General features: G+C 67.3%; 56 protein-coding genes, 3 tRNA genes and 1 other RNA gene (1 of these 60 cut by a window edge). 32 read left to right on the top strand and 28 right to left on the bottom strand.

Translation table 11 applies throughout. The annotated features are described in order from the left end of the window. Positions 1-313 carry the 5' portion of a DUF192 domain-containing protein gene (locus IEY26_RS14455; RefSeq protein WP_188980187.1) on the bottom strand. 164 nt of this gene lie to the left of the window's left edge, so the window shows 313 of its 477 coding nt (coding positions 1-313); its start codon is at positions 311-313; the stop codon falls past the left edge of the window. A gap of 63 nt (positions 314-376) precedes the next feature. Here IEY26_RS14455 and IEY26_RS14460 point away from each other — a divergent pair. Further along, a tRNA-Val gene (locus IEY26_RS14460) sits at positions 377-449 on the top strand. Positions 450-726: 277 nt separating this feature from the next. Here IEY26_RS14460 and IEY26_RS14465 read toward each other — a convergent pair. Next, entirely contained in the window at positions 727-930 is a 204-nt protein-coding gene (locus IEY26_RS14465; protein WP_188980189.1) for a hypothetical protein, read from the bottom strand. A 114-nt stretch (positions 931-1,044) separates the two neighbouring features. On the opposite strand from IEY26_RS14465, the gene IEY26_RS14470 reads away from it, so the two are divergent. After that, a tRNA-Phe gene (locus IEY26_RS14470) sits at positions 1,045-1,118 on the top strand. 454 nt (positions 1,119-1,572) lie between these two features. Then, on the top strand, positions 1,573-2,901 hold the full coding sequence (locus IEY26_RS14475) for a TatC family protein (protein WP_188980191.1): 1,329 nt from the start codon (positions 1,573-1,575) through the stop codon (positions 2,899-2,901). Positions 2,902-3,056: 155 nt separating this feature from the next. Here the strand turns inward: IEY26_RS14475 and IEY26_RS14480 are convergent, their stop codons facing one another. The 5 genes from IEY26_RS14480 to IEY26_RS14500 all read right to left on the bottom strand — a co-directional run bounded on the left by IEY26_RS14480 (position 3,057) and on the right by IEY26_RS14500 (position 6,990). After that, positions 3,057-4,004 carry a phage NrS-1 polymerase family protein gene (locus tag IEY26_RS14480; RefSeq protein ID WP_188980193.1) on the bottom strand — a complete coding sequence of 316 codons (948 nt, stop codon included), beginning with the start codon at positions 4,002-4,004 and terminating at the stop codon, positions 3,057-3,059. After that, positions 4,001-4,561 carry a hypothetical protein gene (locus IEY26_RS14485; RefSeq protein ID WP_188980196.1) on the bottom strand — a complete coding sequence of 187 codons (561 nt, stop codon included), beginning with the start codon at positions 4,559-4,561 and terminating at the stop codon, positions 4,001-4,003. The genes IEY26_RS14480 and IEY26_RS14485 overlap by 4 nt, the downstream gene beginning before the upstream one ends. After that, on the bottom strand, positions 4,554-4,736 hold the full coding sequence (locus IEY26_RS14490) for a hypothetical protein (RefSeq protein WP_188980198.1): 183 nt from the start codon (positions 4,734-4,736) through the stop codon (positions 4,554-4,556). The genes IEY26_RS14485 and IEY26_RS14490 overlap by 8 nt, the downstream gene beginning before the upstream one ends. 363 nt (positions 4,737-5,099) lie before the next feature. Then, a complete protein-coding gene (locus IEY26_RS14495; RefSeq protein ID WP_188980200.1) occupies positions 5,100-6,113 on the bottom strand; it encodes a tyrosine-type recombinase/integrase in 1,014 nt (337 codons plus the stop codon). A gap of 295 nt (positions 6,114-6,408) precedes the next feature. Continuing rightward, entirely contained in the window at positions 6,409-6,990 is a 582-nt protein-coding gene (locus IEY26_RS14500) for a carboxymuconolactone decarboxylase family protein (protein ID WP_188980202.1), read from the bottom strand. A gap of 132 nt (positions 6,991-7,122) precedes the next feature. Between IEY26_RS14500 and IEY26_RS14505 the strand changes: the two genes are divergently transcribed. From IEY26_RS14505 to IEY26_RS14520, 5 genes are all read left to right on the top strand, one after another. Continuing rightward, complete coding sequence (locus IEY26_RS14505; RefSeq protein ID WP_188980205.1) at positions 7,123-7,575, top strand: DoxX family protein; 453 nt, start codon at positions 7,123-7,125, stop codon at positions 7,573-7,575. Between the two features lie 44 nt (positions 7,576-7,619). Continuing rightward, complete coding sequence (locus tag IEY26_RS17690; protein WP_268239815.1) at positions 7,620-7,745, top strand: hypothetical protein; 126 nt, start codon at positions 7,620-7,622, stop codon at positions 7,743-7,745. Between the two features lie 39 nt (positions 7,746-7,784). Beyond that, the gene (locus IEY26_RS14510) at positions 7,785-8,165 is read left to right on the top strand and encodes a hypothetical protein (RefSeq protein ID WP_188980207.1); all 381 of its coding nucleotides are present in this window, start codon (positions 7,785-7,787) and stop codon (positions 8,163-8,165) included. Positions 8,166-8,240: 75 nt separating this feature from the next. Beyond that, on the top strand, positions 8,241-8,774 hold the full coding sequence (locus IEY26_RS14515; protein WP_188980209.1) for a hypothetical protein: 534 nt from the start codon (positions 8,241-8,243) through the stop codon (positions 8,772-8,774). 24 nt (positions 8,775-8,798) lie between these two features. Beyond that, a complete protein-coding gene (locus IEY26_RS14520; RefSeq protein ID WP_188980211.1) occupies positions 8,799-9,095 on the top strand; it encodes a hypothetical protein in 297 nt (98 codons plus the stop codon). A gap of 1 nt (position 9,096) precedes the next feature. On the opposite strand, the gene IEY26_RS14525 is transcribed toward IEY26_RS14520, so the two are convergent. From IEY26_RS14525 to IEY26_RS14535, 3 genes are all read right to left on the bottom strand, one after another. Further along, the gene (locus IEY26_RS14525) at positions 9,097-10,773 is read right to left on the bottom strand and encodes a helicase HerA domain-containing protein (RefSeq protein ID WP_188980213.1); all 1,677 of its coding nucleotides are present in this window, start codon (positions 10,771-10,773) and stop codon (positions 9,097-9,099) included. Between the two features lie 62 nt (positions 10,774-10,835). Then, complete coding sequence (locus tag IEY26_RS14530) at positions 10,836-12,182, bottom strand: LLM class flavin-dependent oxidoreductase (RefSeq protein ID WP_188980215.1); 1,347 nt, start codon at positions 12,180-12,182, stop codon at positions 10,836-10,838. A 435-nt stretch (positions 12,183-12,617) separates the two neighbouring features. Beyond that, the gene (locus IEY26_RS14535; RefSeq protein ID WP_188980217.1) at positions 12,618-13,859 is read right to left on the bottom strand and encodes a carboxylate--amine ligase; all 1,242 of its coding nucleotides are present in this window, start codon (positions 13,857-13,859) and stop codon (positions 12,618-12,620) included. Between the two features lie 133 nt (positions 13,860-13,992). Here IEY26_RS14535 and IEY26_RS14540 point away from each other — a divergent pair, with 133 nt between their 5' ends. Further along, positions 13,993-14,604: a translation initiation factor IF-2 subunit beta gene (locus tag IEY26_RS14540; RefSeq protein ID WP_188980219.1), complete on the top strand. Its 612-nt coding sequence runs from the start codon at positions 13,993-13,995 to the stop codon at positions 14,602-14,604. A gap of 95 nt (positions 14,605-14,699) precedes the next feature. Here IEY26_RS14540 and IEY26_RS14545 read toward each other — a convergent pair whose 3' ends face one another. Next, complete coding sequence (locus IEY26_RS14545; protein WP_229774154.1) at positions 14,700-15,779, bottom strand: mechanosensitive ion channel family protein; 1,080 nt, start codon at positions 15,777-15,779, stop codon at positions 14,700-14,702. A 120-nt stretch (positions 15,780-15,899) separates the two neighbouring features. Here IEY26_RS14545 and IEY26_RS14550 point away from each other — a divergent pair, with 120 nt between their 5' ends. The 3 genes from IEY26_RS14550 to IEY26_RS14560 all read left to right on the top strand — a co-directional run bounded on the left by IEY26_RS14550 (position 15,900) and on the right by IEY26_RS14560 (position 18,941). Next, positions 15,900-16,436, top strand: a complete 537-nt coding sequence (locus IEY26_RS14550; RefSeq protein ID WP_188980223.1) for a 50S ribosomal protein L16 — start codon at positions 15,900-15,902, stop codon at positions 16,434-16,436. A 21-nt stretch (positions 16,437-16,457) separates the two neighbouring features. After that, positions 16,458-17,303: an ATP-grasp domain-containing protein gene (locus tag IEY26_RS14555; protein WP_188980225.1), complete on the top strand. Its 846-nt coding sequence runs from the start codon at positions 16,458-16,460 to the stop codon at positions 17,301-17,303. Between the two features lie 204 nt (positions 17,304-17,507). After that, positions 17,508-18,941, top strand: a complete 1,434-nt coding sequence (locus tag IEY26_RS14560; protein WP_188980227.1) for a multicopper oxidase family protein — start codon at positions 17,508-17,510, stop codon at positions 18,939-18,941. A gap of 188 nt (positions 18,942-19,129) precedes the next feature. Here IEY26_RS14560 and IEY26_RS14565 read toward each other — a convergent pair whose 3' ends face one another. From IEY26_RS14565 to IEY26_RS14575, 3 genes are all read right to left on the bottom strand, one after another. Further along, positions 19,130-19,513 carry an Hsp20/alpha crystallin family protein gene (locus IEY26_RS14565; protein ID WP_188980230.1) on the bottom strand — a complete coding sequence of 128 codons (384 nt, stop codon included), beginning with the start codon at positions 19,511-19,513 and terminating at the stop codon, positions 19,130-19,132. Positions 19,514-19,582: 69 nt separating this feature from the next. Further along, positions 19,583-20,782, bottom strand: coding sequence for an MFS transporter (locus IEY26_RS14570; RefSeq protein ID WP_229774155.1), 1,200 nt, complete (start codon positions 20,780-20,782; stop codon positions 19,583-19,585). Between the two features lie 105 nt (positions 20,783-20,887). Then, positions 20,888-21,913, bottom strand: a complete 1,026-nt coding sequence (locus IEY26_RS14575) for a type II glyceraldehyde-3-phosphate dehydrogenase (RefSeq protein WP_188980232.1) — start codon at positions 21,911-21,913, stop codon at positions 20,888-20,890. A 367-nt stretch (positions 21,914-22,280) separates the two neighbouring features. Between IEY26_RS14575 and IEY26_RS14580 the strand changes: the two genes are divergently transcribed. Then, on the top strand, positions 22,281-23,225 hold the full coding sequence (locus IEY26_RS14580; RefSeq protein WP_188980234.1) for an aminopeptidase: 945 nt from the start codon (positions 22,281-22,283) through the stop codon (positions 23,223-23,225). 309 nt (positions 23,226-23,534) lie between these two features. Here IEY26_RS14580 and IEY26_RS14585 read toward each other — a convergent pair whose 3' ends face one another. Further along, positions 23,535-24,188, bottom strand: coding sequence for a helix-turn-helix domain-containing protein (locus IEY26_RS14585; protein WP_188980236.1), 654 nt, complete (start codon positions 24,186-24,188; stop codon positions 23,535-23,537). Between the two features lie 123 nt (positions 24,189-24,311). Here IEY26_RS14585 and IEY26_RS14590 point away from each other — a divergent pair, with 123 nt between their 5' ends. The 3 genes from IEY26_RS14590 to IEY26_RS14600 all read left to right on the top strand — a co-directional run bounded on the left by IEY26_RS14590 (position 24,312) and on the right by IEY26_RS14600 (position 25,961). Beyond that, positions 24,312-24,494 carry a hypothetical protein gene (locus tag IEY26_RS14590; protein WP_188980238.1) on the top strand — a complete coding sequence of 61 codons (183 nt, stop codon included), beginning with the start codon at positions 24,312-24,314 and terminating at the stop codon, positions 24,492-24,494. A gap of 52 nt (positions 24,495-24,546) precedes the next feature. Next, on the top strand, positions 24,547-25,203 hold the full coding sequence (locus tag IEY26_RS14595; protein WP_188980239.1) for an HVO_0476 family zinc finger protein: 657 nt from the start codon (positions 24,547-24,549) through the stop codon (positions 25,201-25,203). Between the two features lie 116 nt (positions 25,204-25,319). Next, positions 25,320-25,961 (top strand): protein-L-isoaspartate(D-aspartate) O-methyltransferase, encoded by a 642-nt coding sequence (locus IEY26_RS14600; RefSeq protein ID WP_188980241.1) that lies wholly within the window; start codon positions 25,320-25,322, stop codon positions 25,959-25,961. Here IEY26_RS14600 and IEY26_RS14605 read toward each other — a convergent pair whose 3' ends face one another. After that, positions 25,962-27,167 carry an MFS transporter gene (locus IEY26_RS14605; protein WP_188980243.1) on the bottom strand — a complete coding sequence of 402 codons (1,206 nt, stop codon included), beginning with the start codon at positions 27,165-27,167 and terminating at the stop codon, positions 25,962-25,964. It abuts the gene before it with no gap. 154 nt (positions 27,168-27,321) lie between these two features. Beyond that, positions 27,322-27,594, bottom strand: a complete 273-nt coding sequence (locus IEY26_RS14610; protein ID WP_188980245.1) for a hypothetical protein — start codon at positions 27,592-27,594, stop codon at positions 27,322-27,324. 125 nt (positions 27,595-27,719) lie between these two features. Here IEY26_RS14610 and IEY26_RS14615 point away from each other — a divergent pair, with 125 nt between their 5' ends. Both IEY26_RS14615 and IEY26_RS14620 read left to right on the top strand, forming a co-directional pair. After that, positions 27,720-28,643, top strand: a complete 924-nt coding sequence (locus tag IEY26_RS14615; RefSeq protein WP_188980247.1) for a class I SAM-dependent methyltransferase — start codon at positions 27,720-27,722, stop codon at positions 28,641-28,643. A gap of 427 nt (positions 28,644-29,070) precedes the next feature. Beyond that, the gene (locus tag IEY26_RS14620) at positions 29,071-30,162 is read left to right on the top strand and encodes an aminopeptidase (RefSeq protein WP_188980249.1); all 1,092 of its coding nucleotides are present in this window, start codon (positions 29,071-29,073) and stop codon (positions 30,160-30,162) included. Positions 30,163-30,811: 649 nt separating this feature from the next. On the opposite strand, the gene IEY26_RS14625 is transcribed toward IEY26_RS14620, so the two are convergent. Together IEY26_RS14625 and rnpB are read right to left on the bottom strand one after the other, a co-directional pair. Beyond that, positions 30,812-31,777, bottom strand: a complete 966-nt coding sequence (locus IEY26_RS14625) for a cation diffusion facilitator family transporter (RefSeq protein ID WP_188980251.1) — start codon at positions 31,775-31,777, stop codon at positions 30,812-30,814. Positions 31,778-31,881: 104 nt separating this feature from the next. After that, positions 31,882-32,215: RNase P RNA component (gene rnpB / locus IEY26_RS14630), an RNA gene on the bottom strand. Positions 32,216-32,325: 110 nt separating this feature from the next. Here rnpB and IEY26_RS14635 point away from each other — a divergent pair. Beyond that, positions 32,326-32,952, top strand: coding sequence for a TIGR00296 family protein (locus tag IEY26_RS14635; protein ID WP_188980338.1), 627 nt, complete (start codon positions 32,326-32,328; stop codon positions 32,950-32,952). Here the strand turns inward: IEY26_RS14635 and IEY26_RS14640 are convergent, their stop codons facing one another. Together IEY26_RS14640 and IEY26_RS14645 are read right to left on the bottom strand one after the other, a co-directional pair. Beyond that, positions 32,953-34,131: a nicotinate phosphoribosyltransferase gene (locus IEY26_RS14640; protein ID WP_188980253.1), complete on the bottom strand. Its 1,179-nt coding sequence runs from the start codon at positions 34,129-34,131 to the stop codon at positions 32,953-32,955. A gap of 49 nt (positions 34,132-34,180) precedes the next feature. Further along, positions 34,181-35,608: an Hvo_1808 family surface protein gene (locus IEY26_RS14645; protein ID WP_188980256.1), complete on the bottom strand. Its 1,428-nt coding sequence runs from the start codon at positions 35,606-35,608 to the stop codon at positions 34,181-34,183. A gap of 68 nt (positions 35,609-35,676) precedes the next feature. Between IEY26_RS14645 and IEY26_RS14650 the strand changes: the two genes are divergently transcribed. Next, the gene (locus IEY26_RS14650; protein ID WP_188980258.1) at positions 35,677-36,255 is read left to right on the top strand and encodes a cysteine hydrolase family protein; all 579 of its coding nucleotides are present in this window, start codon (positions 35,677-35,679) and stop codon (positions 36,253-36,255) included. A 27-nt stretch (positions 36,256-36,282) separates the two neighbouring features. Here IEY26_RS14650 and IEY26_RS14655 read toward each other — a convergent pair whose 3' ends face one another. After that, the gene (locus IEY26_RS14655; protein WP_188980260.1) at positions 36,283-37,122 is read right to left on the bottom strand and encodes a hypothetical protein; all 840 of its coding nucleotides are present in this window, start codon (positions 37,120-37,122) and stop codon (positions 36,283-36,285) included. 90 nt (positions 37,123-37,212) lie between these two features. On the opposite strand from IEY26_RS14655, the gene IEY26_RS14660 reads away from it, so the two are divergent. The 6 genes from IEY26_RS14660 to IEY26_RS14685 all read left to right on the top strand — a co-directional run bounded on the left by IEY26_RS14660 (position 37,213) and on the right by IEY26_RS14685 (position 43,812). After that, the gene (locus IEY26_RS14660) at positions 37,213-37,878 is read left to right on the top strand and encodes a lipoate--protein ligase family protein (protein ID WP_229774156.1); all 666 of its coding nucleotides are present in this window, start codon (positions 37,213-37,215) and stop codon (positions 37,876-37,878) included. A 35-nt stretch (positions 37,879-37,913) separates the two neighbouring features. After that, positions 37,914-39,191 carry a dihydroorotase gene (locus IEY26_RS14665; protein ID WP_188980262.1) on the top strand — a complete coding sequence of 426 codons (1,278 nt, stop codon included), beginning with the start codon at positions 37,914-37,916 and terminating at the stop codon, positions 39,189-39,191. Positions 39,192-39,724: 533 nt separating this feature from the next. Further along, entirely contained in the window at positions 39,725-40,507 is a 783-nt protein-coding gene (locus tag IEY26_RS14670) for a YihY/virulence factor BrkB family protein (protein ID WP_188980264.1), read from the top strand. A 41-nt stretch (positions 40,508-40,548) separates the two neighbouring features. Continuing rightward, a complete protein-coding gene (locus IEY26_RS14675) occupies positions 40,549-42,786 on the top strand; it encodes an ATP-dependent DNA helicase (RefSeq protein ID WP_188980266.1) in 2,238 nt (745 codons plus the stop codon). Positions 42,787-42,790: 4 nt separating this feature from the next. Next, entirely contained in the window at positions 42,791-43,339 is a 549-nt protein-coding gene (gene cgi121, locus IEY26_RS14680) for a KEOPS complex subunit Cgi121 (RefSeq protein ID WP_188980268.1), read from the top strand. A gap of 104 nt (positions 43,340-43,443) precedes the next feature. Further along, a complete protein-coding gene (locus IEY26_RS14685; RefSeq protein ID WP_188980270.1) occupies positions 43,444-43,812 on the top strand; it encodes a DUF5789 family protein in 369 nt (122 codons plus the stop codon). Positions 43,813-43,914: 102 nt separating this feature from the next. Here the strand turns inward: IEY26_RS14685 and IEY26_RS14690 are convergent, their stop codons facing one another. Further along, on the bottom strand, positions 43,915-44,685 hold the full coding sequence (locus tag IEY26_RS14690) for a TMEM165/GDT1 family protein (protein ID WP_188980272.1): 771 nt from the start codon (positions 44,683-44,685) through the stop codon (positions 43,915-43,917). Positions 44,686-44,925: 240 nt separating this feature from the next. Here IEY26_RS14690 and IEY26_RS14695 point away from each other — a divergent pair, with 240 nt between their 5' ends. Continuing rightward, on the top strand, positions 44,926-45,492 hold the full coding sequence (locus IEY26_RS14695) for a plastocyanin/azurin family copper-binding protein (RefSeq protein ID WP_229774157.1): 567 nt from the start codon (positions 44,926-44,928) through the stop codon (positions 45,490-45,492). 147 nt (positions 45,493-45,639) lie between these two features. Here the strand turns inward: IEY26_RS14695 and IEY26_RS14700 are convergent. After that, positions 45,640-45,712 (bottom strand) — tRNA-Gln (locus IEY26_RS14700). Positions 45,713-46,098: 386 nt separating this feature from the next. Between IEY26_RS14700 and IEY26_RS14705 the strand changes: the two genes are divergently transcribed. Next, a complete protein-coding gene (locus IEY26_RS14705) occupies positions 46,099-46,671 on the top strand; it encodes an IMP cyclohydrolase (protein WP_188980275.1) in 573 nt (190 codons plus the stop codon). A gap of 36 nt (positions 46,672-46,707) precedes the next feature. Continuing rightward, positions 46,708-47,367 carry a metallophosphoesterase family protein gene (locus IEY26_RS14710; protein ID WP_188980277.1) on the top strand — a complete coding sequence of 220 codons (660 nt, stop codon included), beginning with the start codon at positions 46,708-46,710 and terminating at the stop codon, positions 47,365-47,367. A gap of 337 nt (positions 47,368-47,704) precedes the next feature. Here IEY26_RS14710 and IEY26_RS14715 read toward each other — a convergent pair whose 3' ends face one another. Both IEY26_RS14715 and IEY26_RS14720 read right to left on the bottom strand, forming a co-directional pair. Beyond that, complete coding sequence (locus tag IEY26_RS14715; protein WP_188980279.1) at positions 47,705-49,060, bottom strand: tryptophanase; 1,356 nt, start codon at positions 49,058-49,060, stop codon at positions 47,705-47,707. 102 nt (positions 49,061-49,162) lie between these two features. Next, positions 49,163-50,347, bottom strand: coding sequence for an aspartate kinase (locus tag IEY26_RS14720; protein ID WP_188980281.1), 1,185 nt, complete (start codon positions 50,345-50,347; stop codon positions 49,163-49,165). A 138-nt stretch (positions 50,348-50,485) separates the two neighbouring features. Between IEY26_RS14720 and IEY26_RS14725 the strand changes: the two genes are divergently transcribed. Further along, on the top strand, positions 50,486-50,905 hold the full coding sequence (locus IEY26_RS14725) for a GNAT family N-acetyltransferase (protein ID WP_188980283.1): 420 nt from the start codon (positions 50,486-50,488) through the stop codon (positions 50,903-50,905). Between the two features lie 39 nt (positions 50,906-50,944). Here IEY26_RS14725 and IEY26_RS14730 read toward each other — a convergent pair whose 3' ends face one another. Continuing rightward, positions 50,945-51,571, bottom strand: a complete 627-nt coding sequence (locus tag IEY26_RS14730) for a rubrerythrin family protein (RefSeq protein ID WP_188980285.1) — start codon at positions 51,569-51,571, stop codon at positions 50,945-50,947. A 99-nt stretch (positions 51,572-51,670) separates the two neighbouring features. Between IEY26_RS14730 and IEY26_RS14735 the strand changes: the two genes are divergently transcribed. After that, positions 51,671-52,039 (top strand): universal stress protein, encoded by a 369-nt coding sequence (locus IEY26_RS14735; RefSeq protein ID WP_188980287.1) that lies wholly within the window; start codon positions 51,671-51,673, stop codon positions 52,037-52,039. Next, positions 52,036-52,596 carry a GNAT family N-acetyltransferase gene (locus IEY26_RS14740; RefSeq protein WP_188980289.1) on the top strand — a complete coding sequence of 187 codons (561 nt, stop codon included), beginning with the start codon at positions 52,036-52,038 and terminating at the stop codon, positions 52,594-52,596. Before IEY26_RS14735 ends, IEY26_RS14740 begins: the two co-directional genes overlap by 4 nt. Before the next feature lie 64 nt (positions 52,597-52,660). Here IEY26_RS14740 and IEY26_RS14745 read toward each other — a convergent pair whose 3' ends face one another. After that, the gene (locus tag IEY26_RS14745; protein WP_188980291.1) at positions 52,661-53,104 is read right to left on the bottom strand and encodes a universal stress protein; all 444 of its coding nucleotides are present in this window, start codon (positions 53,102-53,104) and stop codon (positions 52,661-52,663) included. Positions 53,105-53,172: the final 68 nt, after the last annotated feature.

A 53,172-nucleotide genomic window follows, 5' to 3' on the forward strand; every position in this document is an offset into this window, starting at 1 on the left:
CGCCCACGAAGACGATGTCCAGCGGGTAGTTCACGTCCCGCATCACGAACGCCCGCGACGCCTCCTCCTCGAACACGAACCACATCCCCGACCCGTTTTCGAGCGACGCCGTGTTCGACAGCCCGCGATACCGCTCCTGCGGCGTATCCGCCACGCGCGCCGACACCACGCCGAGCGTCGTCCCGTTCGCGTCGCTCACCGTCACCGTCGCGTTCTCGGCGTCGCCGCCGAACCCTCCGCCAACCCACCAGACACCGACCGCCACGAGCGCACACCCCACGACGACCGCGACGACTCCGGAACGGGAACGCATCACTCCTACCCACTCACGCGAACGGTAAACGTTTTCCCGAGCGCGCGGCGAGGTAGAGGTACTGGGTCCGTGGTCTAGTGGTTATGACGCTTCCCTTACAAGGAAGAGGTCGGTGGTTCAAATCCGCCCGGACCCATCCTGCGACGAACGAACGTGAGGAGCGGATGGTCCGCGGATTTGAAGCAGGGAGTGGAGCGAAGCGGAACGACCGTGGTTCAAATCCGCCCGGACCCATGAGCATTTTCGACGAGCGAAGCGAGGAGAAAACGCGCAATGGAGGACGGATTTGAACTCGGGAGCGACTTCGCCGCGACCAAAGTTCACATCCGCCCAATCCACTTCTGACGAACTGCGTCGACGGCCAGAGAGAGTATCGAGAAGGTCGGAGGTAGTGCGTCGGTGAGCGGGCGGCGTCAGGCGTCGTCGCCGGCGGACCGCTGGAGGAAGAGCCAGAGGAGGATGCAGAGGCCTTCGAGGCGGGCGGCGGCGTAGACCCAAGAGCGGAGTTCGACGTCTTGGCCGCCTTTCGCGGCGAGGCGCATCCAGAAGTCGACGAGTTTCTTCGGGCGGAGCAGTTCGAGGACGCCGATGGCGAGCAGGGCGGATCGGAGTACCATACGCGTGATTAGGTCCGCGGCGCGCAAAGTTGTACCGACGGATGCGACGACCTCCCTGCCGCCCGCGGGGATTCGAAATCCTTTTTCCCTTCCTCCGCGTCGGTTCGGATGCACGCCGCCTTAGCTCAGACTGGGAGAGCACTCGACTGAAGATCGAGCTGTCCCCGGTTCAAATCCGGGAGGCGGCATCCTGCTACCGGTCGATTGATGACCGAGAGATGTGACGCCGTCCTGCGATTCGGATTCGCCTCGTGCGAAGGCAACCGGTCACTGGACGCACCCCGTCACTTCCGGCGTTCTGCAATTACCGAAACGTATCGGGGAACCTAGAGTCTTTCGGCCCGAAGTCGCGTACTGCTGTAAATCGAGGGCACAAGCCTTGAGCGGCGTGTTTTCTTTTTAAGAGCGCGACGAACTCGCTCCACAGAGGGAGGCCACCCCGACTCCGAAAATATGCCTGCTCTGAAACCAGACATATGCGCTCGCTGGTCAGTGAGAGACTTCACCGAGTGCGCCTCGCATCTCGGAAACAACCTAGTGGAACTCGCCCGATTGTCATAGGATTGTATGGAGGGGTAGGAGACAGCGGAATAGCACAGGTGGGGGAAAGTAACTTGATGGTCACTCTACTTGGACTGAACAATGGCAGGGTGGTTGTCAAATCAAAGGGGAATATGGCTTGTAAGAATTGCAATGGCCAACTCGATTGTTTCATTTACATCCTTACAACTATTCAATGAATTTTCTAATAACGCCCAATCATCAATCACATTTAGTTTATTGACTGGTGTTATATCTGGATCTATATTAATTATCTTTGTTTGGTCTATACTCCCTCAAGACGGACCACCATTCAAAAAGCCCGAAAACGAAGTAGATTTTCACACACCTCAAGAGACGTGGATGGGTAGCGAACTAATGGTTGATTTAGGATTCTATTATATTTCTTGGTATTTTACAGTTCCATTTTTTGCGGCCTTTGGTGCAGTTACATTCTCAATTTTTACCATTGGGTGGCTTGGACCGGTTCTCGGTGCTGTAATTGGAGGAGTGATTGCGGATTACCGTATTTGGAATTTCAAAATACCAAAATTATTTCCTGACGAATTTCTTGATGAATATGAAGGAGAAATATCATCACCACTAAAACGAATGAGAAATGCAGTAATATCTATCATTATCGGTATAGCGGTCTCTATCGTAGCCGGCGAATTAACAAAAAGCGGATTTAGTGCGACAATTAATAAGATTCTTGAATCATCAAATGAAATATCGTTTGATCCGTCACTGTTTGGCGTGATTTTCTTGACTACATCTGTATTTATTGGGGGAATTGCGCTCGGTACAATCGCTGGTTATCTGCTTGCAGTATTGTTGACAGATTTGTATAAAGAAGGGTTCGCGCCTCATCCAATTCAGGGAACCTCCTTGGCTAATGTTGCTAAATATTATGACATAAAATTAGTAAAGGCTTGGTTCTTATATTACATAGTATGTTTATGTAACCATATGTTTGATAATGAGGATATGATTAAATCAAAGCAGAATCATATAAGAGGATTAACAGTAAAATTAATTTCGATAATAGTCGTTCCTTTGGTTTCTTTTGGGATTATAACATTTTATTTCAGTGAATATTATATCTTCAACCCATTTCTTATTGAAGCGATTCTAAAACCTCTAAATCCATTACCATCTTTCTTGATAGGTTTGTTTATGTGGGCTGCATTACTAATACCTGTGTTGATTTATCAAGCCAATTCGTTTATGTGGCCGGGACTTAAGATAGGAGAGAAGTTCTTGTCTATAAAAATCACTTTGTTCGTATCATTAGTTTATACCTTCATTTTTCCGTTCCCAGCATTTGCATCACTTATAATAATGTATATATTATTTAAAATACATACGTTAGATGAGGAGGTTGAGTTTAGGTTGGTTCTCAATATGAATTGGAAAGAAATGCCCTTGTGAAACTTTCCAACCGGACAATTGAGCGCCCGATTGTCATAGGATTATATGGAGGGATTGGACAAGTGATGCCGTATATAGAAAACACCTCGTGTACCTCGGCCGATGACCGACGGGATAACACAGGTGGGGTGTGAAGTGAATACACCCTCGAACACCTACACTTTCTCGACGTACCCTCCTCCGAAGGTGTCGCTGTTGGTTCGGCAGACCTTCCGTATGGTCATCTCCCCATACGTGGCTCCGTCAGAAGAGTGTACCTCATCCCACTTCTGTCGCATCCGCCCAGAGGCTCGGAAACACTCGTCCATCAACTGCTGGTCACCCTTGCACCAGTAGTAGAGTTGCTTCACGAAGGCCATATCTGCCTCCGATGCAGACGGTCGCCCTTCATCGCTCCCTTGCCACAGTCGAAGTACCTCTTGGTCGACGTCCCACTCGCTGTGCTTGACGCAGGCTCGGATGGTTCGCCGTACCTGCTCGGGAGTCGCATCCGTCTCCTCTCCGTCGAACTCCTGTTCACTCACAGGCTTCTGCTGGCTCGTGAAGGAGAACTTCTGGCATTCGGGGAGATAGTCGCCCTGCACCTCTCCGACGACTGTGGGCCTGCTCTCGACCGAGGTGGAGCCGTCGTACACGTCTCCCGTGAGGACGAAGTACTGCCCATCGTCGTACACTTCGAGGTGTCCTGCCTCGGATAAGTTGCCTCGATGCTTGTGGTCATCCGAGTGGTCACCTTCTGCGATGACGTGTAGCCCTGCCCCTGAACTCGATACCTCGGTGTAGGAGTCGAGCAGTCGCACGATTCCGAGTGCCTCGCTAGTAAACTCGCCGTCTACCTTCACATCATCGAGGTCGAAGCCGATGAAGGGACCACTCTCGGTGAAGACGAAGGCTACCTCTCCACCGAGTTGCTCGGCCTTGTCTCGCGCCTCGGTGAAGGTGAGCAGATTCACCAACTTCTGCCACCCCTTCGACGGAGCGACCGGCTTCTTGTCCTGTGTCACGAGCCACTGGTCGTGGTCTTTCAGCCGACTGGGGAAACGGTCACCACAACCTGTGTTATCCTCGCTGTCCTGCTGGAAGGTGAAGTCGAAGCGACTCATCGGCCCTCACCTCCGTACTTGTCCCACACGTACTTGACCAACTGCTCGCCATCTACATCGAGCATCTCCTCGGCTACGTCTACCAGATAGGAGTCTTTCACTTCCTCCACATCGTCGTACTTGTAGAGGGTGGCGAAGCCGAGTGCGGCTCCGTCGATGCCCTCGTAGAAGCGGCTAAAGCCTTGGAGTGGCTCTCGAATCACGCGACTGCGGGCCTGTTCTTTCACGAGCGTCTCGCTCTCGGCTTGGGAGAGGATGACACTGGCTCGTCGGTGGGTGAAGACGTGTTCCTGTCGCACACGCTGGCCGTCCCATCCCTCGTAGGTATGGCCGCGACCGTGATGGAGGACGAAGAACCGTTCGTACCGTTCGGTGTTCCACGCCTCCCGTGCGTAGAACGTCGTACGAGCCTTCGAGCAGGCTGGAAAGGTCGGCTGGAAGTCGTACTGATGCTTGTCCTTCTGCACCTCGTCCCACGACTTCGAGCCTGTGTCGAGTCGCTCCTCTAACGCGATGGGTTGCCCTCCATCGGTTTCTGGTCCGTCCTTGCTACTCATCCTTGGAACCTCCCATACTGGTGATGGGCTTCCATCCGACGAGTCGCTGGATAGCCCTCTCCCGATAACAGGCCATCCTGTTTTTGAGAGTGGGTGTTTCTTTGTCCACATCCACGCCCTCCTCGGACGCTTCCCTGTCTTCCTGATTGCCAGAGTCGTTGCTGTTCGTTGGCATATCTGGTCACCACGCAAGTCAGACCCATCGCTCAAGAGCCGTCCTGCACAGTTCTACGACTGGCAGACCCACTGCTCAGACCACCGTCTACACAGACACCCTCAGCAGGAGAAGTGGCTACTCAGCGAGCGATACGTTTCTGACTTCCTTACACTATTGTTCGGGAGATTAGTACTTAAAGGTGGCGACCAATTCTATCCCTGTTTTCTGGACACTGATTCGTTATTGGACGCTTTCTCTAGACGAACGTGGACAGCACATCACTCTTAAACCCCACTGTGTTATCCCTGCTGTCTGTCATACAAGCGAAGGGTGTTTACCACTCCCTTCACCCTCTCATACAATCCTATGACAATCGGGCGGTCACATCGAGTCGAGGTACTCCCTCCGTTGCTCCATCTTCTCCTCCTCGGTCAGTTGGGAGTAGTGCTTTTCGAGCGTTTCAGGCGAGGAGTTCACACGGTCGGACACCACCTGCTTGGGCACGTCGTTTCGTAGCAGGTGGGTGATGGCTCCCCTCCGAACGTCGTGCGGTGACACGCTGGACGGACACTTGCTCGCGTGGGTGTAGGTAGCCGCCTCACAGGAGTTCGGGTCACGACCGTGCGGGCACTCCTGACCGTAGGCACACGGACGAGTCACGGCATACACCATCTCCCGAATCTTCGACCGGTGCATCCGACCGTACCGAGTCGTGAACAGTGGTTCTCGCCCGTAGTCGTCGGTCACGTCGTCACGAGTCACGGTGACGTAGTCCTGCAACACCTCGCAGACGTCTTCCGAGAGGGCACAGATACGCTCGCCCGACTGTTTGTTCTTCAGGTTGGTTTCGGTATCGGGCCGATGGCGTATTTCGAGTGCCTGCTCCTCTGCATCGAAGTCAGAGACATCGAGGGAGTGTGCGGCTCCCATCCGACAACCAGTATGCCACAGCACGGTGAGGAGTGCGTGTCGTTTCGAGGCGTACTCGTACTTCCCGAGGTAGTTGAGGACTTGCTCTGCCCTCTCCGCTTCGAGGATGCTGTCACTGACCGCTTCCTCGTCTTCGACCGAAGGAATGAGCATCTTGTCGTGCAAGCCCTGCTCGACGCCGTCGATGGATTCGAGGAACTTCACGAACACTCGCAGGGTCGAGAGTTGTCCCTTGAGAGTGATGGTTTTCAGGTCGCCGTCCTCCTTGCGCCAGAGCCGGTACTCGTGGAGTGAGCGGGCCGTGAGTTCGTTGAGTTTCGTGATGCTCTCCTGCTCGCACCACTTCACGAACGGCTTGAGACGGTAGTGATAGCCCTGTAGCGTTGCTTCTGCAACCTCGTCACGCCGTTGTGCGAGGAACATCTCTTTCGCTTCTGCGGGAGCGATGGGTTCGAGTTCTGCCATTGTTTGCTCTCCGCAGAACACCGGATTGTGGGTCGGGGAAGCGTCGTCCAATCGCCCGACAGCACGTTATTTTCGCGTCGTCTTCCCGAGGTTCAAATCCGGGAGGCGGCATTTTCCTGCGAACGAAGCGAGCAGTGGAAACGCTCCCGAGCGGGTTTGAACCGGGGAGCGAGTCTCGGATTCGCGGTGGTTCAGCTCTCCGAGCGGAGCGAGGAAATCTGCCACTGCGGTATGTCTGTACTGCTAATCGGCAATGAGCACGTCCGACAGAGAGCGTCAGCGAATCGTCTACGTCTCAGAGGTCTTCGAGGTCCCAGCCGACGAACGGTTGTTCGGGTTCGACGTCGAGGGCTTGGAGGAGGCGGGCGAGGCCGAGGTAGCAGCCGGCGAGGGCGGTGACGCCGACGATAGTCGGGTCGTTGTAGTGGGTGGCGAGGCGGTCGTAGCGGGCGTCGGTGACAGCGCCGTCGACGAACTGTTCGACGTAGGCGGCGAGGGCGGCGTGTTCGTCGGCGAGGTGAGTGTGTTCTTCGCGGGAGATGGCGAGGACGGTGTCGACGTCGAGGCCGGCGTCGAGGGCGACGCGGACGTGTTGGTGCCATTCGTAGGCGCAGTCGGCGTGGAAGGAGGCGGCGAGGATGACGACTTCGCGTTCGTGGGGGGTGAGGCCGCTCTCCGCCCAGACGCGGCCGGCGTAGGTTCGGAAGGCGTCGAGGAGGGGAGGGTTTTGGCCGATGGCGCGGTAGACGTTGAGCGTGCCGCCTTCGAGGGAGTGGCGGCGGTCCTCGTCGGGGACGTCCTCGCCGGAGAGAGTGTCGAGGAGGTCGCGTTTCTCGGCCGGGAAGTCGTCGGGGTCGACGTACGGGATGCGTGCCATACCCGTCTCATTCGACCGCAGGTATGTAGGTGTAGGCGGCGAGGGGAGCGAGACCGAGAGGCGGGACGGAGGAGCGGCGGGAGGAGGGCGACGCGGAAAGCGCTTTGTGGCGGCCGGTCGAGGTGTGGAGTGATGGTCGGCGTATCCGGGGACGCGGCGGGTCGAGTCGAGCGGGGGTTGCTCTACGTGATGAGTGCGCTCTACGTGGGTGCGGGCGTGATGCATTTCGTCGCGCCGCGGTCGTTCGAGCGCATCGTGCCGCCGGGGTTCCCGAACCCGCGGGGGCTCGTCTACCTGTCGGGGGTGGCGGAGGTCGCGCTCGGGCTCGGCGTGCTGGTGCGGCGGACGCGGCGGGCGTCGGCGTGGGGGCTGGTGGCGTTGCTGGCGGCGGTCTTCCCGGCGAACGTCTACATGGCCGTCGACGACGTGGCGGCGGCGCTCGTGCCGGACGAACACCGGCGCGCGGCGCAGATTGCGGCGTGGGTGCGTCTGCCGCTCCAGGGCGTCTTGATGCTCTGGGCGTGGTGGTACACGCGAACGCGCTCGGGTTCGGGTGCGGATTCCGAGCGCTCGACCGCGGAGTGAGGAGCCACCACGCCTACCGGTGTGGGCGAGCGAGTACGGGCGAGATGAAGCAGTCGAATCCGGTTCTCACGGTCGGCGCGGCGTTGTTCGTGCTCCCGGTTCCGGGGACGTTCGTGACCGGTGCACTCGTGCTCGTCGCCGGGCTGGTCGCGCGCTGGTTCGGTCGGTAGGTCCAGTACGTTCTTAGTCGGCGTCGCCGAACCCCGTGTATGAGCGGGTCGCGCGACGCCGTGTACGAGGGTGAAGTGTCGGGGCGGGTCGCCCGGCACGGCGTCGAGGAGTTCGGGTTCGACGTCGACACCGGCGTGACCGTCGAGTACGCGTTCCGCGTGCGGTCAGGGCCGAACGCGGACGTCGTCGTGGTCGACGCGGCGAACATGGCGACGTGGCGCGCGGGGACGGCGACGTCGTACTACTCGCATCTCTCCGCGCTCGACGTCCGGGACGCCTCGCGGTCGGGATCGCTCCCGGCGGGCGAGTACGTCGTCGCCGTCGACAACACCGCGATGGGGCAGGCGCGCCCGCCGCTCACGGGGTCCGACGACGCCGCCGCAGTCGTGTTCGATCTTCGATACGTCGTCTCCAGATAGATATCGCCGCGGAGAGGCGTGGCCGACACGGTTATTCCACCGGAGCGAGAGTGAACGACAAGCCAGAGGCACAGTATGGAACGGAAACGAATCGGCGTCGTCGCCGTCGCGGTAATCGTGGTCGTCGCCGCGGGCGCGTACGCGGTGTTCATGGGTGTCGGTCCCGTTCCCGGCGGGGGCGGTGACGGGAACGTGTCCGGCTATCCGACCGCGTCCGACGGGAACACGTACAACGGGACGGACGACGGCGGGATGGCCGGCGGGCCGCCGTTCACGTTCAGCGTCGACGAGATAACGCAGTGCGGGCAGACCTGCCGGAACGTCACCGTCACCCTCAACAACGAGCAGTCGACGGCGGCGAAGAACGTCACCGTCTACAGCCGCATCTACGCGGGGAACAACACGAACCCCGACAACCGCGTGTGGAGCGGGAGACAGCAGGTCGGACAGATCGCCGCCAACAGCTCCTACACGGACACGCAGACGGTGAAGCTCTCCTACTCCGAGGGGTACGCCGTCCAGCAGCACGACGGCTGGATCACCATCCTCACCACGGTCAAATCCGAGGGAGAAACGGTGACGTTCAAGATGCAGCGGGACGCCACCTGATTCGGTCCGGTCGGCGTGACTGCAGTGGCGAGCGACGTCGCGCATCTCGGCTACCCCCTCTTTCCACCGCTCGCCGCCGCGTCAGACTCGCTCTTCACACGCCGGCACGCTTGGGAGTTCCCGTGGGGCGTCCCGGGCGCGCTCACCATCGGTCCGGGAGCCGGCTGGCTCGCTACCGTCATCGTCTCCACCAGCTACCGGCCCTCAGAGGGCGCGTTCACCGTCCCACCCGCCGTCTACGCGATGAACGTCGCCGTGTCGAGCACGCTCGCCGCCCCGCTCTACGCCGGCTGGCAGCGATACCGGTGGCGGCGACCCTGAGCTACGCGCGCCACTGCTCGTGGAGTTCGCCGAGGTGCGCGCGCGTGTCCGACTCGACGAGCGAGGCGAGCGCGTTCACGTCGAAGGAGTACTGCAGGTCGCCGTTCCGCCGGACGAGTTCGCGCGCCCGGAGGCCCGCGAGGAGGCTGTGCACCGCCTCGACGGACCGCCCCGTCCGGTCGGCGATGTCGTGCGCCGACACCGGCGCGTCCGAGACGAGGACCTCGTAGATGCGTTCCGCCGTCCGCTCGTTGCACTGTGACTCCCGGCGCGCCGCCTGCAGGCGCACCGCCACCGCGGGCTCCGTGAGGAAGTCGTCGTCCGACCACTCCTCGCCCGCCAGCCCCTCCGCTTCCGCCGTCTCGACGACTTCCGCGCCGTCCTCGGGGACGAGCGACCGCGTCTCCTCGCGGGCTTCCACGCCCGAGGAGTCGGGGACTTCGACCGCGCTCGGCGCGTTCCGCGCGGCCGCCGCCGTCTCCAACTCCCGCTCGCGCTCTAGCTCTGTCTCCAACTCCTCGATGCGCTCCTCTAACTCCGCGACGGCCGCGGGCGCGCCCTCGTCGGCGGCGTCAGCGTCACCGTCGGCGGCGTTCGCGCCGGCGGTCGGGAGCTGTGACTGGATGGCGTCCGGCGCGCCGTGCGCCATCGCGTTCGCGAGCTTCCGCGCGGCATCGGAGACGTCCTTCGCCTGCGACAGTTCGTTCTCCAGTTCGGCGATGCGCTGCTCGCGGTTCTCCAGCTTCCGCTCTAAGTCCGCGATGCGGTCCTCGCGTTGCTCTTTCACCTCCGAAATCTCGCCGAGGTCCTCGACGAGCGCGTCGCTCACCGACTTCAACTCCGGGCGCTCGAAATCGTCCAGCCCCGGGGTCGCGCCCGCGTCGAACGTCCGCTTGCGCTTGAAGCGGAAGCGACTCACCTCCGCGTCCGCCCAGTCGAACTGCACGAACGCCTCGCCGGGTTCGAGGTCGGACACCGCCGACCCGTACTCGTCGCCGACGATTCGCCCCACGACCTTCGTGTCGTTCTCCCACGTGAGGCGGTGCCAGACGAGCCAGTTCGCCTGCGTGATGAAGTCCTTCTTCACGTCCGCCGGCCGCTGGCTGATGCCGACGATGCCGAGGCCGTGTTTCCGCCCGCGCTTCCCGACCTTGATGAGCATTCGTCCTGTCTCGCCCATCCCGCCGCCCTCCGGGATGTACTCGTGGCACTCCTCGATGACGAGCAGGAAGGGCTTCTTCAGCTTCTTCTCCTTCGCGAAGAGGTGGCGAGCCGTCTCCCGGACCAGCTCGTCGGATGCCTCCTCGTCGAGGAAGCCGGAGACGTCGAGAATGACGGGAACGTTCTCCTCGAGGGCGAGCGTCGCGAGTTTCTCCGCGTGCTCGGGGAGCACCTGAATGTCGCACTCCTCGTCCGCGCCCGCGTGCAGGAGTTCGTACTCCTCCTTGAGGCCGTAGTACTCGCCGTCCGTGTCGACGACGAGCACCGGATACCCCTTCTCGAGGAGTTCCTCCATCACGACGCTCGTCGTGTTACTCTTTCCCGACCCGCTCTTCCCGGTGACGAACCCGCGGCCGGTGAGGACTTCGACGACGGGGAGGTCGACGGGGTCGCCCTCCGAGGTCTCGCCGACGCGGATGGTCTGCTCGTCACCGTCGGCGCTCGATGAAGAACCCATTCGTTGAGAGGACTCACGCGGCCGGGGGCGAAGAAACTTACCGTCGCCCGAGGGATTCGGGGCTACCGGCGGGCCGGGTGGTCGGCGGGCAGACGGTCGCTCCCCGTGAGCGTCCCGCGGAGCGTCGCACCGGCTGTCTCGCGCATCAGGCCGCGTTCGCGGAGTTCGGGGACGACGAGGTCGACGAAGTCGCGGAGGCCGTCGGGGCGCACGACCTCCTTCACGTTGAAGCCGTCGACGCCGACCTCGGTGTACCAGCGCTCGATCTCGTCCGCGACCTGCTCGGGCGTTCCGACGACGACCGGGCTCGTGGTGCCGAGGCCGGCGTACTGCGCCATCTCGCGTACCGTCCACTCGCGGTCGTCGTTCTTCGTGAAGGCGTTCACGACGCCCTGCATCGCCTGGGTCTCGATGTGCTCGACCGTCTGGTCCGGGTCCAGCTCGGAGAGGTCCATATCCACGAACCCGGAGAGGAGCGTGAGAACGCCCTCGACGTCGATTCCCTCCTTGTAGGATTCGTGTTTCGCCTCGGCGATTTCCGCCGTTTCGCCGACGATAGGGACGATACCCGGGAAGAACTTGAGCGAGTCCGGGTCGCGGCCGTAGGACTCCGCGCGCGCTTCGAGGTCCTCGATGTAGTCCATCACGGCCCGCTCGTTCGGCTGACTCACGAAGACGGCCTCCGCGTGCTTCGCGGCGAACTCCCGGCCGCGGTCGCTGGAGCCGGCTTGGTAGATGACGGGCGAGCGCTGCGGGCTCGGCTCGCAGCCGTGCGGCCCCGGCACCCGGAAATAGTCACCGTCGAAGTCGATGCCGTGCACCTTCTCGGGGTCGGTGTAGACGTCGGACTCGCGGTCCGCGACGACGGCGTCGTCCTCCCAGGAGTCCTCCCAGAGGCGGTAGACGACCTCCATGAACTCGTCGGCGCGGTCGTAGCGCTCGTCGTGCTCGATCATCCCCTCCAAGCCGAGGTTGGCGGCCGCGGACTCCAGGTAGGACGTGACGACGTTCCACGCCACCCGGCCGTCCGTGACGTGGTCGAGCGTCGAGAACTCCCGCGCGAGCTGGTAGGGGTGGTTGTACGACGTCGACTTCGTGATGGCGAACCCGAGGTCGTCGGTGACCTCGGCCATCGCGGGCACGACGTACGCCGGGTCGTTCGACGGCGTCTGCACGGCCTTCTCGATGGCGGGGTCGCGAGAGTCGTCGAAGACGTCGTAGATGCCGCGGACGTCCGCGAAGAACACGCCGTCGAACCCGCCGCGCTCCGCGGTGCGCGCGACCTCCGTCCAGTAGTCGGTGTCGGTGTAGCGGGTCGACTGGTCGCCGGGGTAGCGCCAGCTCCCGACGGAGACGTGCTCGACCGCGTTCATCGTGAAGAGATTGAGATGAATCCCGTCGTCACTCATACCGAGAGGGAGGCGAAGGAGACCCTAAGCGGGACGGGACGCGGCGAATACGTGGGGTGTTCTCACCGCTCCGTCACCGAGACCGGCAAGCTTCGCTGGGTGTGGGCTGACAGGCGACGCCGCTTCCTCGGGCCGGCGCGTCACACACCCGCCTCGACCGGGCCCGAGCACTCCTCACAGCATACAGCGACTTCGCCGCGCTATCGCACTTGAACTCTCGGCGAGAGCAGGGTGGGGAGCCGCCCGCGTGAATCGGCTGTTGGTCCGACTCTCAGGGGTGGGAATTCGGAAGGGGCGGTCGCGTCGCGTGTCTCTTCGGCGGCCCCTATCCCGAACGCCGGTGAGGGATATGCCGGCGAGAGCGCGCGAGGCGGCCGGGGCTTTCGGAGGCGGCGGAGTCGGTTGGAGAGTGGATTGCGGTCCTGGAGTGGTCTACTAGCAGGCGCAGTAGTACTCTCGCGTGCCGAGTTTGGCTTGGAGGACGTCGTAGGCGGGTTCGGGGTCGTCGGGACGGTAGACGCCGGCGACGGTTCTGGCGTTCTCGTCGCCGCTCATGAGCGCGAGCCAGTCGGATTTGGCGAGGACGTCGTGGGTCTGATTGGTGGCGAGGCTGTCGAGGTAGTCGGGGAGGTAGACCCACTGTTCGGTGTCGGTCTCCTCGGACTGGTAGTCGGCGTCGACGGCGTCAGCGTCGACGGCGTCGGCGTAGGCGGCGTAGGGGAGGTTGCGGCCGGCGGCGACGGGGAGGCCGATCCACTTCCAGGGGCGGGTGTTGACGTCGAGGAGGACGTAGTCCTCGCGCTCGGCGTCGTAGACGAACTCGGCCTCGCTGATGCCGTGATACCCGGTTTCGTCGAGGACGGCGAGGGCGCGGTCTTCGATGTCGGGTCGGTCGACGGTTTCGACGACGCAGGAGGTGCCGAAGCCGAAGGGGTGGCGGACTTTCGGGTTGCCGACGACGGCGAGGGCGTCGTCAGTGCCTGATTCGGGGACGTAGGAGGCGAGCGAGCAGTCTTCGCCGACGGCGACGTCGACTTTCTCCTGCGCCATGATCTGGATGTCGTGGTCGCGGGCGGTCGCGATGGCGTCGGCGAGCTGGTCGCGGTCCTCGACCTCGATGACGTTCGTGCCGGCGGCCTCTTCGAGTTCGCGCTTGTAGGCGGGCTTGATGACGAGCGGGAGGTCGAGTTCCGCGGCGAGGTCGTCGGGGTCGGTGTCGGCGTCGATGGGAATCGTATCGGGGTAGGGGACGCCGAGGTCGTCGGCGACCTCGTAGAGCGAGGATTTGTCGAGGACGCTGTCGACGATATCGAAGTCGGCGAAGGGGAGTCGGACGCCCTCGGGGTCGGCTTCGGCGAAGGCGAGCGCCCACTCGTCCATGCAGCCGAAGGCAACAGGCGCGTGGTCGAGTTCGGCGGCGAGGGTTTCGACGTCGGCGGTGAAGCCGGCGAGGTCGTCGAGGGGGTAGGTGACTTGGCCGGCGTAGTCGACGGCGTCGCTACCGGAGGCCGCACCGGTGCCCGTTCGGTCGATGGCGACGACGGGGACGCCGTGCTGGCTGAGGGCGCGCGCGACGCCGAGACCGGTGACGTGGGCGTTCGCGACGAAGGCGGGCGGCTGGTCGAACTCGGCGTCCGCGAGCGCGTCGCGGAGGCCGTCGAAGTCGAGGAAGCTCATACGCGTGCTTGCGGCCCTCGCGGGCTAAAGCGCACGGAAAGTCACGCAGGCTCGCCGGTAGTCGAGACACAGGAGAGCGCCGCCCTCGCGGGCGACACGGCAGACCTTTACGGGGTGTTCGCCACGGTTTCGTATGGATTACGCGGCGCGGTTAGAGCGGGCGATGGCGGCGACGCCGGATTTCACTGCGGAGCACGACCGGCTTGACGTCCCGGAGCCGACGGCGCAGCGGGACGGGGCGTTCACGCGGCTGACGAACCTCGGGGACATCGCGGACGCGCTCTCGCGCGACGCCGAGCACGTCCACTCCATCATTCAGCGGGAGCTGGGGACGGCGGGGCAGTTCGAGGGCGAGTGGGCGCGGTACAACGGGAACTTCTCGCCGTCGGACTTTCAGGAGGCGCTCGACGCGTACGTCGCGGAGTTCGTGACGTGCTCGGAGTGCGGGCTGCCGGACACGAAGCTCGTGATGGAGAACCGCAACCGGATGCTGCGGTGTGAGGCCTGCGGGGCGTTCCGGCCGGTGAAGAAGCGGTCGTCGGCGACGAAGCAGCGCCAGCAGGAGGCCGTGGAGGAGGGCCGGACGTACGAAGTGGAGATTACGGGCACCGGGAGAAAGGGCGACGGGACGGCGGAGCGCGGGAAGTACACGATGTTCGTTCCGGGCGCGCAGGAGGGCGACGTCTGCCGGGTCTACGTGGAGAACGTCAGCGGGACGCTCGCGTTCACGCGCCGCGTCGAGTAAGACACGCTGCCCCGGTTCGGCAGACGGGCAGTGAAAATCGCTTCTCCGGTTCGACAGACGGGGAAGTGGAACTGCTGCTCCGGTTCCGCGCGGGGTTAGCGGCGGTGGAAGTCCGCGTCGGCGTTGTGGTCGGCGCGGTTTTGGAATTCGACTTCGCGCGTGGGGCTGGGGAGGTCGATGCCGTCCTGTTCGTAGCGTTTGTAGAGCGCGCGGAGGAGTTCGTGTTCCGCGCGTTCGTCGCTGAGGGGAGAGCGCACCCAGCAGCGGAGTTCGTAGTCGAGGGCGTAGTCGCCGAACTCGCGGAAGCGCATGCGGGGGGCGGGGGTGTCGACGACGAGGTCTTCGCGTTCGGCGACTTCGAGCGTCGCGGCTTCGAAGTAGTCGATGTCGGTGCCGAAGGCGGGGGCGATGTCGAGGGTGATGCGGGTTTTCGGGCGGGGTGCGGATTCGTTCTGGATGCTCGTGGAGTTGAGGACGGAGTTGGGGACGGTGATGACTTTGTCCTCGCGGGTGAGGAGTTCGGTCGAGCGGATGGAGATATCGAGTACGGTGCCTTCGCGGCCGTCCTCTAAGACGACGTAGTCGCCGACGGTGTAGGTGTCGTCGAAGTAGAGGGCGACGGAGCCGAAGAAGTTCGCGATGGCGTCCTTCGCGGCGAAGCCGAGGGCGACGGAGATGAGGCCGGCGGACGCGAGGATGGGGGTGACGTCGACGTTCCAGATGCCGAGGACGGCGGCGGCGGCGACGAGGAGGAGGACGAAGGTGAGGAGGTTCTCGAAGATGGGGGCGAAGTCCTCGACGAGGTCGGACTGGCGGCCGGCGGCGACGAGGATGCGGTCGGCGAGGCGGAGGACGGCGCGCGTCCAGACGATGACGACGACGGTGAGCGCGCCGGCGTGGAGGTAGCGGGCGAGCGGGTCGGCGAGGGCGAGGTGCGTCGCGGCGGCGATGACGCCGGTGAGCGCGACGGTGGTGAAGACGGGGAGGCGGAGTTCTTCGTAGAGGATGACGTCGTACTGGGTGTCGGTGCTGTGGACGACGCGGCGGACGACGTGCACGCCGAAGAGCGTGACGAGCCACGTCGCGAGGCCGGAGGCGGCGACGACGCCGGCGAGCTTCGCCCACGTCGGGAGCGCGAGGAGCCAGTCGACGAGCGGTTGGACCGAACCCACCATATATTTTCATAGAACGTTTGGAAGAATATTAGTCCTGTGGGCGAGCGACGGGGCCGCGTCGCCTCGTCGGCGCTTCGAAGGCTTTAACCCCTGCGTACCCCTCAGACTCGGGTAGTAACCATGTCGGACAATCCGGCTTCCATGTACCGGGAGATCTCGAAGCCCTCGTACACGCGACGCGACTACGTCACGGGCATCCCCGGGTCCAAGATTGCACAGCACAAGATGGGCGACCTCCACAAGGAGCCGGAGGAGTACCCCGTCCAGATTAGCCTCGTCGCCGACGAGGAGTGTCAGCTCCGCCACGGTTCCCTCGAGGCCTCCCGCCTCTCCGCGAACCGTCACCTCATCAAGACGCTCGGCGAGGGCAACTACAAGATGATCCTCCGCAAGTTCCCGCACCAGATCCTCCGCGAGAACAAGCAGGCGACGGGCGCGGGAGCGGACCGTGTCTCCGACGGGATGCGCCAGGCGTTCGGCGTGCCGGTCGGCACGGCCGCTCGCATCTACCCCGGCGAGCGCCTCTTCACCGCGTGGTGTGACGTCGAGCAGGCCGCCGAAGTGAAGGAGGCCTTCCGCCGCGCGTACAACAAGATCACGCCCCCGTGCAAGATCGACGTCGAACGCGGCGAGGAGCTCCTCACCCGCCTCGACTAACTCCCTTCTCACCACCCGCTCGTGCGACTCGCGGTCGCGAACGACACCGAAACCCTCCACCGGCTCTCCGACCCCCTCGCCGAGCGCGACATTTACGCCGAACACGTCTCTCTCAGCAGGACGGTGACGGCGCTCTCCGACCCCGGCGTCGACGACTTCGACGCGGGGTTCGTCTTCCCCGGTCGCATCCCGGAGGGCGGCGTGTTGCAGAGCGTGCTCGGCGTGCCGTGGCTGAACTCCCGCGAGGCCGTTCTCACCTCTCGGAATAAGGCCGCGGTGACGGCGCGGCTCGCCCGCGCCGGCGTCCCCGTCCCGGACAGCGTCGTCGTCTCCCACCCGACAGAGACGGAAGACCTCACGGCGGCCGTCGAGCGGTTCGACCCGCCCGTGGTCATCAAGCCGAACTCCGCGACGCGCGGCGTCGGCGTCGCGAAAGTCCACGACACCGACTCGCTGCTCGGCGTCGCGGACTACCTCGACCTCGTCCACGACTACCGCGCGACGGCGGACAAGACCTTCCTCGTGCAGGAGTTTCTTCCAGACGCCGTCGACTACCGCGTCATGGTCCTCGACGGCGAATACGCCGGCGCGGTGAAGCGCGAACTCCCCGCGGAGGCGGAGGGCTGGAAGCACAACGTCCACCGCGGCGCGACCGCGACCGCCGTCGACCTCGACGACGACCTCCGCGACCTCGCGGAATCCGTCGCGGACGTCCTCGACATCGACTTCCTCGGCGTCGACCTCCTCGTCAGCGACGACCGCGCGGTCGTCACGGAGACGAACGCCCGACCGACCGTCGACAGCTTCGAGAAGTACGAACCCGACTTCCTCGACCGGCTCGTCGACCTCCTCCGCGACCTCCCCTGACCCGCCCGCGGCACGCTGCGGTACGAGCCGGTTCGTCAGACGGCGAGGTATCGGGACGAGCCGGTTCGTCAGACGGCGAGGTCCCGGCACCGATGGACGCGTGTTGATGGACACGCAGACTGATGGACGCAGGGGTTTTTGCGTGCGCGTCACGTTTCTCGGTGTAGCTATGCGCGCCGAGGATTCGACAGCGGTGAGCGCCTGATGGCGTTCTCCCGGCGGTTGTTCGCGAAGGCGCTCGTGGGCGCTGGGTCGATTCCGCTCGCGGGGATGGCGCTCGACGCTATGCGGGGCGCAGGAGACGACGCGCCGAGCGCGGGCGACCGGAGCGCGAGCACCGCGGGCCGCGCCGACGTGACGAGCGACAGTCCGGGCGAGCCGCGGAATCAGCCGTCGTCGCCGGCGGATCGGACCTTCTCGCTGGGCGCGCGCCGCGCCGGCGAGGGCGGGACGCCGCTCGACTCGACGACGCAGTACCTCTACAACCGCCGGTATCCCGCGCCCGAACTCCGCGTGCCCGCGGGCGACACGATACAGGTAGCGGTGGAGAACGACCTGCCGAAGGGAACGGGGACGACGGTGCACTGGCACGGCGTCCCCGTGCCGAACGAGATGGACGGCGTCCCCGGCGTGACGCAGGACCCGATTCCGCGCGGGGAGTCGATGACGTACGCCTACGAGGCGAGCCCGCCGGGCACCTACATGTACCACAGCCACGTCGCCCAGCAGATGGACCGCTCGCTGTTCGGGCCGCTCGTCGTCGAGGAGGAAGAGCCGCGGCTCGACTACGACCGGGAGGTCGTCGTGTTCGTCGACGACTACCTCGCCGCGACGCCCCCGACAGAGGAGAATCCGGACGTCCCGCTCTACGACGGTATCGTGGTGAACGGGAGGCTCCCGGACGACCCCCAGGAGGTCGGCGTGACGGCGGGCGAGCGCGTACGTTTCCGCTTCATCAACGGCGCGAGCGCGGGCGTCTTCGACCTGCGGCTCGCCGGCCACACGCTGAAGGTGACGCACGCGGACGGGCGGCCCGTCGACCCCGTGCAGGTCGATTTCCTCCGGTTCGGCTCGGCGGAGCGCTACGACGCCGTCGTCGAGTTCGACAACCCCGGCGCGTGGGAGTTAGCGGCGACCCCAGTGAACGCCGGCGACCTCGGAGATCCGGAGTGGGGACGGCTCGTCGTCGACTACGAGCAGTCCTCGGCCAGCCCGCAGAGCCCGCGGGGGTCGCCGACGCGCCTCGACCGCTCGATGCTCCGCGCCGTCGAACGCTACGGCCACGTCCGGGGGTCGCCCGACCGCGAGTACGGGCTCACGCTCTCCCCCGGCGACGACGGCGCGTGGCTGATGGGCGGGCAGAGGTATCCAGACGCCGACCCGCTCAGCGTCTCCCCCGGCGACCACGTCCGCGTGACGATGCGGAACGAGAGCGAGATGTACCACCCGATGCACCTCCACGGCCACTTCTTCAAAGTCGGCCACGCCGTCAGGGACACCGCCCTCGTCGCCCCCGGCCAGCAGGTCACCTTCGACGTCTACGCCGACAATCCGGGAGAGTGGTTCTTCCACTGCCACAACCAGTACCACCTCGCCTCCGGCATGGCGCGCGTCGTCTCCTACGACCGGCAGGCCTGAGCCGCCCGAGACAGGGTATCCTGGGCGGGGCAGCCCGATTACGTGACCGACGAGCGAGAGAGTTCTGGTTCTGAAGGGTCTCACGAGGGCGAGGGGGGAGGTCTTCCGAAACGCCGCGGCTGTGTGGTTCGCTACCGCTATCGCTCACCAGAACGCGAGAAGAACGAGAGATGATGGAGAAACCGGGGTTATTCGAAGGTGATGTCGGCGGAGTCCTCGGCGCGGTCGAAGGTGACTTCGAGGACGCCGTTGTTGTAGGTCGCGTTCGCGGAGCGTTCGTCGACGCGGACGGGGAGCGTGATGCGGTCCTCGTACTCGCGGGTGTCGCTGACGGCGTTGATGGTGAGGACGTCGCCGTCGCACTGGAGGGAGATGTCCTCTTTCTCGAGGCCGGGGATGTCGGCGACGACGCGGAGTTCCTCTTCGAACTCGTGGACGTCGACGTGGATGTCGCTCCCGAAGCCGTTCTCGTCGAGGTCGCCGGGGCCGTTCGTGCCCGTCATCTCGTCCATCATGCGTTCGATCTCCCGGAAGAACTCGTCGAAGGGGTCGTCCCGGTCGTCTCTCCTCATTACGCTCTCCGGTTAGGGAGACACGCAGGTAAGGTTTCGGGGTAGCCCCGAATTCGCCTCTTCCGGGTGTCAGTCGCCGGCGGAGGCGTGGCCGGCGCTGGCGTTCGCGCGGAGGCCGTCGCGGATGTCGCTGCCGCGGACGAGGAGGTAGAGGGTGCCGGCGAGGACGACGGCGGCGGCGAGGTAGAAGGGGGTGGCGAGGCCGTAGGTCTGACCGAGGTAGCCGGCGAGAACGGGGGCGACGGCCGCGCCCGCCCAGCGCAGGCAGTTGTAGGCGGCGGAGGAGACAGCGCGAGAGTGCGGGCTGGACTCGATGGCGAGCGTGGTGAAGAGGGCGTTGGCGACGCCGCAGCAGACGCCGGAGAGGACGATGACGGCGAGGAGAGCGGTTGTGCCGACGGTGAGGCCGGCGGCGGCGAGGACGGCCATCATGCCGACGAGGGTGCCGCCGAGGGTGGGGATTTCGCCGAACCGGCGGATGAGGGCGGTGGAGAGAAAGACGGAGGAGACGGCGACGAGCGCGCCCCACGCGAAGTAGACGACGCCGAGTTGGACGCTGGTGAGGTCGGCGACGGTGAGCGGCGAGTAGGCGAGGATGGTGAAGAAGCCGAAGGAGTAGGTGAGGCCGACGAGGGCGTTCGTGCGGAGGGCGTCGGAGCGGTAGCCGGCGAGGACGTCGCGGACGGTCTGTTTCTCCTCACGGGTTTCGGGGTCGGAGACGGTGGCGTAGGTGGTGAGGAAGCCGACGGCCATGAGGACGGCGGTGCCGAAGAAGGGGATGCGCCAGGAGGCGGAGCCGAGGACGCCGCCGAGGAGGGGGCCGGCGGCGATGCCGAGGCCGAGCGCGGCCTCGTAGAGGAGGATGGCTTCGGCGACCTCGGTGGAGAGGCCGACGATGATGGCGAGCGCGGTGCTGGTGAAGAGGGCGTTCCCGAAGCCCCAGCCGCCGCGGAGGACGGCGAGCGCGAGGACGTCCGGGGCGAGCCCGCAGAGCGCGGCGAAGCCGGCGACGAGCGCCATGCCGAGGAGGACCGTGTTCTTGCTGCCGATGCGCGTGGAGAGCGCGCCGGAGACGAGCATGGCGAGCGCCATCACGAGGATGTAGCTGCTGAAGAGGAGTTCGACCATCGCGTGGGACGCGCCCATCTGCTGTCCGATCTTCGGGAGGATGGGGTCGACGACGCCGATGCCGAGGAAGGCGACGAACGTCGCGAAGGCGGTGGCGAGGACGGGGGTCGGGTAGGCGTCGAGCCGGCCGGTCAGGGACACGAGAACATCACTACCGGTGGGGAGGTCGCGGAGGGGTAAACGACCGGCGAACAGCGGAGGCGTGTTCCGGGACCGACAGGGACCAGTAGGCGCGTTTACTTCGGGTTACTCGCCGCCGAGGTCGACGCCCATGGCCTGGTTGGTGGTGCGGACGCTCTCTTCGGCCGTGGTGTCGGCGTCGGTGACGGCGCGGATGGCGTCGACGTTCTCCGGGACGACGTCGGACTCCTGGTGGATGGCTTCGAAGAGGTAGAGGTCGCGGCCTTCGGTGTTGACGGACTCCGTCCAGACGGCGTTCTCCCAGACGTCGCCGCGGGGGCGGCCGCGGTCCATCGCGTACTCCTTCGCGTCCGCGGTGGTCTCGATGCCCAGCGAGTCGTCGATGAGCCAGAGGCGGGGTTCGCCGCGGAGGGCGTCGCGGACGGCCTCGGCGTCGACGTCCTCGGCGAGCGTGACGTTCACGGAGTGCATGTGCATGAGGGTCGCGGGGACCTTGAGGCCGAGCGTGTCGATGTCGACGTCGGGGATGACGGTGTTGACGTCGGGGCCGTGGTGGCTCGGGACGGTGATGGGGTCGGGGACGATGTCGTTGATGGGGCCGCGGTCGCTCTGCGTGGGGTCGCCGCCGCGGCGGACGAGGGTCGCGCGGACTTTCTCCACGCCGAACTGTTCTTTCAGGGGCGTGATGAGGCGGGAGAGCCCGGTGGTGTTACAGGAGACGACGCGGACGTGGTCGGCGTCGCGCGCGGCGTCGAAGTTCGCGCGAGCGTTGAAGGAGACGTCGGCGACCTCCGCGTCCTCGCCGCCCTGGTAGAGCGCGGGCGTGTCGTACTCCTCGTAGAGCGCGCGGTTCTCCGCGCCGACACCGGAGGGCGTGGCGTCGACGACGACGTCGCTCTGCGCGACGAGCTCGTCGACGAGGCCGGCGGTCTCCAGCCCCGACTCCGCGAACTGGTGCGCGCGGTCCTCGATGGCGGCGTAGAGGTCGTAGCCGCGCTCGACGGCCTGTTCGGCTTCGAAGTTCGGCCGCGTCTTCGCGACGCCGACGACCTCCATATCCGGCTGGTCGCGGACGGCGTCCGCGACGCGCTTCCCGATAGTCCCGTATCCGTTGATGCCGACGCGAATCATACGCGGAACTCCTCACGGAGTCCGGTTAACGGTTTCGAGAACGTGTCTGAAAGAGTAACTACTGGGAGAGTGAACGACTGGGGCCACCGACGGCGGAGCCTACGAGGAGAGTCCAAGCAGGCGAACGCTCCGAGCTAGAGATTCATCGTGGATGACGCGCTATCACTAGCTGAACAACGATGTCGAACACCCGTGACGAGGCTCCGAACGGCCACCACTCGCACAAAGCGCCGTCGTCCGTTCGGTCGCTACTGCGCCGAATCAGGTTCAAGCCGCCGCGTTCGTCCGAAACGCCGGACGAGTAACGCCGAGTCTGCGTCTTCGCGAGACGGTAAGGGCTAACTAGCGGCCGAGAGAACTCTGTGGTATGACGACGCTCGCGGAGGCGGCGGAGACGGCGGTCGTACAGTGCCTCGGGCTCGAAGCGGGCGAGTCCTGCGTGGTCGTGACGGACGACACGCGCGAGGCTATCGGCGAGGCGCTCTACGAGGTCGCGTCGGGGATTACGGGCGAGGCGAGCATCATTCGGTATCCGCCGGGGGCGCAGCACGGGTCGGAGCCGCCCGCGCCGGTCGCGGCGGCGATGCGGGACGCGGACGTGTTTCTCGCGCCGACGACGAAGAGCCTGAGTCACACGCGCGCTCGCTCGAAGGCGAGCGAAGCGGGAGCGCGCGGTGCGACCCTCCCCGGCATCACGGAGGAGGTTTTCACGGCCGGTCTCGACGCGGATTACGCGGCGATTCGCCGGCACTGCGCGGACGTCCTCGAACAGGTCGAGGGAGCGGAGGAGGTCCGCGTGACGACGGAGTCGGGGACGGACATCACCTTCGAACCGGGCGAGCGCGAGTGGCTCCAGGACACCGGGATGGTGCACGAGCCCGGCGACTTCTCCAACCTTCCGGCGGGCGAGGTGTTCGTCGCGCCGGCGGACGCGAACGGCACGTACGTCGTCGACGGGACGATGATGCCGCACGGCCGCCTCCGCGGGGAGAAGCTCCGGTTCGACGTCGAGGACGGCTACGTGACGGGTATCTCGGACCCGGACATCCGCCAGCAGGTCGAGGACGCCGCGGACGAAGTCGGTGACGCGGCGTACAATCTCGCGGAGCTCGGCATCGGGACGAACGTCGCCGTCACCGAGCTCGTGGGGAGCGTCCTCCTCGACGAGAAGGCCGCCGGCACGGTGCACATCGCCATCGGCGACGACGCGGGCATCGGCGGCGACACCGACGCCCCCCTCCACCTCGACGGCATCATCGAGGAGCCGACCGTCTACGCGGACGGCGAGGTCGTGCGGCTCCCCGAGCCGTAGACCTCGGAACAGTAAACGGGAGGAGCGACCCTCGACCGAGCGTCACGGCTCGGTTCGGCGGACGGGTCAGTCGCAGTGTGGCCCGGTTCGGCGGACGGGTCACTCGGCGGTGTTGGTCTCGTGGAGAATCGGGGCGGGTGGGCTGTTCCGGGGTGGTTCGGTCGGAGACAGCCGAGTTCGTACTCCCCCTCTGGACCGAAACGCGCGAGTCGACCCTCCCCCCTACGGGAGTCAAGATCCACGCGTGCCGGTCCACCCGGTAGTTGGGGTCCTGCACCGATACCGCTTTTACTTGGTCCACCAACGGCTTTAAGAGTAGTCGGGGGCGCGGAGGGTGTTGTCGACGAGCGTGCGGATGGCGCGGCGGAGGCGTTCGGTGACCGCCTGGTCGGAGACGCCGAGTTCGTCGGCGAGATCCTGCGTGGAGATGCGGCGGGGGATGTCGTAGTAGCCGCGGTCGCGGGCGAGGAGGAGCGTCTCGTACTGGGGGTCTGAGAGGCCGTACCACGGGCCGGCTTCGGGGCGCGTCGGGTTGTAGAGGCCGCAGACCTCGAAGTCGATGCCGGCGTCCTCGCAGCGGTCGGCGAACGCCGAGAGCGCGTCGTGGTCGGGGAACCGAATCTGGAGCGTCCACGTGTCACCCTCGCCGGTGGCGCTCAGGAGGAAGCCCTCGAGGTCGTGGACGGCGGCGAGGAGGCGGTCGCCGGTGGCGTCCCACTGGAGGGCGTACAGCGTCCGGTCGTGCATCTCCTCGAAGACGGTGAGGTGTTCGACTTCGCCGCGTTTCTCGACTTCCGCGACGAAGTCGGACGGGTCCGGGTCGTGGAGCCAGAAGAGGGGGACGACGTCCTCGCCGAGCGGGACGACGTCTTCGAGGCGGATGTCGGACCGACCGGGAACTGCGAGCGCGCGGCCGAGTTCGAAGGAGTCGGCAGCGACTTCGAGTTCCGCGATGACGCTCATGGTGGAGACGAGTGGCCGGAGCGTAATCAGGTCCAAGCATGGTGTACCATGCATCGGGAGTAGCTTCTTACGGCGACAGAGCGTACCGTGGCGTAGTCGGACCGCAGCAATCCCGATGTCACTATGACTACGCAATTCGACGACGTCGCGACGAGAGACGAGTTCCGGCGGCGGCTCAGCGAACTCATCAGCGCCGCGTCGGAGAACGACGTGCGCGTCGAAGGAGGGTGGACGTGTGAGTCGATCGCAGGTAATCAGTGGGACGTCGTGGTCGCGGGCCTCGACGACGCGGCCGAGGAGGAGTAGGGCGGCCCCGCGTCACGGCGGGTTTAAAGGGTTCCAGCCGCTTTCCTCGTGTATGACTGCGCACGCAGAACGCGTCCCGCTGACGTGTTCTTCTTGCTCCCCCGAGTTGGAGACGGAGCACGAAGTCCTCACGACGGGCGGCGGGACGGCGACGGTGAAGTGCACGGAGTGCGGGCACGTCCACAAAGAACAGCTGGAGTCGGAGACGGTCGTCGAGCGCGACGTCATCGTGAGTCAGGACGGAGAGTCCCTGAAGGCGACCGTCTCGGCGGACGCCGACGAGGAAGTGGTGACGGGCGAGGAGTTCATCGTGGAGACGGACGAAGCCATCATGCAGGTCCGCATCACGAGCCTCCAGCTCGGCCCGGAGACGCGGCGCGCCCGCGCGGACTTCGGCGACGTCTCCACCTTCTGGACGCGCGTCGTGGACAACGTCTCGGTCGGCGTGACCCTCCACCCGCGCGACGGCCGGCACGACGAGACGCGGCCGTTCGACCTCCAGATTCCCGGCGACGAGGAGTTCACCGTCGGCGAGACCCACGAGTACGGCGACGAGGAGTTCACCGTGACGGGTATCGTGATTCGCGAGGACGCCTACGGCCGCTACGACTACAAGAAACTCGACCACGACGGCGACACGGCGCTCGCGAAGGACACGAAGCGCCTCTACGCCTACGACGAGACCAGTAACGCCTGGTCCGCCTGGTAGGCCGAACGAGCCGCCACAACGGTTTTTCTGCGGGCGAGCGAGACGCACGGTATGACCCGGATCGGCAGACGGAGAAGTACCAGTATGACCCGGTTCGACAGACGGGTGAGGGACAGATGAGCGGGTACGACGAGGAGCGCGACCGGCTGGCGTCAGTGGTGGAGCGGCGGGGCGTGAGCGAGCGCGTCGTCGACGCGATTCGTGCGGTTCCGAGGCATGAGTTCGTCCCGGAGAGCGAAGCGGATGCGGCGTACCGCGACCGGCCGGTCCCTATCGGGGACGAACAGACGTGTTCTGCGCCGAGTATGGTGGCGACGATGTGCGACCGCCTCGACCTCGACGAGGGCGAGGACGTCCTCGAAGTCGGGACGGGGTGTGGGTATCACGCGGCGGTGACGGCGGAGCTCGTGGGTTCGGCGCACGTTTACAGCGTGGAGTATCTCGAAGACCTCGCGGCTGACGCGCGCGAGAACCTGAACGAGACCGGGTACGGCGGCGTCTCGGTGCGGGTCGGCGACGGCCGGGAGGGCTGGGAGGCGCACGCGCCCTACGACGCCGCCTACCTCACGTGTGCCGCGCCGGACTTTCCGGCCCCGTTAGTCGAACAGGTCCGAGAGGGCGGGCGGCTGCTCGGCCCGCTCGGCGACCTCGGTCAGCGGCTCGTCTACGCCGAGAAAGAGGACGGCGGACTGGAGCGCGAGACAGGTGTGAGCGTGCGGTTCGTTCGGATACAGGGAGGCGGTGAGAGCGGGGAGTGATCAGCGCTCGGAGCTGACGGCGACGCAGGCGAGGCCGAGGAGGAGGGCGATTGCGGCGGTGGCGAGGAGGACGGCGCGGACGGCAGTGCCGTCGCCGACGCTGGGTTGGAGGGCGGCGATGGCGACGCCGGCGGCGATGGGCGTCACCGTGCTCGCGAGGCGGCCGAGGGATTCGCCGAGGCTGACGAGGCCGCCGCGAGCCGTGTCGGAGAGGCCGGTGATTTCGCTGCGGTAGAGGGTGATGGCGCTGCCGAAGCCGACGCCGACGAGGAGCGCGCCGACGCCGGCGACGAGCACGGAGGGGGCGAGCGCGAAGACGGCGACGCCGAGGGCGAAGAGGGCGAGGAGGCCGGCGAGGAGGCGGTCGCGGGGGACGGCGGCGGTGAGGCGGCCGAGCTGGGTGCCGGTGACGGCGGAGGCGACGCTGGCGACGCCGAGGACCGCGCCGGCCGCGCCGGGGGAGGCGTCGAGGAGGGTGACGACGACGACCGAGTTGTAGGTGATGAAGGCGAACCAGAGGACGGTGGGGGTGGCGCGGCCGACGAGGGTGGCGAGGACGCGGGGTCGGCGGGCGAGCGCGAGGAGCTCGCGGGTGGACGCGCTCTCGCCGCCGCCGGCGCGTTCGGGTTCTTCGAACCAGATGGCGACGACGAGCGCGGTCGGGAGGGCGAGCGCGTAGATGTAGAAGGGCGCGTACCAGGCGACGGCGACGAGCGCGCCGGCCACGGGCGGGACGGCGGCGAGGGCGACGGAGACGGTCGTGAAGCGGAGGCCCTGGGCCGCGGCTTCGCGCTTGCCGACGTAGAGGTCGCCGACGGCGGAGATGAGTGGCGGGGCGATGCCGGTGTAGCCGACGCCCTGGAGGAAGCGGAGCGCGAGAATCGCGGTAAAGGAGGAGGTGAGGGGGACGGCGAGGCCGGCGAGGCCGAAGAGCGCGAGGCCGCCGGCGAGGACGGGTTTCCTCCCCACGCGGTCGGAGAGCGCGCCGACGACGGGGATGAGGACGATGGCGGGCGCGGTGTAGGCGGCCATGAGGAGGCCGATTCGCGCGGAGTCGACGCCGAGCGGGCCGGTGAGCGAGGCGAGGATGGGCGAGACGACGGCCGCGCCGAGCGGGGAGCTGACGCTGCCGAGGAGGAGAATGGCGAACTGGCGGTCGGCGAGGAGGTCGGCGTCCTCGCCGAGCGCGGATTCGAGGAGTCCCACGCGAACACGAAGAACGAGGGGGCGTTTCAGTGAGTCGGTACCGGTACGCCTCGGTTCGGCAGACGAGGCGGGACCGGGACGCCTCGGTCGGACGGGCGAGAGAGAGCGGCCGGGAGACGGAGGTGGGAGAGGTGGCGAGGGTGGCGGGGGTGGGTCAGGCGGTGACGCAGACGTCGACGACGGGGAGGCAGACGCGGCGGGCGCGGCCGGTGCGGCGGCGGGCGGCGAGGCGGCGGAGGGCGCGTCGGCCGGCGAGGCCGGCGGCGACGAGGGCGAGCGTGGCGAGGACGGGGCCGGGGGCGCTGGCGACGAGGAGGGCGAGCGCGAGGAGGCCGAGGAAGATGGCGCTCGCGACGACCGTCTCGCCGAGCGTGCCCGGTGTGCGGTGCACCGCGGTCGTGGTGTCGGCGTGTCGGGTTGGTCTCATACAGGTAGAGGATGGACGCACACCGGCATAAGTATAATCTGAACGTTATTTCTGTAAGGGGGCGTACTGAAATCCGCTTCACCAGTAGCAAGTACGTTTTTCCCGCCGCCGTCCCTGGCTTCGGTATGGATCACCGAGCGCTGTTGTTGCTCCGCGCCGCCCGGGAGACGGGCGTTATCGAGGCCTGCGTCACGAACGCCGAGACCGTCGAGGAAGTCGCCGAGGAGGCGGACGTGACGGAGCGCGCCGCCCGCATCAGCGTCGACGCGCTCGTCGACCTCGGCTTCCTCGAACGCATGGGTTCGGGCTTCGAGCCGACGAACAAGATGCTCGGATTCATCACGAAGACGGACGTGCGCTCCATCGGCCGCCTGCCGCACGAGCTCGACTGCCTCGACCGCTGGCTCGACCTCCCGGAGACGATGCGGACGGGGGAGCCACCGGAGAAGCCCGCGAACTGGACGCGGAACGCGCTCGGCGCGATGGCCGCCGTCGACGAATCCACCGTGCGCGCGTTCGTCACCGCCGCCATCCACGAGAAGCCGGACGCGGAGACGGTCGTCGACGTCGGCGGCGGCCCCGGGCTGTTCGCCCGCGAGTTCGCGCGCCGCGGCTACGACGTCACCGTCGTCGACACCCCCGACGTCATCGAGGCGGACGAACCGCTCCTCGAACACGAACCCGTCTCGCTCCGCGGAGCCGACGTCACCGAGGAGCTCCCCGGCCAGTACGACCTCGTGTTCTGCTCGCGGCTCGCACACACCCTGAGTCCCGAGGAGAACCGGGCCTTCATGCGGAACGCCCTCGACGCGCTCGAGCCCGGCGGGACGCTCGTCCACATCGACCAGCTCCGAGACCGCGCGGACGGCGCGGCGATGCTCGCCGCCCACATGCTCGCGCAGACCGACGGCGGCGAGACGTACACCGAAGCCGAGTTCGGCGAGTGGTTCGGCGACGCCGGCTTCCACCACCCGCGCGTCGAGGACGTTCCCGGGACGGACTACCAGCTCGTCGCGGGAGACAAACGTGATTCGAGCGAGGGAGCGTAGCGACCGAGCGAGAATCACGATAAGTCGAGCGGGAGCGACCAGCGTTCGCGTGAGCGGAGCGAACGCGAGCAAGGAGGAGCTTGCTCCGACTGAGGGAGCGACACGCGAGACAAACGCGGCTCGGAGCGAACGCGGTTCGGAGCGAGCAGGGCGGGACCGAAGGTCCCGCTTGCCGTACGGGCGACTCGTGGGTCGCCCGTACAACGAAGCGAGTGAGAACCGCGGAGTAGCGAGCGGGGAGGAACGACCCGCGAGCAGGGAGCGTAGCGACCGAGCGTGAATCGTGGAAACGCGAACGCTGAGGCGAGCCGAGCAGACGCGGGGTTTTCGCGGGCGTCGCAGTGGCTCCGCGAGAGTGTCGGTCGTCGCGTGTTTCGCCGCCGGCCGCTTCCAGTGGGTTTTACGCGGTGACGGACGATTCTCGGGTATGGACGACCGTGTTCGCGAGCACGCGGAGGTACTGGTGGAGTGGAGCGCGCGGATCGAGCGGGGCGACGACGTCGTCGTGTCGGTGGCGGAGGGCGCACACGACCTCGGCGTGGCGGTGGCGGAAGCTCTGGGGGAGCGCGGCGCGAACGTGGTGACGCTCTACGGGAGCGACGAAGTCTCGCGCGCGTACCTGAACGCGCACGACGGCGACTTCGACGAGTCCCCGGAGTACGAGCGCGCGCTCTTCGAGAACGCGGACAGCGTGCTCCGCCTCGGCGGCGGGCGGAACACGGCGGCGGACGCGGACGTGCCGAGCGAGCGCCGGCAGGCGTACTCGAAGGCCCGCGAGGACGTCCGGGAGGCGCGCATGGCGACGGATTGGGTTTCTACCGTACATCCGACGCGCTCGCTCGCCCAGCAGGCCGGGATGAGCTACGAGGAGTACGAGGATTTCGTCTACGACGCCGTGCTGCGGGACTGGAGCGAACTCGCGGAGCGGATGGCGAAAGTCAAAGACCGCCTCGACGAGACGGACGAAGTCCGGCTCGTGAAGGAGGACACGGACCTGACGATGCGGGTCGACGGCCGCGTGAGCGTGAACTCCTGTGCGTCCGTCGCGTACGACTCGCACAACCTCCCGTCCGGCGAGGTCTTCACTGCGCCCTACGCGACCGAGGGCGAGGTCTTCTTCGACGTCCCGATGACCATCAACGGCCGGCGCGTCCGCGACGTCCGCCTCACCTTCGAGGGAGGAGAGGTCGTCGACTGGTCGGCGGCACAGGGCGAGGCCGCCATCACCGAGACCGTCGAGACCGACGACGGCGCGAAGAGATTAGGAGAGCTCGGCATCGGGATGAACCGCGGCATCGACCGCTTTACTGATAGCATCCTCTTCGACGAGAAGATGGGCGACACCGTCCACCTCGCGCTCGGCCGTGCGTACACCTCCAACTTCCCGGAGGGGAGCGAGGGCGAGGCGAACGACTCCGCCGTCCACGTCGACATGATCACCGACATGAGCGAGGACTCCCGGATGCTCTTCGACGGCGACGTCGTCCAAGAGGACGGGAAGTTCTGGTTCGAAGAATAGGAGATTCGGAGCGAGCGCCGAAAGCGCGAGCGAGAATCTCCAGAATCCGAGCGGGGAGGAACGACCCGCGAGGAATAGGTTACGCCGAGCACGGTCGGAACAAGTTCCTCCCTGCTCGCACTCACTCCGTTCGCGCGAACGAAACGAGGCGTAACCGAATAGCCGAACGGGGAGGAGCGACCCGTGAGGCAGGACTAGGAGATTCGGAGCGGCTGAGCGAAGCGAGGGAGCGAGAATCTCCGGAGTCCGAGCGGGGAGCAGGCGGAACCTCCGGTTCCGCCGAACGAGCGAGCGGCGGTCGCCGTGAGCGAGAGTGATCCGTGAGGCAGCGGAGGCGGTTCAGAGCGACCGAGCGATGCGTTCGACGTCGGTCTGGAACAGTTACGGTGTCGACGTCGACGGGTGTTGGATGGCCCGGTGGCTACGGGATGTTGAGTGCGCGGAAGGTGAGGGTGGGTGATGGCGTGTGTTCCGTCGGCGTCGGTTCTCCGTGCGACGACGACGTTCGCCCGGAGCGCCGTCGACGGAATCTATCACCGAATCTCCCGCGTGAGAGTCATCCGACGCCTCCTCGTCGGAGGCAGTTATTCGTTCGTCGCTCGGTACAAAGGGGGTTTTGGCCCGGAGAGTACCATAGCGTCCTGATAGGTCAGGTACGGGTGTCGCCGGGGTAGCAGTCGAAGTCGGCGGTCTCGCAGTCACCCTGGTGGGTCTCGATTTGGATGGTGGCGTGGCCGATGCCGTGGTCGTCGCCGAGGACGCGGCGGCAGCGGTCGAGGACGGCGTCGCGGTCGGCGTCGTCGGTGACGACGACGTGGGCGCTGCAGGCGACGCTGCGGCTGGTGAGCGCCCAGACGTGGACGTCGTGGACGCCGGTGACGCCGTCGATGCCGCGGAGGGAGTCGGTGACGACGTCGACGTCGACGCCGGGCGGCGTGCCCTGGAGGAGGATGTTGACGCTCTCGGCGAGGAGGTCTTTGGCGGAGTAGAGGACGAGCGCGGCGATGACGAGGCTGAAGAGCGGGTCGAGGACGCGGAGGTCCGTGAAGTAGAGGGCGACCCCGAGGGCGACGGCGGCGACGCTCCCGGCGGCGTCAGCGAGGAGGTGGAGGTACGCGCCCCGGATGTTGAGGTTCTCGCGGCCGCCGTGGAGGACGTACGCGCCGGCGAGGTTCGCGGCGAGGCCGACGACGCCGACGACGATGGTCGGGACGGCCTTGACGGGCTGGGGGTTCTGGAAGCGGACGACAGCCTCGTAGGCGATGTAGGCGACGATGACGACGAGGAAGACGCCGTTGGCGAGCGCGGCGAGGATTTCGGCGCGCTGGTAGCCGTAGGTGCGTTTCTCGTCGGCGGCGAGCGTCGCGATCCACGCGGCGAGGAGGGCGAGGAGGAGGCTCGCGGAGTCCGTGAGCATGTGCGCGGCGTCCGCGAGGAGCGTGAGCGAGTTCGCGTAGAGCGCGCCGACGACTTCGACGACGAAGAACACGGTGTTGATGACGAGCGCGAGCTTCAGCGCGCGCTGGCTGCCGGTCGCGTCGCCGCGGTCGTGGCCGTGGCCGTGACCATGATCGTGGTCGTGGCCGTCGGCGTCGCCGTGGCTGTCGTCGGTCATCGAGTTGTCGGGTGGAGTCGACGCTGAAGTATTAATCCCGCTATCAGTGACCCGGGGTCGCCTAGCAGCTCCTAGTAATCGTTCGGGCTTGGGTTATTAAGACGGGCTGAGGGGAGTAAGCCCCCTTCTGTTCGGTCCGGCATTCGGCTGAGCGCCCACGCGCGCCCCGAAAACGGGGTGGCCGAGCTACCTTCGCGCGCGGGCTTGCACCGGCGGGGATTGGCCGTTCCATCGATCCCTCCCCGTTCAACCTAAGCGGGTTAGCTCCCTTCCCTCGCGGGTCGGTTCGCGCGCGTCATCGGTCGGAGGAGGACGTGTCGTCTCTGTTCCAGTGCCGGTCGTCTCCGGCCCCGGACTTGCGTCCGGTCGCCTGCTCGGCGGGTGGGGGGACTTTCCTCGCGTGCCGCTGTGGGCCGCGGTGGCCGGACTCCCTCTGCCGACTGGACGTAGGCCGTGAGCGCCGATAAGGGTTCGGTCGCGAGGACTGTCATGGTCTTTCGGACAGAAGGGAAGAATTGAAGTTTCCACGCATAGTATTTATGGCCGAAATGTCCGAAGCGCAGTCGGTACACCTTTCCTTCGAAGACGGCGCTCGGGCGGTCGAACTGGCACGCGACTCGGTGGAGGCTTTCGTAAAGAACGGCCAGCGAGAGCATCCGGGGAGCATGCGTGACTCCTTCTATCACCGAACAGGCGCGTTCGTCCGACTCGAATCAACACGTGGCATGGGGCGACTCCGGGGCTGCGCTGGCGCGCAGGAGACCGCGAGCGAACTGGGGAGCGGAAACCAACAGTTGGGACACGCAATCGTCGAAGCCGCCATCAAGGCGGCGTCGGACGCGTCCTGCGGGTCGGAGGTCGAACCCGCCGAACTCTCGAACCTCCGCGTCTCCGTCTGCACCGTCTCGAACCTCCTTCTCACCGACGACCCCGTCGACGACCTCGAACTCGGTACGCACGGTATCGCCATCGACGGTCGCGGGAAGCACGGCTGGATGTACCCGACGATTCCCGTCGAGCAGAACTGGAGCGTCTTCGAGTATCTCGACCGAACGTGCCGGAAAGCCGACCTCCCGAACGGCGCGTGGGAGGACGACGACGTCATGGTCACGCTCTTCGAAGGACAGGTGTTCGCCGAGACGGAGCCGGAAGGCGACGTCGAGGAACTGAACTAACTACTCCGCAAAGCCGACTCGCGCTGCGTCTTCTGCGACCGTCGCCGCCGCCTCCTCCAGGTCGAACTCTCGGACGAGTTCGCCGTCGCGGATGAGCGGCCGGAGGAGTGACTCGCCGTTCGCCGGGCCCTGTCGGCCGGCGAGGCCGACGTGGTGGCCGCCGTCGGGCGTCCGATACACCGACTTCTTCCCGGAGAGCTTCCCGCGTTTCGCGCAGGGCTCGCCGTCGCGTTCGACGATGTCGAGCGCGAAGTCGAGCGGGTCGGCGTTGGAGACGTAGCCGCCGACGCCGAACCCCTCGACGGAGGGGGAGAGCGCGCGGAGGTCGTCGGGGCCGAGGCCGCCGGAGACGAAGACGCCGACGTCCTCGCGGCCGCGGGCGTCGAGCTCCCAGCGGACTTCGCGGACGATGTGCTCGAAGTTCCCGCGGCGGCTCGACGTCGTGTCGAGGCGGACGCTGTCGAGGTTCTCGCCGAGCGCGTCGACGGCGCGCAGAACCTCGTCCTTCTCGTCGGAGTAGGTGTCACAGAGCGCGACGCGCGGGACGTCCGCGGGGACGGCGTCGTCGAACGCCCGCCACGCGTCTTCCTGGTGGCCGTTGCCGAAGCATATCATGAGCGCGTGCGGCATCGTGCCGCTCGCGGGGTAGTCGAGGACGTCGCCGGCGGCGACGTGACTGATGCCGTCGAGGCCGGCGAGGAGGGCGGAGCGTTCGACCATCGCGGCGATGCTGGGGTGGACGTGGCGCGCGCCGAAGCTCAACACCTGGTCGTCGGGGGCGGCGCGCCGGACCTCGAGCGCGCGCGTCGCACAGCCGCTCGCGTGCGAGAGAAACCCGAGGAGGCTCGTCTCGTACTTCGCGAAATCCCGATAGTTCCCTTCGATGCGGAGGACGGGGCCGCCGTCGAAGAGCTGGCCTTCGGGGAGGGCGTCGACGTCGATGGGGAGGCCGGCGAGGAGGTGGGCGGCGTCTTTCACGCCGGCGAAGACGTCGAAGTCGCCGGTGGGGAACTGCTGGCGCGTCACTTCGGCGACGACGCGCGGGTTCACGCCCGCGTGGTCGAGAGTGGTCTCAGTGCGTTCGAAGTAGGCGTCCGTCGCTCGCCCCGTGCGAATCGCGCTCGGGGGGACGATGTCGAAGTCGGCGTCGCCGTCGGGCGTGCCCGTCGGGGCGTCCATACCCGACTCGTCGGCGGGGAGTGCCCTAAAGGCTACGAGGTCCGGGGGGTCACGTCGGCGTGCCCTGCCGGACGTCGTCGAGGTCGCTCGCCCGCGGCGCGTAGACGATGGTCGTCGTCGTTCCCGAGGTCTGGAGGAAGTACGCGCCGCGGAAGCCGCCGTCGGCAATCCGGTAGCGGGTGTTCGCGTCGTTCACGGTCTCGCCGCCCCAGTAGGCGAGGACGTTCCGGTAGCCGGACGCGAACGTCTGTGCGTCCCCGGGCGACTCCCACGTGACCCGCCAGACGTACGCCGTCTCGTCCGCCGCGTTCTGGTAGACGTAGAGCTTATCGCCCGTCCACCCGTCGGCGTAGCGGTTCGTGTAGTTGAACGGGTCGTCGCTCTGGACGTCGCCGTTCGGCTTGTAGTTGAGGAACGTCCGCGGTTTCACGACGCCGCCCTCCTTGGAGTCGTCGTAGGAGGGGTAGGCGACCATCGCGGTGATGCCGGCGACGCCGACTTCACCGTAGGGCGCGCGGCCGGGGACGGTGACGCGGTCCCACTCGCCGTCGCTCGTGTCCGCGAGCGAGACGTTCGTGTGACCGGCCTCGGGGTAGGTCTCGGGAAGCGCGACTTCCTTCGCGGTGTCCGGCGGGTCGCTGTAGGCGTCGTTCACGGCGTCCCAGCCGCCGGCGTCCTTGAGCGCGCCGACGAAGCCGGGGCCGTCGGAGTACGGGAAGTACTTCACGATGTAGACGCCGAGGTTCAGACTGCTCCCGCCGCTCCCGCTACTGCTCCCGCTCTTCGGTTCGGGCTTCACGCACTGCCACGCTTCGCCGCAGTACTCCTCGTAGCGGTTCTCGACGTAGCGCGCGTCGCCCTCGATGAGGCCGCTGTGAGCGTTCGAGGCGTCGCGGGTCGGGCTGGCGTACCCCATCTCGAAGTTCCGGAACTGGAGGGCGTGGTCGAGTTCGTGCGCGAGCGTGAGTTCGTCGATGACGGCGTTCTCGCCGTTCGTGACGATGACGATTTCGTCCTTCGACGGCGAGTAGAACCCGAGGACGCTGGAGCCCTGGTTGGACTGCTGGACGCTGAGGGAGTTCTCGTCCTGGCCGACGAGGAAGAGCGACTGGAACTTCGCGTTGTCGAACGCGAGGCGCGCCTCGGAGGGGCTGCCGCCGCCGTTCGACTGCTGGCGGTACTCCTCGCGCGTCATCACCTCGACGGGCACCTGCTTCTCGAACTCGATGTTGCGGATGTGTTCGTCGCGCGCCATCGCGCGGTTCACGACCGCCTGGAACTCGGACTCGTTCAGGCCGTCGTCGGTCGTGATGGCGAGCGATTCGTTGTACCAGTAGCCGGCCTCCCAGCCGAGCTGGTCGGTCGCGGGGTCGGGCGGGGCGTCCGCCGACCCGGCGAGCGGCTGCGTGACCGGCGTCCCCACGCAGCCCGCGAAGACGAGGAGGGCGGCCACGGCGAGGACGGAGCGTGTTCGCATAACCATCACTCCGGGCGCGTCCTTCAAAAAACCGTAACGTTCTGTGGCTGGCAGTCCAAGCCTCCGGTATGGAGACGGAGTTCGACCCGGCGGAGACGGCAGTTATCGTCGTGGACATGCAGAACGGCTTCTGTCACCCCGAAGGGAGCCTGTACGCGCCGCCGAGCGAGGACGCGCTCGACCCCGTGACGGGGCTCGTGGAGCGGGCGCGCGACGCCGGCGCGCGAATCGTCTACACGCGCGACGTCCACCCGGCGGGCCAGTTCGACGAGAACCACTACTACGACGAGTTCGACCGCTGGGGCGAGCACGTCGTCGAGGGGACGTGGGACGCCGAACTCCACGACGCCCTCGACGTCCGCGACGCCGACCACGTCGTCGAGAAGCACACCTACGACGCCTTCTACCAGACGGACCTCGAGGGGTATCTCGACAGCCACGGCGTGAACGACCTCCTCCTCTGCGGGACGCTCGCGAACGTCTGCGTCCTCCACACGGCGTCGTCGGCCGGCCTCCGAGATTACCGGCCGGTCCTCGTCGAGGACGCCGTCGGCTACATCGAGCGCGACCACAAGGAGTACGCGCTCGACCACGCCGACTGGCTGTTCGGCGACGTCACCGAGCGCGCGGGCGTCGCGTTCGCCTGACCGAGCGAGTGGAGAGGAAGAGAAGGGTCAGTCGAGCGTCAGTCGGACGTCGTCCCCGGGGGCGAGAGAGTGGTCGGGGCAGACGATTTTCGCGCCGAGCGCGTCGCGGGCGGCGAAGAGGGAGAGGCCGAGGACGTCGCGGCCGTTCGCGCGGACGTCGACGTCGCGCCAGTCGACCGTCCGCCGGTCGGCGTCGACAGTGCCGACAGTCGCGCCGAGGAGTGAGAGCGTCTCAGCGTCGCAGTCGTCGGTGAAGACGCCGCCGGGGTCGTAGTGGGGGAGGCCGCCGTCGAGCGGGACGCCCTCGTCGGTGGCGAGCGCGGCGAACGACCCGGGGTTCGGATGGCTCGGGGCGTCGAGGACGACGTACGTCTCGCCAGATTCGACGACGGTGCCGCGCCCGTCCCACGGGACGGGCGTGACGTCCACGGGGAGCGCGAACGGGAGCGAGCCGCTTGCGCGCGTCGGGTTCGCGTCGCGCGGCCGGAAGCCGACGTGGAGGTGGTCGGCGACCCACGGGCCGAAGAAGCCCGAGCGGACTGTGCGGCCGAGAGCGTCGCCGACGCGCACGCGGTCGCCGGCGGCGACGTCCGGATCGACGTGGAGGATGCGCGCGAGCCACTCGCCCGTGTCGACGACGACGAGGTGGTCGTGGTCGACGGCGTAGGGCTTCGGCGGGCATTTCACGCGGCGGGTCTCGACGACGTCGCCCGCGACCGGCGACGGCGCGGCCGACCCGGGGTCGTCGGGGTAGAGGTCGAGCGCGCAGCCCGCGTCGTGCGCGGGATACGGCGAGTTATACCGCGAGAACCGCGGGTACGACCGGAGCACGTCTGGGGAGAGGAACGGGCGAGCCGGCTCGCTCATACCTCGCGTTCCGTCCGCATCGACAAAGCCGAATCGGACGGAGTCGCTCGCACCGCTAGCGTTTACCTGCGCGGGGGAGAAGACGGTGGTATGTACGTGGTTCGGGGCGAGCGCGAGGGGGAGGGCGCGGACGAGGCGGGCCGGGCGGGCGTCGCGGAGCTGTTGGCGTTGGCGTCGTCGGGAGAGCCGGCGATTCGGGTGTGGCGGCCGGGGCGGTGCGTGGCGTTCGGGCGGCGGGACACGCGCGCGGCGGGGTACGAGGAGGCGAGGGCGCACGCGCGCGTCGAGGGGTTCGAGCCGGTGGAGCGGAGCGTCGGCGGGCGCGCGGTCGCCTACACGGCGTCGACGGTGGCGTTCGCGCGCGCCGACCCCGTCGAGGAGCTGCGGGCGGGGATGAACGAGCGGTACGCGCGGGCCACGTCGGCGGTGCAGCGCGCTCTCTGGCACCTCGGCGTCCCCGCCGAGCACGGCGAGCCGCCGGAGTCGTTCTGTCCGGGCGACCACAGCCTCCAGTACGAGGGAAAGCTCGTGGGGGTCGCACAGCGCGTGACGTCGGAGGCGGCGCTGGCGTCCGGCGTCCTCCTCGTCGACGACCGCGAGGAGATCTCGCACGTCCTCGACGGCGTGTATCGGGCGCTCGACGCGCCGTTCGACCCGGAAAGCGTCGGGACGGTGGCGGACGCGGGCGGGGAGACGGCGTGGGAGCGCGTGCGCGAGGAGTTGGAGTACTGCCTCGCGACGGCCGGCGCGGAGTAGAAGGTTCTTAGGCGCTCCCGCCCGGGCGTCCGGGTATGCGAGTTATTCGGAACGCGACGCTGGTGGACGGTCGCGTTCGCGACGTGCGGCTGAACGACGGCGGGCGCATCGACGCGGTCGCCCCCGAGTTAGATGGCGAGGACTGGCTGGACGCGGACGGCTACCGCCTCCTCCCGGGCGCGGTCGACGCGCACGTGCACTTTCGCGAGCCCGGGTTCTCCCACAAGGAGACGTGGGCGACGGGGAGTCGGTCGGCGGCCGCGGGCGGCGTGACGACCGTCGTCGACCAGCCGAACACGAGTCCGGCGACGACGGACGCGGCGTCCTTCGACGAGAAGGAGCGGTACGCCTCGGAGAGCCTCGTGGACTACGGCATCAACGGCGGCGTCACGGAGGCGTGGGACCCGGATTCGCTCTTCGAGCGGCCGCTGTTCGCGCTCGGCGAGGTCTTCCTCGCGGACTCCACTGGCGAGATGGGTATCGACGCCGAGCTGTTCGCGGAAGCGCTCGCTCGCGCGGCCGACGAGGACGTGCCCGTGACCGTGCACGCGGAGGACGCGGCGCTCTTCGAGGACGACGCGAAGGAGCGCGACGACGCGGACGCGTGGAGCGCCTATCGGACGGCGGAAGCCGAGGCAGTCGCGGTAGAGCGCGCCGTCGAAGTGGGCGAGGAGTCGGACGCGCAGGTCCACATCGCGCACACGAGCACGCCGGAGGGCGTCGACGCCGCGAGCGCGGGCGGCGCGACCTGCGAGGTGACGCCCCACCACCTCTTCCTCTCCCGCGACGACCTCAGCGAGCTGGGAACGTTCGGGCGGATGAACCCGCCCCTGAGAAGCGAGGAGCGACGGGAAGCCCTCTTCGAGCGCCTCGTCGACGGCACGGTGGACATCGTCGCGACCGACCACGCGCCGCACACGCGCGAGGAGAAGGACGCGGGCATCTGGGACGCTCCCAGTGGTGTGCCGGGCGTCGAGACGAGCCTCCCGCTCCTCCTCGCCGCCGTCGACGACGGACGGCTGACGTGGAGTCGCGTTCGCGACCTCACCGCCGCGAACCCCGCGCGCATCTTCGACCTCCCCGCGAAAGGCAAGGTCGAAGCCGGCCGCGACGCCGACCTCGTCCTCGTCGACCCCGAGGACCGAAGGGAGATTCGCGGCGACGACCTCCACTCGAAGTGCGAGTGGACGCCCTTCGAGGGGTTCGAAGGCGTCTTCCCGACGCTCACGCTCGTCCGCGGCGAAATCGCCTACGACGCTCGCGGCGACGACGAGACCTTCGGGAGTGGGGTCGGCCGGAACGTCGGGAGGTAACGCGGTTCGGAGCGAGCGCCAACGGCGCGAGCGAGAACCGCGAGACGGCGCGCGGGAGCGACCGAGAGGGAGCGACACGCGCGCCGCGCGACGTGCGGTGCGTGATTCGGAGCGAGCGCCAACGGCGCGAGCGAGCACGGTCGGAACGAGTTCCTCCCTGCTCGCACTCGCTGGCTCGCGGCGGTTCGAGACGGCGGAGCCGTCTTGTCATCACGAAAGACGCGATGCGTCTTTCGAACGACTCCGCCGCTCACGGCTCACTGCGCTCGCCGTTCGTGCGTTCGGCGAACCTTCGGTCCGCCTGCCACTCGCCCGTTTCGTCGCGCTCCGCGCGACGTGCCGCTCGCGCGAGAACCGCGAGACGGCGCGCGGGAGCGACCGAGAGGGAGCGACACGCGCGCCGCGCGACGTGCGGTACGTGATTCGGAGCGAGCGCCAACGGCGCGAGCGAGAATCACGAGGAGACGAGTGCGGGGGTGTGGGTGGGCGTGCTAGCCATCGGGGTTTTTCGGCGGGGGATCGTGGTCGGTGGTATGGCTGCTTCGGCGGTAGTGACGGCGCGGGCGGTGTACGATGTGGTGCAGGAGCGTCGGTTGACGCTGGTGGCGGGGGCGATTGCGTATGCGGCGTTCATGTCGCTCGTGCCGCTGTTGGCGCTGTCGGTGGTGGTGGCAGCGGCGGTGTCGGACGTCTCTGTGTCCGAGCAGGTGTTGCGGGTGCTGGGTGGGTCGTTGACGCCGAGCGGGGAGGCGGCGGTGGCGCAGGCGCTCGAAGGCGGTGTGGGGCGGGTGACGACGAGCGCGCTGGGCGGGGTGGTGTTGGTGTGGAGCGCGCTGAAGGTGTTTCGGAGTCTGAACGCGGCGTTCGCGAGTATCTACGGGCGGCAGGACGATACGTTCGTGTCGGCGGCGGTCGACGGGCTGGTGGCGCTGGGCGTGATGGCGGTCGCGTCGGCGCTGGTGGTGGGCGTGGGGTACGTGCTGGCGGCGGTGGTGGACCGCGTGCTGCTGGACGCGGTCGGGCCACTCCTCCTCGCCGGCGCGCTCGCGGTGGCGTTCCTCCCGCTCTACGTCTTCCTGCCGGATACGCCGACGACGCCGCGGGAGGGGCTGCCGGGGGCGGTGTTCGCGGGCGTGGGCTGGGTGGCGCTCGGCGTGCTGTTCAACGTCTACGTGGCGGTGACGGCGGCGACGGCGTCGGGCGTGCTCGGCGGCATCATCCTCCTGTTGACGTGGCTGTACGCGGCGGCGGTGATCGTGCTGCTAGGGGCGACGGTGAACGCGGTGCTCGCGGGGCACGTCGACGCCGCGGCCTGACGGCGATAGTTTAAACCGGGGGAGTCGCCTAGCTCGGTGCAATGAGAGTATCGGAGCTGTCGGGGCTCCCTGCGGGCGTGACGGAGCATTTCGCGTCCGAGGGGATCGAGGAGCTCTACCCGCCGCAGGCGGAGGCCGTGGAGGCCGGCGTGACGGACGGGGAGAGCGTGGTGGCGTCGGTGCCGACGGCGTCAGGGAAGACGTTCATCGCGGAGCTAGCGATGCTGTCGGCCATCGAGCGCGGCGGGACGGCGCTCTACATCGTGCCGCTGCGGGCGCTCGCCGGGGAGAAGGCCCGGGAGTTCGAGGCGTTCGAGGAGTTCGGGCTCTCGGTGGGCGTGACGACGGGGAACTACGAGAGCGAGGGCGACTGGCTGGGGAGCCGCGACATCATCGTGGCGACGTCGGAGAAGGTGGACTCGCTGGTGCGGAACGGCGCGGACTGGGTGGACGACCTCTCCTGTGTCGTCTCCGACGAGGTCCACCTCGTAGACGACCGGCACCGCGGGCCGACGCTCGAAGTCACCTTAGCGAAGCTCCGCCAGCGCGTCCCGGACTTGCAGGTCGTCGCGCTCTCCGCGACGGTGGGGAACGCGGACGAGCTCGCCGACTGGCTGGACGCCGCGCTCGTGGATTCGACGTGGCGGCCCATCGACCTGCGGACGGGCGTCCACTACGGGAGCGCGGCGCACTTCGACGACGGGAGTCAGCGAGAGCTCCCCGCTGATTCGGCGGGGAGTCAGACCGCGGCAGTGGTAGAGGAGACGCTGGACGAGGACGGGTCGACGCTGGTGTTCGTGAACTCGCGGCGGAACGCGGAGGCGGCGGCGCGCCGGCTCTCCGAGAACACGCGCGGCCACCTCACGACGGAGGAGCGGGAGGCGCTCGCCGACGTCGCCGACGAGATTCGGGACGTGAGCGATACCGATACCTCGTCCGACCTCGCGGACGCGGTGGAGCGCGGCGCGGCGTTCCACCACGCGGGTCTGGCGCGCGACCACCGGACGCTCGTCGAGGAGGCGTTCCGCGACCGGCTCGTGAAGGTCGTGGCGGCGACGCCGACGCTCGCCGCCGGCGTGAACACGCCGAGCAGGCGGGTCGTCGTGCGGGACTGGCGGCGGTACGACGGGACCGCGGGCGGGATGCAGCCGCTCGACGTCCTCGAAGTCCACCAGATGTTCGGGCGGGCGGGCCGCCCCGGCCTTGACCCCTACGGCGAAGCCCTCCTGCTCGCGAAGAACCACGACGAGATGGAGGAGCTCTTCGACCGCTACATCTACGCGGAGCCCGAGCCGGTGCGCTCGAAGCTCGCCGCGGAGCCCGCGCTCCGCACGCACGTGCTCGCCACAATCGCGACCGGGTTCGCGACGACCCGAGAGAGCCTCTTGGAGTTCCTCGACTCGACGCTCTACGCGTCGCAGACCGACGACTCAGACCGGCTCGCGGAGGTGACGGACGACGTCCTCGACTACCTCGTGGCGAACGACTTCGTGGAGCGCCACGGCGACGCGCTGTCGGCGACGAGCGCCGGCCACCTCGTCAGCCGGCTCTACATCGACCCGATGAGCGCCGCCGAGATCATCCACGGCCTCGAAGCCGAGGAGGAGCCGACGGCGCTCGGCCTCTACCACCTCGTCTCCCGCACGCCGGACATGTACGAGCTCTACTTGCGCTCCGGCGACCGGGAGGAATATACAGAGCTCGCGTACGAGCGCGAGGAGGAGTTCTGCGGGTCGATGCCGTCGGAGTTCGACGACAACGCCTTCGAGGACTGGCTGTCGGCGCTGAAGACGGCGAAGCTCCTCGAAGACTGGACGGAAGAGCTGGACGAGGACCGGCTCGCGGAGCAGTACGGCGTCGGTCCCGGAGACATCCGGGGGAAGGTGGAGACGGCGGAGTGGCTGCTCGGCGCGGCGGAGCGGCTCGCGGGCGACCTCGGGCTGGAGAACGCCATCGAGGTACGAAAAGCCCGCCAGCGCGTCGAGTACGGCGTTCGCGAGGAACTCCTTGACCTCGCGGGCGTGCGGAACGTCGGGCGGAAGCGCGCTCGGCGGCTCTACCGCGCGGGCATCGAGGACCGTACCGACCTCCGCGACGCGGAGAAGTCGACGGTGCTGGGTGCCGTGCGCGGGCGGCGGAAGACCGCCGAATCCATCCTGGAGAACGTCGGGCATCCGAACCCGTCGATGACCGATGTCGACGCCGACGACGACGCGGCGGCGGACACGGAAGCGGACGGGGAGCCGGAGGGACAGGCGACGTTCGGTGATTTCGGGTGAGCCGATGAGGGTCGTGGAAGGCGTCTTCGACGTCGCGGACGTGGACGCGTTCGTCGCCGAACTCGGCGACGTCGGCGCGGGGACGGACGCGGCGGTGCAGGCGTTCGACGCGCGGTACGTCGTCGACGAAGCCCACCTGGAGAGCGCGGTGGCGCACGCGGATCGAGCGTTCGAGCGCGGGGAGAACGTCGCGCGGGAACGCGCGGTCGAAATCCTCCTCTACGCCGCGGGCCGCCGCCAGATCTCACAGGCGCTCGCGATGGGCGTGAGCGAGGGCGAGACGCCCGCCGTCGTCGTTATCGACGGGGGTGAGCGAACCTCCGGTTCGCGAATCAGGGAGGAGCACAGCTCCGACCGTGGTGACGAGGACGCGGCAGCAGAGCGAGTCCGCGAACTCGACGCCTACGAGCCGGCCGAGACGCTCGGCGTCGCCGCCGACGAGGACCGAATCACCGACTTCTACGAGATTACGCCGGCCGAACGCGACGCCACGACCGCCGGACTGTCCGCGCTCGTTCGCGAGCGCGTTGCCCTCCTCGACGTCGAGAAATAGGGAGTACCGGGGCTTTCGGAGCCACCGACGCACCCGATGTCTCGCGCCGCGTGGACCACCGGACAGCCATCATTCTCTTCCGGGAGGCGTGAGAACGTCCGCGTATGCCGGACCGAGAGCGATCGCACACGGAGAAGATGGCGGCGAAAGAGGAGTCGCGCGCCGAACGTGTCGAGGAGACGCTGGAGGCCGTCGAGGCGACGGTCGGTCACGCGTCGTATCCGTCGAACACGGACGAGCTCCGCGCGGTCTACGCCGACCGGGAGAACGAGCTGCCGAACGAGACGGAGAGCCTCGCGGACGTCTTCGACCGGCTCGCCGACGACGAGTACGAGACGGAGGCGGAGGCCCGCGAGGCCATCCTCGGCGAGCTCACGGGGCCGGCCGGCGAGGAGCACGGCGACATCTCGGAGTACAACTCGGAGCGCGAGCTGGAAGAGCTCGCGGCCGAGAAACGCGACGAAGAGCCGTAGCGCGGCGCGGCGGTCACGCAGTGCGGCGCGACGACGCGCGACGCGTCGGCGAGAATCGCGTCGGCTGAGAAGAGGGGGATAGATGGTCGGCTGGTCGGTTCGTTACGCCTGCGTGGGCGTGGTCCAGTGCCGGTAGAGCGCGCCGCCGACGGCGAACGCGACCGCGGCGGCGGCGATAGCGACGACGGTGGTGCCGCCGAGGACGCCCCACTGGAAGAGGCCGACGGCGACGAAGACGGCCGCGCCGGCGGCCTGCACGAACGCCATCGGGAGGACGCGTTCGGCGGCCGTGCCGATGACGGCGTCGATGCCGGTGCGGAGAGCGAGGCCGAGCCACGCGCCGACGATGACGGCGACCGGGGAGTCCGGGAAGGTCGCGCCGAGGTTGATGGTGAGAATCTGGGTCTTGTCGCCGAACTCGGCGATGGCGATGGCGACGAAGGAGATGACGAAGGCTCCGGAGCCCTGAAGGCGGTCGTAGAGGTCGCCGGGGAAGATGCCGGCGAAGACGTCGCTGGCGACCGCTTCGCCGTCGCGTGTGTAGAGCGAGTACGCCTGAGCGCACGTCCAGAGGCCGACGAGGACGAAGAGCGCGCCCGTGAGGAGCGGGGTGACGCCGCCGGGGAGCGCCCCGAGAACGGCAGACCCGACCGAGACTTCGACGACGTTCCAAGCGGCGAACGCGGTGACCGCGCCGAGGAAGACGCGTTTCGCGTCGTAGATGGTCGCGAGCGTGATGACGGCGAGCTGGCCCTTGTCGCCGAAGGTCGCGAGGAAGTTCGTCACGAACGCGGTGACCGCCGGCCCGAAGTGGTCGTACTGGTCGATGAGGCCGCTGATGCCGCTGGCGTCGAGCGGGACCGGAGCGACCACGCTACGCGGCCCCCGTCACGCGGTCGCTCGGCGCGGCCGCTCCCCGGATCGCGGCCGGGAGCCGAGGCGTCCGTGATGGCTGTGCGTCGACTCGCCGAGCGACGGAACGCCGCGGCCGCCGCCCCGTCGCGTTCTCAGACATCGTTATCACGAGTTAGCCACGTCTAAACTTTATGTTTGGCGGTAGTGGTGTCAGGACGGATGGCGAAAGTTATGCCGGTGGCGACCATTCTGTCGCGTATGCGTCGACGCGACTACTTACGCGCGAGCGGCCTCGCAGCGACCACCGCATTGCTCGCAGGCTGCGGCGGCGGGGGCGGAAACGTCGAGACCTACGACGTCGCCGGCGGCGCGAACACCCAAACCATCGAAGTCGAGATGACGTCCTCCGGCGGCCAGATATTCGACCCGCACGTCGTCTGGATCCAACAGGGCGGCACGGTCACCTTCAACAACACCGTCGGTTCACACACCACCACCTCCTACTCCGCTGACAACGACAAGCCCCAGCGCATCCCCGACGACGCCGACGGCTGGGACTCCGGCACCCTCACCAGCGGCACCTTCGACCACACCTTCGACGTCGAAGGCGTCTACGACTACTACTGCATCCCCCACGAATCCATGGGCATGCTCGGTTCCGTCATCGTCGGCAACCCCGACCCCGACGGCCAGCCCGCCCTCGCCGACCCACAGGACAGCCTCCCCGGCGGCGCGGCGACCGAACTCCGCGCCCTCAACAAGACCGTCGAAGAAGCACTCACCAGCGGGTCGAGCGGCGCACGGAACAACTCCAACGCCGACTAAGGGGCAAGGAACCGCCACGACTCCGGCGTCGACGGCCGACACGACGACGACGGAGTTCGGAACGCGATTTCCCAGGGTTATCCGGAATCAGTCGTAGCTCGCGGTCAAGTGGAGAGACGTCTCTGTCGAAGTGTGAGAATGGAAGAATAGTTCCACCAGGATTCGAACCTGGGTCGTTGCCCCCAGAAGGCAACAGGATTGGCCACTACCCCATGGAACTGTGTGGTCGCTGTCGGCGACTTCTGCTTCGCATCCCACCGTAGACTACGGCCGGATATGAGTCTTGCGGACCACGACCGATAGAGAACGAGGTGTCGCGACGGTCGTTCTCGTCGTTCGGGCGTGGTGTGGGAAAACCGCCGTGGCTCGGGAGTGTCGAGTTGGGAATGTGCGAGAAGGAGAACGTCGGCGTCGAGGCGAGTCGGTGGGTTTCGTATCCCTCAGTGGGCGTCCGGAGTCCTCGGGAGGCCACTGGGGCGGGTGTCGAGTGGAGGCTGAAGTGGACGATATCGGACGACCCGTCGGGGGTTCCAGTCGAAACGGAGGGGTTCGGCCGAACGTGCCTAAATCACCAGTTATTTCTCCGTAGTTTACCCACATCTGTGTATGTACGTTGGGCGGTTCGTGGTCGTCGGTCCGGGCATCGGTGCGTATCGAGTGTCGTCGCGCTCGTTCCCGAACCGAGAGGTCGTGGAGCGCGACGGGATGTTGACGGTCGTGCCGACGGCGGACGCGGAGCCGACGGACAACCCCTACGTCTCCTACAACTGCCTGCGGCCCGCGGACGCGGGAGCGGTGGTGGGGAACGGCTCGCACGTCGACCCGGTCGCGGAGAAAGTCGAGCGGGGGTATCCGGCGCGGGACGCGCTCGCGGAGGCCCTGCTGGCGATGGACTACGAGAAGGACGACTACGACACGCCGAGAGTCGCCGGCGTCGTCGAGGCGGAGACGGCGACCATCGGCGTGGTCCGGAGGGACGCGTTGCTCGTCGAGGAGGTTTCGGAGCCGACGCTCGTCGCGACCTACGAGAAGAACGCGCCGACGCCGTTCGCGCTGGACGCCGTGAGTGCGAGCGAGGCGGCGCGCGACGTCTACGAGGCGGATTTCGAGCACGCGGTCTGCGCGGCGGGCGTCACCGTCGACGGCGGCGGCGTGACGTCCGCGGTCTACAACGGCTAACCAAGCTTTAGGCGGCCGGCGGTCCGTGTTCTCCGTATGCGAATCGGTGTGATTTCCGACGTCCACGCGAACCTCGTGGCGCTGGAGGCGGTGCTCTCGGATATGCCCGCGGTGGACGAGCTCGTCTGCGCGGGCGACGTCGTCGGCTACAACCCGTGGCCGGCCGAGTGCGTCGAGCGCGTCCGCGAGGAAGCGGCAGCGTGCGTGATGGGGAACCACGACCGGAAGGTCGCGCTCGGCGAGAACTACCGCGCGAACGAGATGGCGCGCGCCGGCATCGGCCTCGCGCAGCGAGCGCTCTCCGCCGAACAGCTGGAGTGGCTGCGCGCGCTCCCCGAGAAGACCCGCGCCGCCGACGGCCGCGTGAAAATCGTCCACGGCCACCCCGCCGACCCCGACCGCTACACGTATCCCGAACTGTTCGGTCAGGACCTCCTCGGCGACGAGGACGTCCTCGTCATGGGGCACACGCACGTCCAACACCACGAGGTCTACGACGCGGGCATCGCGCTGAACCCGGGGAGCGTCGGCCAGCCCCGCGACGGCGACCCCCGCGCCGCCTACGCCGTCGTCGACCTCGAGAACATGGACGTCACAGAGCACCGCGTCGACTACGACATCGACGCCGTCGCCGACGCCGTCAGCGACGCCGGACTCCCGAAGGACACCGGCGAACGCCTCCGACAGGGGAAGTAGTCGGAGACCGCGACCGGACAGCCGCCGAGTGTCGGCAGGCGAGACAGCCGCTACGGAGGGCGGGTCATCGAAAGGGGTTCTCGCGAGGGCCGGAGTCCACGCGAGCAAAGCGAGTGTGGGCAAGGAGGAGCTTGCCTCCGACTGAGGGCGAGTGAGAGCAAGCGGGGCGATGCACGTCCCGCCACGGCGGCCTCTCGCGTGTCTCCGAGCGACCCCTATCCTGAGCGCTAGCGAAGGATACGTCGCTCAGAGCGCGCGAGAGGTCGCGGGCGTTCGGAAACGCCGGAGACGACGTCTCCGGTAGTAGGTCGAGCGGCGGAGGATTAGGGAAGAACGACTATGCCAGCGGCTCCAAGCGTGCGGAGAAGTGGCGGAGTTCGGGGACGCTCGGCTCGCTCACGACGCGGTAGCCCGTGAGTTCGTCGGCGCGGTCGGCGACGGCGGCGGCGGTGTCGACGACGTGTCGGATGTCCTCGGCGCTGTAGGTGCGGCGGGGGAGGGCGAGGCGGACGAGGTCGGGACGATCAGTATCGGGGAAGGCGAAGCTCCCGAGTTCGACGCCGCGGACGCCGCCTTCCTCGTAGAGGGCGCAGACGAGGGCTTGACCGGGGAACTCTGAACTCTCGATGTGGGGGAGGAGGGCGTTGGCGTCGAGGTAGACGGCGTGGCCGCCGGGCGGCCAGTAGATGGGGACGCCGGCGTCGTCGAGTGCTTCGCCGAGCTCTCGTACTTGTTCGACGCGTGCGGTGACGTAGTGGTCGGTGACAGCCTCTCGAAGACCGACGGCGAAGGCTTCGAGGTCGCGGCCGGCCATCCCGCCGTAGCTCGTAAAGCCCTCGTAGAGGATGCCGCGCTGGCGGCAGGCGTCGTAGAGGGCGTCGAGGTCGGGGGTGTCGCGGACGGCGACGAACCCGCCGATGTTCGTGAGGCCGTCCTTCTTCCCGGACATGACGACGGCGTCGGCGTAGGAGAGTTCCTCGCGGGCGATGGCGGCGACGCTCTCCCCTTCGAACTCTGGTTCGCGCTGCTGGACGAAAGCGGCGTTCTCGGCGAACCGGCAGGCGTCGATGACGAAGGTGGCGTCGATTTCGTCGGCGAACGCGCGGGTCTCGCGGAGGTTCGCGACGGAGACGGGCTGGCCGGCGGTCGAGTTGTTCGTGATGGTGACGACGACGGCGGGAATGTTTTCGGGGCCGACGTCGTCGGCGACGTCGCGGGCGGCGTCGACGTCGAAGTTCCCCTTGAAGGGGTGTTCGGAGTCGAAGTCGCCTGCTTCCTCGGTGGGGCAGTCGACGGGGTCGGCACCGTTCGCCGCGATGTGGGCGCGCGTCGTGTCGAAGTGCGCGTTGTTGAGGACGGTGTCGCCCTCGGCGACCAGCGAGCCGTAGAGGACGTTCTCCGCGCCGCGGCCCTGGTGGGCGGGGACGATTCGACTGAACCCCATCGTCTCCTCGACGGCCTCCCGGAGGTGGTCGAAGCTGGACGCGCCGGCGTAGGCTTCGTCGCCGAGGAGGAGGGCCGCCCACTGCTCGCTGCTCATCGTCCCCGTTCCGGAGTCGGTGAGGAGGTCGACGAAGACCCGGTCCGAGGGGAGGTTGAAGACGTTGTAGCCCGCCTCGCTGAGGGCGCGTTCGCGTTCCTCGGGAGGCACGAGTCGGGTCGGTTCGACCATCTTCGCACGGTAGCCACGCATACTGTCTACGAGGCGTGAAATCGTGAAAGCTCCTCCTGAGACGGGGTGTACGCGGCTGTGCAGAACCTCGGGGTAGTGTACAGAAGTGGCCGACGGCGGAGGTTACTGGGAGAAGTGGTTCTGGAGGATTTCGAGGGTCTCCTCGCGGTCCTCCCAGTCGACGAAGATGGCGACGGACGTCGCGGACGTGATGACGTCGTGGATGTTGATGCCGGCGTCGCTGATGGGTTCGACGATGCCGTGGATGACGCCGGGCTGGTTGGGGAGTTCGCCGCCGAGGACGCGGAGGACGGCGACGTCGTCCGTGACCGTGACGGAGGAGAGGATGTCGTTCTCGATGACGGCCTGGTGGACGATGTTCTCGGCGCGCTCGGCGACGCTGTCGTCGACGTAGAACGTCATGGAGTCCATGCCGGAGGCGATGGCGTCGAGGTTGATGTCGGCATCCGAGAGCGCGGTGGTGAGGCGAGACGCGATACCCGGGGAGTTCCGGATGGCGCGGCCGGCGACGGTGAGGCAGGCCATCGGCGTGTCCCGCATGTCGATCATGTTCTCGAAGGTGCCTTCGATGTTCGTGCCGCCCGTGAGGAGGTCGCCGTGCTGGTAGTGAATGACGCGGACGTCGAGGCTGTCGTCCTTGTAAGAGAGCGCGCTCGGAGCGACGACTTCCGCGCCGCGGAAGGAGAGGCTGCGGAGTTCGTCGACGGTGATCTCGCCGACGTTCCGCGCGCCTTCGACGACGTGGGGGTCGCCGGTCATGATGCCTTCGACGTCGGTGACGATGACGACTTCGTCGGCGTCCATGTAGCGGCCGAGCATCACGGCGGTCGTGTCGCTGCCGCCGCGGCCGAGCGTGGTGACGTTCCCGTCGAGGTCTTCGGCGAGGAAGCCGGTGATGACGGGGACGGTGCCGTCGAGTTTCTTCGCGAGCGCCTGCGCGCGCTTCCGGGTTTCCTCGACGTCGACCTCGCCGCGGGAGTTGGTGACGACGGGCCAGTCGGGGTGGCCGGGTTCGATGAAGGTGGCGTCGACGTCGCGCGCGGCGAGCGCGGCCTTGAGCATCCGGACGCTCGTTCGCTCGCCCATCGAGACGATTTCGGCGCGGTCCTCGTCTTCGGCTTCGAACGTGATGGAGTCGAGGAGGTCGTCGGTCGTCGAGCCCATGGCGGACGCGACGACGGCGATTTCGTTCCCGGCGGCGACGACGTCGGCGATGGAGTCGGCGGCGCGCTCGATCCGTTCGCCGCTCCCGAGGCTCGTTCCGCCGAACTTCGCGACTACGCGCATCGATTCCTCCGCGGCGTGCGAATACGATTCATGGCGTGACGTAGCGGCGAGGCAAGCAAAACGTTATCCCTCCATGCGAAAACGGACGGTGTCTTCGGCTCCCGGGGGCTTAACCACGCGCGCGGCCTCTCTCGGGGTATGGAGGAGATGGAGGTCCGTGAGGCCACGCCGGCGGACGTCGACGCGATATGCGCGCTCCTCGACGCGCCGACGCGCGCCACAGAGCGCCTGCTCGCCGAGCGGTCGGTCGTCGTCGGAGAGGCAGATGTCGAGGCGAACGCGTCAGCCGCCGAGGACGACCGGCAGATTGTGGGCGTGTGTGCGTTCGACTACTGGGACGATGCGGTGCAGGTGACGCGGCTCGCGTCCGAAACCGGGGCGGTCGACGCGCTCCTCGCGCCGGCACTCGAGCGAGCGGCGGCGGCGGGCGTGCCGGTCGAGGTGCTCGTCGTCGACGGCGGTTTAGTCGAAGCGCTCCGCGCGGCGGGGTTCGAGGAAACGGAGGGCGGCCCGCGGTTCGAGGGTCGCGTCACTCGAGTGTTCCGGCAAGAACCGTAGTTCCACGCGAAACGAAGGGGTCGCGGGAAGCGTGAGGAGTTAGCAGACGGGTTTCGGGTTCACGCCGAGTGACTCCAGCTGTTCGGTGTACTCGTCGTAGGCCGCCTGGATAACGGTGGAGGCCGCGTCGAGCGCGCGTTCGACGTCCGCGTCGTCCTCGCAGACGGCGTCGAGGAGGTCGTCGATTCGGTCGCGCTGGCCGTCGAGGTCGTCGCGGAGCCCGCGGAACAGCTGGGCGGTCTGCGGGTCGGCCTGTCCGACGAAGAACCCGACGTACTGCTCTTTGGACTTATCCGTCGCTTCGAGGCGGCCGACGTAGCCGCCGACGCGCTCGACGGGATCGGTGAGGTCGCGGAGCGCGGCCTGCATCGCCGACACCGCATCGCCCGGCTCGTGGTCGTCGAGTTCGCCCGCGACCGTCTCGTAGTGTTCGCGTTCTTCCTCCGCCGTCGCCGTGTAGACGCCCGCGGGAACGCCCTCGCTCGTCGCCGCCCACTGTTCGAACGTCTCCGCGGCCGCGCGCTCCGCGTCCGCCGCCGCGTGCAGCACGTCCTCCGTGTCCATCTCGCCGCCCGTCGCCGCGTACAGCGACTTCGACGACCCCAGTCGACTCAGCGCCGTCTCGTTCGCCTCGCGCACGTGCTCCGTGAACTCTGACGCGTCCATACCCGCATCCTCGCCCCCCACGGGCTAATAGCCAGCGGACGCCGAGAGCCGGTCACGCCGTCGCGGGTTTTATAGAGGGAGGCGGCGAGGAAGTGGATAATGAAGGTCCTACTGGGCATCGGGGGGACGGACGATTCGCTCGACGCGCTGGAACGCACGGTCGAACGCGCGGTACAGGCGAACGACGAACTGACGGTCGCGATTCTCGAGAACCCGGAGAGCCCGCGGGACGCCCACGAGGTCGAGGAGTACGCGCTCGACGTCCTGCTCGACGCGGGGCTGGACGCGGACATCCGGCACGTCGCCGGCGACCCCGGGAGCGAACTCGTTCGCATCGCCGAGGAGGACGACTTCGACCAGATCGCGCTCGGCGGCGGTGAACGCAGCCCGATGGGGAAGATACGGCTCGGCCACGTCGCCGAGTTCGTGCTCCTGAACTCGCGGGTGTCGGTGACACTCGTCCGATGATCGGGAACCGACGGTATCCGGACGCGGTCGCGGGGCCGTTCCCGGAGCCGCCGGTCGAATTCGACGACGGCGACGGCCGGCCGATCGAGATTCGCGCCGCGGCAGAAGGAGACGACGTGTTCGAGGCCCTGGTGGCGATGTACGACGATTTCGACCCGGCGGACCGCGCGCAGGGGTTGCCGCCGCTCCGCGAGGACCGCGTGCGGGGCTGGCTGGAGACCCTGCTGGACGGTGAGGCGCTGAACGTCGTGGCGTGGCACGACGAGCAGGCGGCGGGGCACGCGACGCTCGTACCGGACGGGAGCGGGGCGTCCGAACTCGCCATCTTCGTCCACCAAGACTACCAGGGGGCGGGCGTCGGGTCGAACCTCATCGCCGGCCTCCTCGGGTACGGCGCGGCGAACGGCGTGGAGAAGGTCTGGCTCACGGTCGAGCGGTGGAACCGACCGGCGGTCGCGCTCTACGAGAAAGTCGGGTTCGAGACCGCGGAAGCCGAATCCTTCGAGCTGGAGATGACGCTCCGACTCGCGGAGAGCGACGACGAGAACGAAGAGTAGCCGAGCAGGAACGCGGAGAGACGGCCGGGAGCGGAGGTGAAGCCGGAGGCGGAGCGGCAGTCGGTTAGACGGAGAGGACGGGTTGGCTGGCGTAGAGGAGGACGTGTTCGGCGGCTTTTTCGAGGATGCTGGGGGCGGTGGTTTCGGTGGTGTCGTGGGGGACGACGAGGAAGTCGACGTCGACGGCTTCGGCGGTGTCGAGGATGACGTCGCCGGGCGTGGTCCGTTTCCGCGTCGTCGAGAACGCGTTCGCGGTGGTGGATTTCACGTCGACGGTGTCCGGGGCGAGTTCGCGGATGTCGTCGACGAACGCGCGGACGTCGTCGGCGACGGCTGCTTCTTCCACTGTTCCGGCTTCGATGTCGCGGGCGACCTGGTCGTCGAGGACGTAGAGGGCGTGGACGTCCGCGTCGTACTTCTCGGCGACGGCGACCGCGTACTCGGCGGCGGTCGCGGACGCGTCGCTCCCGTCGACGGGCACGAGGACGAGGTCCACGTCGAGTGTCATACCCGTATCTGGGACGCCGCGGGAGGTAAAACGTTCCCCTGCGGTCGGCGCGACGCCACACCCGACAC

Origin of the sequence: Halocalculus aciditolerans, from assembly GCF_014647475.1 — an archaeon.
GTDB classification, from domain to species: Archaea; Halobacteriota; Halobacteria; order Halobacteriales; family Halobacteriaceae; genus Halocalculus; species Halocalculus aciditolerans.

What these genes read in the sequence shown, in the direction of transcription:
- IEY26_RS14465 (WP_188980189.1), bottom strand. Translation starts at nt 930, where the DNA reads ATGGTACTCCGATCCGCCCTGCTCGCCATCGGCGTCCTCGAACTGCTC.
- IEY26_RS14475 (WP_188980191.1), top strand. Translation starts at nt 1,573, where the DNA reads ATGGCAGGGTGGTTGTCAAATCAAAGGGGAATATGGCTTGTAAGAATT.
- IEY26_RS14480 (WP_188980193.1), bottom strand. Translation starts at nt 4,004, where the DNA reads ATGAGTCGCTTCGACTTCACCTTCCAGCAGGACAGCGAGGATAACACA.
- IEY26_RS14485 (WP_188980196.1), bottom strand. Translation starts at nt 4,561, where the DNA reads ATGAGTAGCAAGGACGGACCAGAAACCGATGGAGGGCAACCCATCGCG.
- IEY26_RS14490 (WP_188980198.1), bottom strand. Translation starts at nt 4,736, where the DNA reads ATGCCAACGAACAGCAACGACTCTGGCAATCAGGAAGACAGGGAAGCG.
- IEY26_RS14495 (WP_188980200.1), bottom strand. Translation starts at nt 6,113, where the DNA reads ATGGCAGAACTCGAACCCATCGCTCCCGCAGAAGCGAAAGAGATGTTC.
- IEY26_RS14500 (WP_188980202.1), bottom strand. Translation starts at nt 6,990, where the DNA reads ATGGCACGCATCCCGTACGTCGACCCCGACGACTTCCCGGCCGAGAAA.
- IEY26_RS14505 (WP_188980205.1), top strand. Translation starts at nt 7,123, where the DNA reads ATGGTCGGCGTATCCGGGGACGCGGCGGGTCGAGTCGAGCGGGGGTTG.
- IEY26_RS17690 (WP_268239815.1), top strand. Translation starts at nt 7,620, where the DNA reads ATGAAGCAGTCGAATCCGGTTCTCACGGTCGGCGCGGCGTTGTTCGTG.
- IEY26_RS14510 (WP_188980207.1), top strand. Translation starts at nt 7,785, where the DNA reads ATGAGCGGGTCGCGCGACGCCGTGTACGAGGGTGAAGTGTCGGGGCGG.
- IEY26_RS14515 (WP_188980209.1), top strand. Translation starts at nt 8,241, where the DNA reads ATGGAACGGAAACGAATCGGCGTCGTCGCCGTCGCGGTAATCGTGGTC.
- IEY26_RS14525 (WP_188980213.1), bottom strand. Translation starts at nt 10,773, where the DNA reads ATGGGTTCTTCATCGAGCGCCGACGGTGACGAGCAGACCATCCGCGTC.
- IEY26_RS14530 (WP_188980215.1), bottom strand. Translation starts at nt 12,182, where the DNA reads ATGAGTGACGACGGGATTCATCTCAATCTCTTCACGATGAACGCGGTC.
- IEY26_RS14535 (WP_188980217.1), bottom strand. Translation starts at nt 13,859, where the DNA reads ATGAGCTTCCTCGACTTCGACGGCCTCCGCGACGCGCTCGCGGACGCC.
- IEY26_RS14540 (WP_188980219.1), top strand. Translation starts at nt 13,993, where the DNA reads ATGGATTACGCGGCGCGGTTAGAGCGGGCGATGGCGGCGACGCCGGAT.
- IEY26_RS14545 (WP_229774154.1), bottom strand. Translation starts at nt 15,779, where the DNA reads ATGGTGGGTTCGGTCCAACCGCTCGTCGACTGGCTCCTCGCGCTCCCG.
- IEY26_RS14550 (WP_188980223.1), top strand. Translation starts at nt 15,900, where the DNA reads ATGTCGGACAATCCGGCTTCCATGTACCGGGAGATCTCGAAGCCCTCG.
- IEY26_RS14560 (WP_188980227.1), top strand. Translation starts at nt 17,508, where the DNA reads ATGGCGTTCTCCCGGCGGTTGTTCGCGAAGGCGCTCGTGGGCGCTGGG.
- IEY26_RS14565 (WP_188980230.1), bottom strand. Translation starts at nt 19,513, where the DNA reads ATGAGGAGAGACGACCGGGACGACCCCTTCGACGAGTTCTTCCGGGAG.
- IEY26_RS14575 (WP_188980232.1), bottom strand. Translation starts at nt 21,913, where the DNA reads ATGATTCGCGTCGGCATCAACGGATACGGGACTATCGGGAAGCGCGTC.
- IEY26_RS14580 (WP_188980234.1), top strand. Translation starts at nt 22,281, where the DNA reads ATGACGACGCTCGCGGAGGCGGCGGAGACGGCGGTCGTACAGTGCCTC.
- IEY26_RS14585 (WP_188980236.1), bottom strand. Translation starts at nt 24,188, where the DNA reads ATGAGCGTCATCGCGGAACTCGAAGTCGCTGCCGACTCCTTCGAACTC.
- IEY26_RS14590 (WP_188980238.1), top strand. Translation starts at nt 24,312, where the DNA reads ATGACTACGCAATTCGACGACGTCGCGACGAGAGACGAGTTCCGGCGG.
- IEY26_RS14595 (WP_188980239.1), top strand. Translation starts at nt 24,547, where the DNA reads ATGACTGCGCACGCAGAACGCGTCCCGCTGACGTGTTCTTCTTGCTCC.
- IEY26_RS14600 (WP_188980241.1), top strand. Translation starts at nt 25,320, where the DNA reads ATGAGCGGGTACGACGAGGAGCGCGACCGGCTGGCGTCAGTGGTGGAG.
- IEY26_RS14610 (WP_188980245.1), bottom strand. Translation starts at nt 27,594, where the DNA reads ATGAGACCAACCCGACACGCCGACACCACGACCGCGGTGCACCGCACA.
- IEY26_RS14615 (WP_188980247.1), top strand. Translation starts at nt 27,720, where the DNA reads ATGGATCACCGAGCGCTGTTGTTGCTCCGCGCCGCCCGGGAGACGGGC.
- IEY26_RS14620 (WP_188980249.1), top strand. Translation starts at nt 29,071, where the DNA reads ATGGACGACCGTGTTCGCGAGCACGCGGAGGTACTGGTGGAGTGGAGC.
- IEY26_RS14625 (WP_188980251.1), bottom strand. Translation starts at nt 31,777, where the DNA reads ATGACCGACGACAGCCACGGCGACGCCGACGGCCACGACCACGATCAT.
- IEY26_RS14635 (WP_188980338.1), top strand. Translation starts at nt 32,326, where the DNA reads ATGTCCGAAGCGCAGTCGGTACACCTTTCCTTCGAAGACGGCGCTCGG.
- IEY26_RS14640 (WP_188980253.1), bottom strand. Translation starts at nt 34,131, where the DNA reads ATGGACGCCCCGACGGGCACGCCCGACGGCGACGCCGACTTCGACATC.
- IEY26_RS14645 (WP_188980256.1), bottom strand. Translation starts at nt 35,608, where the DNA reads ATGCGAACACGCTCCGTCCTCGCCGTGGCCGCCCTCCTCGTCTTCGCG.
- IEY26_RS14650 (WP_188980258.1), top strand. Translation starts at nt 35,677, where the DNA reads ATGGAGACGGAGTTCGACCCGGCGGAGACGGCAGTTATCGTCGTGGAC.
- IEY26_RS14655 (WP_188980260.1), bottom strand. Translation starts at nt 37,122, where the DNA reads ATGAGCGAGCCGGCTCGCCCGTTCCTCTCCCCAGACGTGCTCCGGTCG.
- IEY26_RS14660 (WP_229774156.1), top strand. Translation starts at nt 37,213, where the DNA reads ATGTACGTGGTTCGGGGCGAGCGCGAGGGGGAGGGCGCGGACGAGGCG.
- IEY26_RS14665 (WP_188980262.1), top strand. Translation starts at nt 37,914, where the DNA reads ATGCGAGTTATTCGGAACGCGACGCTGGTGGACGGTCGCGTTCGCGAC.
- IEY26_RS14670 (WP_188980264.1), top strand. Translation starts at nt 39,725, where the DNA reads ATGGCTGCTTCGGCGGTAGTGACGGCGCGGGCGGTGTACGATGTGGTG.
- IEY26_RS14675 (WP_188980266.1), top strand. Translation starts at nt 40,549, where the DNA reads ATGAGAGTATCGGAGCTGTCGGGGCTCCCTGCGGGCGTGACGGAGCAT.
- cgi121 (WP_188980268.1), top strand. Translation starts at nt 42,791, where the DNA reads ATGAGGGTCGTGGAAGGCGTCTTCGACGTCGCGGACGTGGACGCGTTC.
- IEY26_RS14685 (WP_188980270.1), top strand. Translation starts at nt 43,444, where the DNA reads ATGCCGGACCGAGAGCGATCGCACACGGAGAAGATGGCGGCGAAAGAG.
- IEY26_RS14695 (WP_229774157.1), top strand. Translation starts at nt 44,926, where the DNA reads ATGCGTCGACGCGACTACTTACGCGCGAGCGGCCTCGCAGCGACCACC.
- IEY26_RS14705 (WP_188980275.1), top strand. Translation starts at nt 46,099, where the DNA reads ATGTACGTTGGGCGGTTCGTGGTCGTCGGTCCGGGCATCGGTGCGTAT.
- IEY26_RS14710 (WP_188980277.1), top strand. Translation starts at nt 46,708, where the DNA reads ATGCGAATCGGTGTGATTTCCGACGTCCACGCGAACCTCGTGGCGCTG.
- IEY26_RS14715 (WP_188980279.1), bottom strand. Translation starts at nt 49,060, where the DNA reads ATGCGTGGCTACCGTGCGAAGATGGTCGAACCGACCCGACTCGTGCCT.
- IEY26_RS14720 (WP_188980281.1), bottom strand. Translation starts at nt 50,347, where the DNA reads ATGCGCGTAGTCGCGAAGTTCGGCGGAACGAGCCTCGGGAGCGGCGAA.
- IEY26_RS14725 (WP_188980283.1), top strand. Translation starts at nt 50,486, where the DNA reads ATGGAGGAGATGGAGGTCCGTGAGGCCACGCCGGCGGACGTCGACGCG.
- IEY26_RS14730 (WP_188980285.1), bottom strand. Translation starts at nt 51,571, where the DNA reads ATGGACGCGTCAGAGTTCACGGAGCACGTGCGCGAGGCGAACGAGACG.
- IEY26_RS14735 (WP_188980287.1), top strand. Translation starts at nt 51,671, where the DNA reads ATGAAGGTCCTACTGGGCATCGGGGGGACGGACGATTCGCTCGACGCG.
- IEY26_RS14740 (WP_188980289.1), top strand. Translation starts at nt 52,036, where the DNA reads ATGATCGGGAACCGACGGTATCCGGACGCGGTCGCGGGGCCGTTCCCG.
- IEY26_RS14745 (WP_188980291.1), bottom strand. Translation starts at nt 53,104, where the DNA reads ATGACACTCGACGTGGACCTCGTCCTCGTGCCCGTCGACGGGAGCGAC.